Raw genomic sequence first — 57,671 nt, 5'->3', positions numbered from 1 at the left:
AAAGATCAACTATTACGCGCATCAAGATCAGTAACTGCTAATATTGCGGAAGGGTATGGCAGGTTCCACTACCAGGAAAATATTCAGTTCTGCCGACAAGCCAGAGGATCATTATATGAACTTTTGGACCACATAAGCTGTAGTATTGACGAAAAATATTTGTCCCCTAATGAAACAGAAAAAATCAGTACCCAAATAACAACTTGTATCAAATTATTAAATGGATACATTGCTTATTTGAAGAAGGCCAAGCAAAATCATATTACCAAGGAACCTTCTATTGAATATGGTTCGGAGCCTAATAACCAATAACCATTAACTAATAACAAGCTGTGATTTACGAATTTGACGGATACAAACCGGTGGTTGATGAAAGTGCCTACGTGCACCCGCAGGCCGCGGTCACGGGCAACGTGGTGATCGGCAAGGATGTGTATATCGCGCCGGGGGCCGCCATCCGCGGCGACTGGGGCAAGATTGTGATCAAAGACGGCTGCAACGTACAGGAGAACTGCACCATCCATATGTTTCCGGGCGTGACGGTGGTGCTCGAAGAGAGTGCGCATATCGGTCACGGAGCTATAATTCACGGGGGACATATTGGCCGCAACTGCCTGGTGGGGATGAATGCGGTGGTGATGGATCGCGTAGAGCTGGGCCCTGAGTGTATTGTAGGCGCCATGTCATTTCTAAAAGAAGGTATGGAGATTCCCAAACGGAAGTTGGTGGTGGGGAATCCCGCTAAAATCGTCAAAGATGTAAGTGATGAGATGATCAAATGGAAGACCCAAGGCACCAAGCTCTACCAAAAACTGCCGGGACAGCTCCATGATTCCCTCAAGGAGTGTGAACCCCTGCGCGAGGAGCCCAAAGACCGTCCCAGCCAGTCGGCTAAATATGAGACCTGGGGCAAGCGGAAGTGATTTGGTTGGGTAATGGTTATTTGTTATTAGTTAATTGGTTATTTGGTAAATGGTATTGCCCCCTATTTCTGTGAGATCAATCGCCTGATGGTCTGGAACTTTACCCCTCTAGGTCGTCCTCTGCGGTTGTCATATTATGTCAACATGTTATGCTGCATTTAATTGACATAACATTCCCGTATAATATTATTTTTTGGCTTTTAAAAGGATTTGGGCACATTATAGCTCTGAATGATAATATTATTATACAAATACCTAGTTGACATAATTATAGGTTAGTGGTTCTTAAATCATATCAATTGTGAACTCGCTCAAAGATTTTTTAAAAATTCTTAAACTAGATTTAACTAAGGCTGTTATTATACACGATGGAGGTGATGGCTATCAAAAAACAGATTTTGATCTTTTGCCAAAAGATTACCTGAGATTTGCAAAAGAAGATTTAGAGGTAGGTAATTTGCGAGGTCTAATAAATGTTCTTTCCAATTCAAAAAGAGCAATAGATTGCCAGGTGGACGAAGTTCATTCAATTTTTTATTTAAGAAATAATAATAAGAAAGCTCGAGATACTTTTCTTTCAAAATTCAGCTTTGAGCCTAATACCCCAATACCTCTAAAATTAATTCAAGCCTTAAATTTTGCACCAAGCTATTTGATATCGAAGGTCAGAAATATTCGAAATAAAATAGAACACGATTATGTGAAACCTCAGTTTGATGAAGTTAAAGAAGCTGTCGAAATAGCAGACCTTTTTATAAGATCAGTTCGAGGTAAGATCTGGATTATTGAAAGTCATATGATCTTGACTGATGAAAATAAGTTGATTGATGATGAAGAGCACCATTCATTTACTGATGATGGTATTTATACAAGATTTGATCAAGATAAGAAGGTTTTTAAAATCCAGCTAAAAAGAAATTCAACCTACAATGGAAACGAACCAATAAATATTAGCTCTAAGGTTGAAGAGTTTTTTTGGTTACTAAGAATGACAAATTCTGTAGATGATGAGTTTGAAATCGTGAAATCTTTTAAATTCTTGCTTGATGCAATTGATCACGAAATACCAAGAGATAAAATAAGATGTAAAACAATTTGACAGAACCACTAACCCCTTCAAAAAGGAAAATCTCAATCCGTCGGCTGGCGGACTCACCTACCTTAGCATCGTATTACTCCAATAAATCCTTGGTTCAAACCTTTAGCTGGCAACCGGTTTCGGTGATCACGCTCGGACTGCCTGCTGGCGTCCACATTCCGACAGCTGTCGGAACTTATCTTCCGTCAATGGACAGAGACTGTAGCTCCAGCGGAGCCACTATCCCAGATCTTTAACCGGCCAGCCAACCGATGTCCCAACCGGGGCGCACGGGCTCGATGTCCCTCTTAGGCGTTCGGGCTTATCGGTTGGGGCCAGCAGGTTTAAGGAGTCCCGACAACTGTCGGGATGCCCCTTAAATCCTTTGTATTCTTCATCTCGTGTCAACATATACCAAACGCCTTTGGCCAGCTCTTTGCCTACAACGGCTCGGGCTACCGAGCGACCGCTGCGGCGTTTAATTTTTCGATAAAATTTCTTCACGACCTTGTAATGGGTATATGCAGAGACGGCTGCTTGCCCGAAAGCTGCTCGCAGGTACTTATTCCCGTCTTTATTGCCTGATTTATGCCTCCTGTTCCCTCCACTGTTTTTACTACCCGGTACCAGCCGACAGTAGCTGACAAACTGCTTGGCACTCGGGAATCGGGTAATATCGCCAATCTCGGCCATAATGGTTCATGCCCCTACCTTGCCCAGTCCGGGGACGGCCATCAGGCACTCGACGGCAGCCTCAAAGGGGACTTGTTTCTCAATTTCTTCTACCCGATGGATATGCAATTGCAGCTGACTGAGTTGGGCGATCATCAGCTCGGCCTGCAGACCGCCGCCTTGGGCAATTGTGGATGGAGCCAGGCTTGTAGGTTATCCAGCTGTCGCCACTGGCTGCCTGTGATCTGCACGTTATACTTGATCGCCTGGCCCCACAGCGCCGACTGCAGCTTGCCCCGCCACTGGATCATCCCGACAGCTGTCGGGACCGCGGGTCAGCTCCCGCAGCTCTCGTCGGTCGGGTTGTACCTGGTAGGCCTCCGGAATAAGGTCGGCCTGTAGTAGCTCGGCCAGAGTCTTCGCATCAACCGTGTCGGTTTTGACCTTGGCATAGCTGATCGCCTTGACCATCTTCGCGTGGGCCAGCGTCAGGTCCACGCCATTGGACCGACACCAGTCCGACAGCCAATACCAGTTGCTGGTACATTCGACGACGGCTTTCACTGGATCATCAAATGTACCGAAAAAATCCTCAAGGGATCGCCGGGACGTCGGCAGCTTGGCCTTCTGGACAACTTCCCCGTTGTCATTTAAAGCTACATTCATCATATTAGTTGTATGAAGATCGATTCCTACGTGAATCATGGGGTCCTCCTTAGTTAGTTACGATTGATTATCTCTAATCTAAGTGAGGACTTCCTTTTTGGAAAGATCCCGCGCATTAAGTGGGACGTGCCTCGCCGTTTGGTGCTGGCTTCAACTTTGTCAGTTTCCGTAGTACATTTTAAAACAAATTCAGCGACATTTTGCACGCCCCTTATGCGCAATGTCGTTAGGTTGCATGAATGTCCTAATCTTTTTAGGATTACAAAAAACAAAAATTTCATTATGAAAAATTTAACTTGGAAAATTTATGCTACTCTATTTATTCCTTTTGCATTTGCAGGCATTGGAATATTCAAACTAATTTCAATGATATCTTCACCCAATAAAGTATTAGGTGATGCCTTTATTTGGTTGGGGTTCGCATTGGGAATAATTATGTGGTTCGGTGAGTCTAGGGTAATTAAAAATTTAGTTAATTCTATCAATAACAATAATTCTTAAATAATCTCTACTTATGAATACTTCTAAAAATATTTCATCAAGTCTATTCATCTCCCTCATGCTTGCAATTTTATTCATTTCTTGTACAAATGACATCGCAAATGCACCAGATATAGATAATAAAGACGTAAAATTAAATTCGATTGAAGATCTAAACTTAGTTGTTGATAATCTTAACAATGTAACTTCATATGGAGACCTAAAAAAAATTCATCAAAACACTTCGAAGGTCGAGAAAAGAAAAAACTCAGAGTTAGAAAAAGTTCTCCAACCATTGATAAATGAAGGGAAAGAATTTAAAAACAGTTTAAAAGAAAATTCTGATAAGAAAAGATTTAAAAATGGGATCTCAGACCTTAATAAAAAACAAACAATGCTTCTTGGCTTAGTTTCTTTAATTCATAATGAACTCAAGAAGAACAATAATTCGCTTAAAAATAAAACTATATCTAACGTTGATGGTGATAAAGTTGTTTCTTGTGCAAGTGCTGCATTAGGTGTTCAATCTGTGAAAACCATAATTTCAGGGACAGCAGAATTAATGACAGCCAAGACTGCTGTTAAAATCGTCAAAACAGTAGGTAAAAGGTACTTGGGTTATGTCGGTGTTGCTATAGCAGTATATGAGTTCACAAATTGTATTTCAGAATAGAAGTTATGAGCAAAATAAAATTATACATTTACCTATCTTTATTAGTAGCATATTTGTTATCAGCTATTGGGTTTGTCGAATTTTTCTGTTACATATTTGCAGTGCCCGATCAGTGCTTTAATGATCTAGAATTTAAAACTAAGCTATTTCTATTTGGCCTAAGTTTAATTCCTTGGTTTTTAAATTCTGATGATTTAGTCATATCAATTAAAAACCAGATGAAAAATAAATAGCCACAGAGTTATCTTTACACAGGCAACCTAACCCGCGCATTAAGGGGACGTGCCTCGCCATTGACTGCCAGTTTCTATTTTGTCAGTTTTCATAGTACATTTTAAAATAAATTCAGCGCTATTTTGCACGCCCCTTATGCGCAATGTCGTTAGCCGTATTAATCTTCCCTTCTGATATACTTTTTTGCTTTTTATTTTGTATCCTTATGTTAATAACATCGTAAGAACATAAAACAACAAGATTATGATTAAGAAACTGCAAAAAATAGGTAACAGTCGTGGTGTCTTGCTCGAAAAAGCCCTGCTAAAGCTTTTGAAAGTGGAAGATGACGACCAAGTCGAAATCATCCCACAAGATGAAGGACTTTTGATTAAAAAAGTTGATGCAAAGTCTGCTTATCAAGAAGTCAGCAAAAAGCATCGAAAATCGTTAGATAAACTGGGTGAATAATGAAAGAACCTTCCTTTCTAACTACGGAAGACATTTTATTCATCCATAATCAAGAGATTCAAAAAGCAGGCGGTGATCCAGGTCTTCGAGAAGAACAAGATGTTGAAGCTTGCGCGGATGCTCCCAAGGCTAGCTTTGACGGGGAATATCTGAATGACCTATTTGAAATGGCAGCCAGTTATATCATATGTTTAACGATCCGACATCCATTCGTCGATGGAAATAAACGAACAGCTTTGGCTTCTGCCCTGACCTTTTTGTATCTCAATGGATATGAAATAGAGGAATCTTATGATCTGGAACTTGCTGACTTAGTCTTAGACTTTTTATCAAAAGATATTTCCAAAGAGGAAGTTGCCGAACATCTAAAAGAGAATGCTATAGAATAATAGAAAATACGGCTAACCAGCGCATTAACGCGTTTATGCATTAGAAAGTCAACTCACTCCATACTTCTCCTTTAGTCCTATTTGAGCGGTTGCTAGGACACCTACTATTGGATAATTTCGTACTACTTTTGACTTCCATTTCTCCATCCCCGATGTACGAGATTGCTTTTTAAGAGGACATGAATCTTGTCCAGGCGCTTATCTGAGACTGTTTTCCTTTGCGTGGAAACGTCTAATGTCTTATCTGGCTTAGTATTCAAACGGTGTTCCGACAGCAGTCGGAATAACCGGACGAGAACCTCAGCAGCGGACTGCTGGATTACGCGTTAATAAGAGCCTGCCCGGGCCTGACCCATCGCTGGGATGGGATTGCTGTCAAAAGCGGTTATTTAGATATTAAAATTTGTCCGGATCATAGATCCGTCCGTTCTTCCATAGGCTCCACATGACGTTAATAATTTTACGTTGCGTGTTAAGTCGGGCTTTGCGTTCACTGCTGGCCCGGCGTCAGCTATCCTTCCAAAATCGCTTAACTTCGTTATCATTCTTTGTATTAGCAGCACTCAGCCAAGCCCGATAACTCATGGCTTTGAGCTCCCCATATCCCTTTTTATCCAAGCGTTTGCGACTCACCGGCTGTCCGGCGGAACTGCGACTCACAACGGCCAACTGGCAAAACTTATAGACCTGGCTGCGCTTGCAAAATCGGTGGGGATCTTCCAACAAGGCCGAAAACAGATGAGAGCCTACCGGACCTATACCAGGAATCTTGGCAAATTCGGCAATTTCCCAGTAGGTTTTGCCTTGCTCGCGGATGCCTCGAAAGATTTCCAACGACTGCTCGTGATGGTAGGTGATAAACGCCAGCTTCTGTTGGGCCAGCCTCCGATGCTCACCGGAGCTAATTTGACCGACCCACCTCTTGCCCCTGCGGAAACTAAACCGGCTGCTGCCGGTAGGAATCCGTACCCCTATATGCCGAAGGTAGTGGGTCAGCCGTTGAATGGCCGCAGCCTTGGCCCGGCGCTGGCGCAGATACATCTTCATGCGAGACTTGAAGACGTGGCGGGCTTCCAAAGGTTGCCACCAAACGGACTTGTATTCGCCCAGTCGAAGCAGTCGAGCCAGTTTATGGGCATCGGTTCGGTCATTTTTGTTTCCCCCCCTGTGAACCAAGGCATTCTCAGCCGGATCACAGATGACCAGTCGGTCGACCCACTGGGCCAGAGCACTTGCCACCCAGCGTGCATGGGTTCCCTGTTCAAGGATTACGTGCAGTTGGTCATGTGGGTAGTTGCGGGCCCAGTTGATCAGTTTATCTGCTCGTGTGGGCACCTCCCGCTGTTGCACTTGCTCCCCAGTTGGGTCAATGGCCTGTATGACGGTATTGCTTGCATGAATATCCATTCCTGCGTAATGTGTAGTTCTGTTCATAAGAGGACCTCCTGTTGGGTTGGTACTAAATGTGGTTTCTACCCAATCTACAGGTGTCCTCTTTCTAATGCATAATACCGGACAGGCCTGGCTCTTTCTTACTCTCTTTCTGTATTTTAGTTACCCTTTCGTTATTTAATAAATCAACATTTCTTCGCGTGCAGCTTATGCGCGAGGTTGTTATACCGCTTTTCTTGTAATAATCACCCCTTCTGATTAGTTTTAATTTGAAACCAAATTAAATTCAAGTGCTATGCCAACAAATATCACAATCCGGGATATACCCGACGAAGTCTATGCCAAAATAAAGAAACAGGCAGACCTACATCATCGGAGCATTAACAGTGAAGTGATCGTTTATTTGAAGAAATTAGTCCAAAGCAACCGACGAGATCCTGATCAAGTAATTACTCGTGCTAAAAGACTTAAACAGAAAGCAAAAGGCACCCTTTCTATGGATGAAATTCAACAAGCAATTGACCAAGGGCGTCCATGATTGTTGTCGATACCAATGTAATTGCAAGCATGTGGGTACCAAATGATATGGACGAGTGGGTTTACAAGATGCTTAAGAAAGATGATAATTGGATTGCCCCTCTTCTCTGGCGGTCCGAATTCAGGAATGTCCTATCGATATATTTACGGAAGGAAATTTTAGATTTGTCGGTTGTCTTGCAGGCTACAGAAGAAGCCGAACAATTAATGAATGCCAATGAATTCGAAGTAAACTCAACACAAGTTATGAGTCTTGTTTCGGATTCACCCTGTTCGGCATACAATTGTGAATTTGTGGCATTAGCTGATGATTTGGATGTTCAACTGGTCACATTTGATAAAAAAATTGTAAGTGAATTTCCCAACATTGCTATTAGTCCACAGGAATTTGCTAAATAATCTAACAAAAGCGGTATAACCCTTTCAAAAAGGGAAATCTCAAGCAGACCCCGTAGAACGGGGCAGGCTAGTCCTCACCTACCTTAGCATCATATTCGTCCAGTAAATCTTTGGTTCAAACCTATGGCTGGCAACCGGTTTCAGTGAGCACGCTCGGACTGCCTGCCGGCATCCACATTCCAACAGCTGTCGAAACTTATCTTCTGCCAATGGGCAGAAGCTGTATTTCCAGCGGAACTACTATCCCAGATATCCCGCTTCCAGTCTCCTTCATTAACGTGGACAAGTCTCGCCTTTTCCTTGCCTCCCTTTCATTTATTAGTTAACCTTTCGTTTAAAATAAAATCGATATGCCGGCGCCTGCCGGTTATACGCCAATCGTTAGGTTTCTCTTCAAGAGTAAACTTTAATATTATGCATAGAGCTTTAATTTATATACTCCTAATATTCCCCCCAACCCTATTATTGTTGGGTTGTGAAGAGGATACGGAAATTAAGAATGGACAAAATTACCAAAGCTTTTGGCAGAGCCTTCCTCAAGAAGTTGAAAAACGTTCAAACAAAGGTATACTGACTGTTAACGACAGTTTATTATTATCTGAGCGCTATGATATTCTCGATACATCAAGTCTCAAGATCAATGGAGATAATCTATATATCGAAGACCAAGCACAGCAAAAAATATATGCTATTGATAAACACACCCTTAATCAAAAAGCAAGCATTTCAATATCGGAAGGCCGTGGGCCTCGAGAACTTACGAGACTTGGATCATTTGATGTGGCATCTGAAACGGTAGTTATTTCCAGCATTAATATGCAAAAAATACAGATCTGGAATACAGATGGTAGTTTTCGTGATGAATTTCGCTATAAAAATTTACATCCCAGAAGAATTCGACTTAATTCAAATAATAACATGGTTATTTTATCAAACTTCTTTTTTGTAGATGGGGAGAGAAATCTGATACAGGTTATAAATTCTGACGGTAATCCTGTTTCAGGTTTTGGGAAAGTTTCCAAAGAAAATTATAGTTCGCTAAAAGCTGAAGGACATATGCTTGTCGATGACCAAGATAATGTTTACTACGCAGGTTACTCTGAACATATTTTTAAAAAATGGGACCCAGAAGGAAATTTAATCTTTTCTGTAAAGTCAATTGATAACTACCCAAGCGAAGCAAACTATGCTAAAATGGAAGGGGCAAATCAAAAAATAAGCAGATACTTAGAGCATGCATATTTTAATGCTGTTGGATCAACTATTTATAAAAATAAATGGCTCATAATTCATGGAGGTAGTAATAGTAAATCTAACCAGAGTAAGATAGATATTTATAACCGTAATAATGGAAAATATCTATTCACCGTAGAATTGCCTAATAAAACGGGGCACATAGCCGCAGATGACCAATACCTTTTTGTAATTCATAAAATTGAAAATGAAAAATATCTATTTGAGTATAATATAGACTTTTGAAGATAACCCTACCCCCTGTAAAAAGGGAAACATCAAAGCAGCCCCGTAGAACGGAAGCGAGGCAGGCTAGTCCTCACCGACCTTAACATCATATTCGTCCAGTAAATCCTTGGTTCAAACCTTTATCGGTGGGCACGGCCCTGGATTTCTGGCTTTTTAGCTCTCCGTTTATTATTTAATAAATCAACAATCTTTCGTATACAGCATATGTTCATATGTCGTTGTTATACTGCCGATAGTCTATAACTATTTATAAAAATTACTTCCCACTAAACATTAATGCAATCAATTTATCATGAATATTAAATATTTCATCGCCGTATTTGTCTTTTTATTTGGTATTACGAACTTAGGCTTTGGTCAATCCGTAAATCAAGAAGTTACTAAGGCAATCCAGCAAAATTTTGAGCAAATGGGTAGTGCCATGGCGAATGGTAATGCTAAAAAATTGGCTCAGCATTTTACTGAAGACGCCCTACTTAAATTTCCCGGGCAACCTCCTATTACCGGGCGTAAAGGGATAGAAGAAGCGCATGAAAAAATGATTGAAGAAGGAATCGGCGTAAAACCATCAACCACTGAAGTACAAACTTTTGGAGACATGGCATACGAAATAGGTACTTATAAATTAATATCTGTGGAAAGCGAAACAGTAATAGACCACGGGGATTATTCCACCATCTGGAAGAAGAAAAATGATGAGTGGAAAATTCATCGGGATATAATTAGCAGTATCAAACCCCAAAAAAGCAGTACTAAACAATAGAAACATTGGGGTCGGCAGTATAACCAACGCATTTATTAGATTACCCGACCGAGCTAATATGTACAAAAACGTCTCTGATATTTTAACATACCTGCCGGCTGGCCCACCTATAAGGCCTGGAGCTTAACGCCCCTATTGGCCCTCCCGCCGGTAGTATTACTAAAACCCAAATAGCAGTCAAAGGAGCACACCTCCCTCCTAGACTAGAGTAAATCTGGCCAAGCTTTAACGTAGGTATAGTTTCGACGGGCACGGCGCTGATTTGCTGACTTTTTAGCCTACCGTTCGTTATTTAATAAATCAATAATAATCAATCCTTGGGCACCTTATGGGCCAGGTCGTTAGGCTTTTTTTAAATGACTGATACACTTTCTACTATTGACGGAATTCTTCTAGATATGAATAGTACGTTCATGTTTGGGGAAGACAATTTTGACGACAACCAAGATTTTTATAACACCTATCGCAAACTCGGAGGGAAAAAGTTAAGCAGAAATTCTGTAAATAATATTATTCGGGATTGTTACAATGGGATGGGAAAACTTTATAAATAACCTAATTATTTTGAGAACTTTCCATCCTTAAAAGAAGGGTTAATAATGTTCTCTGAAGAAGAGACAGGGCTAACTGAAGAGAACCTACATCTACTTATCGAAGCTTTTGCAATACATGAATTAGGCAATATTCCTGAACAATATGCCGAATACCTTACCACTCTTGCTGAAAACTTCGCAATGGGATTAGTAACCAACATTTGGGCACCAAAAAAATCTGGATAGAAGAGCTAAAACGATCTGGCATCAAAGACCTCTTTGAAGTCTTGGTTTTCTCAAGTGATTATTCGTTCATTAAACCATCTTCTAAAATTTATCAGGAAGCATTATCAAATTTAAGAGTAAAAGATATTGACAAGATTGCTTTTATTGGGGATAGCCTGACTTACGATATGCAAGGTGCTTCAGAGTTGGGACTCAAAACTATCTGGATCAATGAAGAAGCTTTTAAGCAAAACCATCAACATGAGTTTGTCGATGTAATAATACCTGATTTGCTCTACTTAAAAAAAGCCTAACAAGCGTTTCAACTGGACTCGATCGCAGTTTGGAACCTACATTTTACTAACCAGTCTCACCGCTAAATACCATGCCGTTAGGCATAATTTTAAAAACCTATATAATGCTCGGATTAATAGTAGCAATTGCCCTCTCATGGTTACTTCTTTATGTAATCGAAAGTGAAAGTATCCTGGCTTTAGGATTATTGCCAATTGTTGAAAGGTCGAAACAGTTCTTAATCGGATTTATGATTACAGGAATCCTCTGTGTACTTATTCAATCCTTAGAAGCATATCTAACATCATCTACCTGGGTCTTGAACGAAAGTATTACTGGTGGAATTATTTTAAAATCCTTTTGGTGGGATCTCAGATCTGTATTAACAGAAGAGTTGATTTTTCGTGGCGCTATACTCTATATCCTCATCCAAAAAATTGGTCCGAGAAAGAGTATTTTTATTTCAGCTGTTGCATTCGGAGTTTATCATTGGTTCTCTTACGGGGTATTAGGAAACCTGATAGCCATGATTATAATATTTATTGGAACCGAGCTGATGGGATATGCCTGGGCCTGGGCATTTTCGAAAACTAAATCTATCATGCTTCCTTTCGGACTTCATTTAGGATGGAATTTTATTCACAACACCATATTTTCAAAAGGTCCTTTAGGAGAATTAGTCCTAATCTCTGAAGGTGGAAATGAATTAACAGAGTGGGCTTCTCTATTGAACTTTACCGCCGGTCTGGTAATCGTCCCGATATTAGTCTTAATTTATGTAAGATATTTTGTAAAGGAACAAAAGGCATTACTAACAGCGCCGAAGTAAGAATAAACGAATGGTCACCACCTTCAAACAGGGAAATGGCAAGCAGCTCCCGTAGGACAGCCAGTCCTGACCCACCCTAGCATCTTATTCGTCCAATAAATCCTTATTCCAAACCTGTCCCCCACTCTGCGGGGCAAGTTGAGCAATCGGTTATCGGAATCAGATTACCGGTCCTTGTCTCCCTTTTAATAACATCCTGCTACCACAATATTACTGAAAAAAATGTATTTGCATTCCTCCCTATTTTTATTCTACATTTGTAGTAACAGTTCTAACAATGTAGAATAACATATGAAGTTATCGAAATCAGAACAACAGTTGATGCAATATATCTGGGAGCTTGAGGAAGCATTCTTAAGTGAGCTGCTTGAACAATATCCCGAACCAAAACCAGCCAGTAGTACGGTCGCAACCTTGCTGAAAAGAATGAAAGGGAAAGGCTATATCGATTATGAGCAGATGGGTCGTTCACGCAGGTACTATCCGTTGGTAAAAAAGTCAGACTACTTTTCGAAGCACATAAATAGCCTCATTAAAAACTATTTCAATGACTCCGCTTCGACTTTTGCTTCTTTCTTTACGAAGGAAACTGACCTATCAGATGAGGAACTTGAAGAGCTTCAGGAGATCATTAACAACGAACTCAAAAAAAGAGACCAATGATTTCTTACCTGATATACTCAACGATATGTATGGGATTCGTACTCCTATTTTATCATTTTGTTCTAGCAAGAGAAAAAACATATCAGACTAATCGCTGGTATCTGCTTGGCGGCCTGCTCTTTTCATTGATCGTTCCATTTATGCCCTTCGGAATATCCGACTCTTTATTAACCTTCAGCGGAAATACTGAAGTGCCTCAAATACTTTCAGAGGTGATTGAGAGTCCCAATTCTGAGACTGCTTCCCAGTTTCATGCTAATTCAACAAGAAACAGTTCTGTAAGCCATACATCATACTTTGAGTGGCTTACTCCATTCCTTCTTTATTGTTACGGTATTGTGACACTGCTCTTGTCTTTTCGGATGATTCGACAATTGTATCGCATGCAACGTAAGTCAATGAAGAATCCTGCCATCTCTTTTAAAGGTCATAAAGTGGTTTTGGTAGGTGAAGAAGTCGTTCCCCATACCTTTTGGAAGACCATATTCGTAAATCAAGAGCAGTACAAAAATCACGAGATCAGCGAGGAGGTGATGGTTCATGAACTAATCCATGCTGAGCAAAATCATTCATTTGATGTCCTGATAATAGAGATCCTGAAAACCATCTTATGGTTTAACCCTGTGCTGTACTTTTATAAAACTGTAATCCAAGTAAATCATGAATATATCGCAGACGATAAAGTCTTATCCAACGGTGCAGATATCGTTGATTATCAGACGTTATTACTGAAAATGCGGGCTGGTAAATCAGCTCACTATCTTAGTACCGGATTAAATTTTAACATCACAAAAAAAAGATTCAAAATGATGACCCTTCAAAGTTCGAGAGCCCGTTCTTCCTTCAAAATAGCATTGATAGTTCCCTTCTTTCTTATTCTTGGTATCACATTTGGTTGTGAACCGGCAAATATAGAAGATGATAATCTAACTGACAGTATAAGCTTAGAATTAGTAGATTCTGAAACCATAAAACTCAATGGCAAAACTGTTTCCTCTTCTAAATTTGAGGCCGCTTTTTCTGACTTGATTATAGATCCTAAACGCACCATTATTGACCTTAAAGTGCACAAGAATACTACGATGGGACTTGTTACTGATGTACAAGAAATTCTCCGTGAAAATGGTACACTAAAAATTAATTATACCACGGTTGAACCGAATGATGCCGAGGCTAAGGAGGTTTGGAGGTCTAAACTAAAGAGTCGAAATATTCTAGACCTACAGATTAATGAGGAAGCAGAAGTTATAGTAAATCAAGATGTTACTTCCCTTTCTTCTTTAAGTAAATTGGTGAAAAAATTTATAACAAATAATGGAGAAGCTGCCGGTTTATCTGAAAATCCGGAAAAAGCCATCATCGCAATAAAGACTGTGAAAAGAACACCTCATGACACTTATATCAGTGCCATTGATAAAATCTTGGGTGTTTATGATGAATTAAGAAATCAAGCTTCAATGGAATTGTTCGACAAACCTTATAAAGCCCTTGAAGAAGGAAGTGAAAAGAGAAATAAAATAAAAAATTTGTATCCAAAGAGAATCAGTATAACAGATCCTTCAAGAAGTTAAATCTTTTATTATTCATGAGCAGATGAAAAAGTTACTATTAGTCGGAGCTGTTTTACTTTTCGTAACTAGTTCAGGTAACGGGCAAATTAGTATCAGTGGATACGTTGTTTCTTTGAAAACTGCTGAGCCCATTCCAAATGCCACCATCTTTCTAAACAATAAATATGGGTTACCACTTAAAGATTCACTTGAATTCACCAGAATAAAAATGGCTAATATCCCCTTTCAAAAAAATGTTTCGCCCTCTCCGTCAAACAAGATTAGCGAGTGCTTCCTACCTTAGAGCATCGTATTCCTCCGGCAAATCCTATGTGAGCGGTATTTTTGCTCTATGGGGCAAGTCCGCAATCGGTTTCGTTGATCATGCAACCTGGGTCCTTGGCACAGTGACTAATTTTCTGACTTTTTAGTTTTCGGTTCGTTATTTAACAAAATGAATGACCCCGAGGCAGAGCATGCGGGGTCATTCATTCGCATGTTCAACTCCCAAAGAACTTCCAAGACTTGATAGTATTTCTGATAAAGTAGAGGAAGGCAATAAGGAAGTATATGCTCACATTCAATTGCATAAGGATGAACCAAATCTTATTTCAATCTGGGTTTGGCGAAAGTATGATGAATTTGTGATCTATAGAAAGAATGGACCTGAAAGAAGTTTCGCGGACATATACTCTATAGATCTAAAAAAAGCTCCGCAACACTCAATACCCAGAGTTACAACTATTTTTCGTGATTCATTAAATTCATCATTGGAGAGCCGATATAAAATTCATCCCCTTACAAACAAAGCTATAGGGAAAAAGCTACCTGTCATATATGCAACCAGTGACACTTCATATTATCACCGATTAGAAAACAAGCACATGATTCAACAAAAATAATCAATACCTAACCATCGGATTAATCGGATTGGCACCCCACCTTTGGATCCGATGGGCACGCTGACTAGGCTTGGAGAAATATCGATTTCTCGGCCCTCGATCTAGTTCCAGTACCTTGTAAATATTTTTACTGTATTTTTTCCACCACTTCCCCATCCTCATACCGCTCTTGTGTGATGATATTACCCTCTTCGTCATACTCTGTCATAATTCCCTGCTCTACCCGGTCACCGGTATAGGAGACTTCATATGAGAGCTGACCATTTTTGTGCCATCCACGAAGGTGCCCCATCCCACCCTCACTTTCTGTTGGCGGAATATTTTGGTAAACCAAGTGCTCATTGATATATATTTCCTTAGTGTAAGTAAAATCTAGATACCTGCCATGCTTTTGTCGAACGACGTCTCCATCTTCTTCATACATGACTGAACCGGTATTTAGGCCATCTTCGAAATACATCTCCATATACAGGCTGTCATTCTCGGTGTAGTATATCTTTTGAGTTCCGGTGAACGGTTCTCCAGAAGAAGTGTAATGTGTGTCGATGGGCTTCCCTAGCTCCTCATTGCGTTTCTTATCAAAATGAAGTTCTATATCACTGTAGTGAGGAGACTGATCCTTGTATTCCCGCTCCTTGTTGCAAAATGTAAGCGTAAGCAACGCTAATATAGGAAGAAGCAGTACTGTCTTTGAACCCGACCGCAACAGTGAAAAGGGACGAACCATCATGCGTAGCCTCTTTTTGGTAAGAGAAAAATCAATACTGCTCGTTGCATTCAGAGTTTTTTTCCCGCTGCAGGCCCGAATCAGCATTTCTTGGTAATCGCTTGCCGATGAAGCCTTGCTTACTACAGACTCATCCGCTAAAAACTCATGGTTCAATTGAATAGCCTGTTTGTACAGATACATGAATGGATTAAACCAAAAGATAACTTTCAGAAACTCAATCACTAACACATCCAGAGAGTGGAACTGGCGGACATGCGTCAGTTCATGATCCAGGATTTCAGCATCAATATTTCCGGATTCAAATTGTTCTTTATCGAGGAAAACAAAGCTGAAAAATGACTGGGGAGTAATTGGCTCATCCAGCAACACCAGGGTAGCAGAACCTGCTTTTTGATGACTGCCGACTTTAACTTTATTCCGGATTTCAAATAATCCACCCATAAAGCGCATAAAAAGAAATAGCGCGATCAACCCATATAAACCGAACAATATATCTGTGGTACTTATCCCCCCTCCGGTTTCTGCAGATGTAGCTGGAGCCACTTCAGTGTTGGATGCTGTAGCAGGCTCTGAGATTATCGCTGATTCTACCGATTTGCTTATCGCCTCAGCCGGCTCGTTAACCGCTTGTTCCATCTGCTGCATCTTGATTCCGGCAATGGTCTGTTCAGGGTAAATATCAAAAGTAGCCAATGGAGCTGTGAGGCCGAAAATCAAAGCAAAAAGTAAAAAGAACCGGTTGAAATGGTGCATTTTTTCATTTTCAAGCAACAGCTTGTACACTCCGAATAGTCCCCCAAGCAGTAACGTCGATTTTACTAGATAGATAATCATTGGTTTTTCCCCTCTATTTCGTCTTCAACAATAGCTTTTAATTCTTTCAGTTCCTCCTCTGAGAGCTCAGTTTCCGAAGTAAAGAAAGAGGCAAACTGGGCCGCTGAGTTATTAAAAAACTTCTTGATTAGTCCGTTTACATGTTTCGAAAAATAGTCTGATTTCTTCACCAGCGGATAATACTGTCGCGAGCGCCCCTTTTGCTCATAGTCCACAAAACCTTTGTCTGTCATCCGCTTTAGCAATGTGGCTATCGTAGAGGGAGCCGGCTTTGGCTCAGGATATTCTTCAAGCAGGTCTCTCATGAAAGCCTCTTCCAGCTTCCACAAATGCTGCATCAACTCTTCTTCGGCTCTTGGTAATTGCATTGTTTTCAAATGTAGTTAGGCTTGTTTCTACAAATGTAGAATTTAAAATATAACTTCCAAAATATTTTGTCATCGTCTTCAAATTTAAATCGATATACCCATGACTATATAAAAACCGTTCTCATCACACTCCCGGCACTACTCGTGTTGATCTCTTGTTCACAGCAAAAAACTGGATTGCCCTTACACAGAGAAGAATTAGTTCTATACACTCTAACCCGAGACAAAACATGGCGCAACAACTCAGATCAGCCGCCAGATTAAACAGACAGGGGGCCTTGACCGCCAATTTTGAGCTAATCACTTTCTGTAGTACATTTTGTTTTTAACTTGACATCCGGTGCACGAAGCGTATACACGCGTTTAGTATACTGTTTATCAAAGTGACTAAATCTTTAATTTTAATCGTAAATTATGGAAACAAACGAATCAAGATTGTTCATCTTATGGGGAGTTTTTCTTGCAGCAGTACTTGTTGTCGCGGGATGCAGCGAAAGTGATTCTCCAAACATCATTCATCTAAAGCAGATAAAATATGATAATGCCCTTCCGCCAAACGCAGCTTTTGACACCTTTGACCCTACCAAGCATATTTTTACTGTCAAGGAACGCAATAATATTACGGGTATACCTGACACTCTAAAAGAACTGAACGTTTGGCACGATTTCATTTACAGCGATCAATACTTCTACTATGCATATAAAAAAGGAGATTGGTCTGAGGAAGAGTTCAATAATATGAGTCCTCCTATTGATACCAGCAGCCAAACAGAACAATGGGTAGACTGCATTAGCACCATTGCATTTGGCAAAGATAAGAATGGGCAATGGGTTACTATTTTAGATAAAGATAATGATGAAGACCTAAGTGATGAAGAGCCAATTACATTTTCAACCGATACACTAGAATTCAAAACAAAACGAATGGCAGTTAAACGAGCTCAGGTCGACCTAACCTTCGAGATTTACCGTGATAATCAAATTTTAACACAAACCGAACCATTTATTCTTACCTATAGTCCAACGGCGGGGGTTCCTTCTATTGGTATTAACTACGACAAATATCGACGAGGAAAATGGCAAGTGAACAAACAAACTTTTGACGTTGCTTTATTTTCCTTTGGATATGAAGCAGTGTATAATCCCGGGGAATTTACTTATTTGTTAATTGACCTAAACAAAGATGGTCAATTTGATATCATGCCGGGAAATAATGAATCCTATAGGACCGATCGTCCCTTCAATGTATTCGGGGAAACATTTCAAGTTGACTCTATTAATGCCATTGGTACAAAAATCCATATTACAAAACCTGATACCAGCGTTTTACCGGCATTGGCGCTTCGAAAAGGTGCAAGCGCCCTAAATTTCAAAGCTCAAACGATTGGCGGAGATTCTTTAGCATTTAGTAATCTCAGAGGCAAGTTTGTGCTCCTCGATTTCTGGGGTACGTGGTGTGGCCCCTGCCTAAAGGAAATCCCTAATTTGAAAGAAGCTTACAGCATATTTTCAGATAAGAATTTTGAAATTGTAGGCATTTGTGTGGATCAGAATATTAAACAGGTAAGAGATTTTGTTAAGGAAAGAAATATCAAATGGCCTCAAATTTACGAACCCTATGGCCAAGTAGATCAACCTATCAGCAATCTTTATAGGGTTACAGGGTATCCTACACAGTACCTGGTGAATCCGGATGGTAACATAGTAGCTTTTGGCAATGAATTAAAAGGAGATCAACTAATAAAAACCCTAAATACTTACATCAAATAACCCAAGAACGGTAAAGCATGCAAGGGAGATATGCTGCCCTTGCCCGTTTTGTTTTTTGATTGCCAAATAGTAAACTAACATGTGCTATCGATAACCCTTTCACCGGTTATGTACAGCCTGCGTAGGCTTGGCGGCTATAAATCATACTTTCTAAAATGCGACAAAATAATACACAAGATGGATGCTTATAATAGCAACAAAAAGTGGTGTTTGCTCTTTCAGCACTTTTCTCAATGGTAGTTTTTGCAATATTAATGATGGTAATTAATGGTGGTTTCTCTTTGAACAATATGAAATCCATTTTGCTTCCTACACTGTTCATGGGCCTTTTTATGGGTGTTGGTTTTCCGTATCTCTTGAAAAAGATAACCCCATTTTTAGTAAAAAATGTTGACACTCCGATCCTGTCTGAAGGAGAAAAAATTATTATCGAGCAAAAGGCAAATCTATTTCGAAACTGGTGGATTGCTACCGGGGGAAAGCTATTTTTAACCAATAGAAGGTTAATTTTTAGTGCTCACAAATATAATTTCCAACAGAAAGAAACGTCAATTGATTTATCTAAAATAAGTAGCATTAAAAAACGAAAAACTGCTCGTTTGGTTGATAATGGATTAAGAATTAACACTACCGAAAACACAGAGTTTGATTTTGTTGTAGACGACCGAAGCGAATGGATTGATAGGTTGGAAACTTAAATAAAAAGCGGTCTGCTAAAGTTTTTGCACACGACCGTTAGACATATCACTAAAACTGCATTAAGACAGCTAAAGTAGGATGGACTTATTTAGCTTGTCCGAAAAGAGATAGCAAAAAAATAATATAGACGTACTTTCTCATTTACATTATTCAGCTTCTACCCTTTGATACCCCTGTTAAAGTGATTTTACCTTCCCTCAACGAAACCAACCAATGTATAGAATAGATAACAAAACCAAAGGAGTTCAATAAGAAATCAAAAAGTTCATCTTAATTATTAAGAACGTTAGATGGACGCTTAAAAGCCTCAACAAGCAAAAAGTCATGACACTTCATCAAAAGGCAATCCACCTCGTATTGTTCGTAATATTTACACTTGCCGCAGATCTATATGGACAGGACATCAGTACCGCTACCGATTCTTCTTTCGCGGCATATATGGATAGTGCTGAAACTCACCTTGAGAAAACCCAATATTACGACCGTCTTCAATACAAATATGCTGAAGAGTTTTTCCAATATTTTTTAAAAAGCCCTAACACTACGATTGGCAAAGAGGCATTAAAAGATGCCTGTTTGATGTGGATCAACATTGGAGAAACAGAAAAACTAAATTCAGCTTTAGATCATATAGCTTATGATTCAGATGCCTGGTATGATATTTTACGCTTAGTCGGCAATAGTAATGCTTTAAAACAAAATAAATATGACGAGTATATTACCCTGTTGAACAAACTTGAGAAGAACCTTACCGATCCCAAAAGCAGAACTGCTGCTCTTTTTCTGCTTTCCTCCGACCATCTGTTAAAAGACAATATGCATGAGGTTAAAAAGCGATATCGTGAAATTATCAAGCTTGATGCTGCTCCTTTTTATGTAAATTTAGCTCGCACCTATCTCTATGAACTAGAGAAGTTCAGTATTGGTAAACAAGCGCCCCAATTTAAGGCTACAACAATAGATGGAAAGCAACTCTCCCTGGAAAACCAAAAGAGTAAATTGGTGATACTCTATTTTTGGGCTACTTCGTGCAAAAGCTGTGTTCAAGAGATCCGAACCCTACGAATGTTAAGGGACAAGTACTCCCAAAAAGAGCTTCAGATTATCGGGATTTCACTGGATAAAGATGAACTGCAGTTACAAGCTTTCCTTAATAAACATATGATGGATTGGCCACAAATCAGGCAACCCAAAAGTTATAACGATGAACTCGCAAACTTGTACAACGTACGAGTTCTACCTAAAACAATCGTAATTAATAGAGATGGAAAAATTGTATTAAAAAACCTTCACAGAAAGGGTCCGATAAAGGGAATAGCAAAACTTTTGAAAAGTGATATCTCCCTAACAAGACAAATTTTTGTGCCTGTTAAGTATAGCTTGTGATATCGTAAAATCGGGTATTGATCCCAAAAAATATGAGATAAATTTGGCTTCCCTATCGTTTTGTAATCAAAATGAAATCTGAGTAAACTCGAAAAACATAAACCTGCTTACCAATCAGACAACACAAGCTCTACTGCCCTTTAAACCCAGAGTTTCGCAAGACAAGCCCGGCTGCGTTCTGGTTTTGTATTTAACTGTTCATTAATTACTAATTCCGCTTAGCGGTTAAATATAATGACTAATAAATGGCAAAGAGATCTGCTTACAAACAATAGGGTGTCCCAAAATCTGCATGGCATCAGGCAAGTACGGAGAAAAGTTGTTTGTCAACATAAAATTAGAAAGGTCCATAAGATACAACTATTCCATTTAGAAATACCGGTAAGGGGGGGATTTTGTTTTTTGGATGCCAAATAGTAAACTAGCAACTGCATTCACAAATAATTGATACGTTGGTCATATAATATGTGATGCTACGCTGCTCGGGGAGGTGAAATCCCCGGTTCATTATCGTACAAACAATAAAATACAGATCATCATGCTTGATTTTATTATCGGACTTCTTGTGGACCTGAGTCTGTTAGGAGGAATAATCCTGTTTTTCATGAGTTTCTCAAAAAAATTCCGGGAGTATAGATCAAAATTACTAATAGTTAGTGTAGTATTAATTACTGTTGGGATACTATCTATTGATGTTGCTTCTTTATCCGAAGCCTTTCAGGAGGGGCAGCGATGGGCAAGTACGCATTAATCCCGCATGGACACATAACCTCTGCATTAAGTAAACCACTCCCCTTTTACCTTGTTCGAGTTGGAACTATGAGTCATGGTATCTATAAATTCTGTACCGACCCACTGGCAGCAGCTCACAAACCGATATCGCATAATTATTGATCAGATATGATACTACGTATTAAAAATCTTCATAAAACGTTCGGAGATCAGGTTGTTCTGCAAGATATAGCACTGACAATAAAGCAAGGAGAGTGCCATGGACTTATAGGCAAAAACGGTTCCGGGAAAAGCACCCTTATCAATATCATTGTAAACCTTTTGCCTCCGGATGGCGGAACTATTGAACTCTTTGGGAAAAAATGGCACGATCACCCACAAGCGATAAAAAAGAAGATCGGTGTATTGCCCGAAATCAATCCGGTTATTGATGAATTCAGCGTTCAGGACTACCTGGAATATGTGGGCCTCATCTATGGAATGAATCAAGAACTTATTCAAAGCCGAACAGAGTACCTGATTAACTACTTTTTTGAAGATGTCCCCTCGCCGTCAAAATCCATCGGCCAATATTCCAAAGGGATGAAGCTTAAAACGGGCATATGCGCCGCTCTCATTCATAAACCAAAATTCCTGATCCTTGATGAACCCTTCGACGGACTGGATGTTTTTTCCAGTAAGAACCTTGCCGCTTTTTTGAATGATTATCGTGCAAAGGGTAATACGGTGCTCGTATCTTCTCACGACCTGCTGTACATGGATAAAATTGCCTCCCATATCGATCTGATAAAAGGAGCTGAACTGCTGCATCTTGCCAAAGAAGATGTGCAAAATAATGGGAAAAGTTTTGAAGATGAGATTTCTGACCGGTTAGGATACAAACCCAAAGAGCTTGGGGAGTTTTAATCATGTTTTCACTCGCTTCTTTTCTGTTAAAGAAAAAAACGGCTTCGATACTACGCTGGCCAAAGATTGGTAAATTTCTCCTCTATTTTGGCACCGCCGTTCTATCGGCATTGATGTATGGGGGTGGTCTGGCTTATGGAATTCTATACTTCATCTCAGAAGGATATAGCCTGCATCAATGTATGACTGTTTATACACTTGCAGTAGGCGCCGTTTGCCTTATTCTGGATTTTTTCCCCACCCTAAAACGTTCGCAAATCGTATTCCCTTCGTATTACCCGGTCTCCACAGCTAAAAAGATTTGCATTGATATAACATTCGGTCTGCTGAGGCATTTTATGCTTTTTGTTTTTCTGATGCAGTTGATTCTGCTCTTTTTCAGTACCCCTGTTGATCTTACCCATATTGTGACCTCCTCTGTTCTGATACTCTCATTTTATAGCCTAAACCGTACGATAAAAAATATCCTCGAATTTAGCCTCCCCCGACCAACTCTGTCGGTAATAGCCGGCGGTGCCGTACTTGCAGCATCTTTTTATATCTACGCTCATTGGGGCAGCAGCCGTTGGGGGATAATCTGTTCGCTCCTGCTGTTTATAACCCTCGGTTTTATATACGCATATACCGAAAGTAAAAAAGAGATAAAGCTACAAGATCAAACAAAAAAATACCGCAAAAGCTTATTTCTACGTATTTTTGCCAACCGCAATGTTAAGATTTCACTGGGAGTAGCCTTTGGCTTTAAGATCATAATTCTGTCAATGAGTGGCGTTATGCAGGTAACCAAAGGAATGATGTTACTTCGCCCTGAAATTGTAACCTGGATGCTTGCGTCCCCCCTAATCTTGTTTACTTATTTGGGATACAATTTCTTTGGGGTAAACCGGAACCTACTGCTCACCCATGCCCTACGGGAACATTCCGTTCAAAATCTTTGTAAGGTGTATAGCAAGTTTTATCTCAAACTATTGGCTATAGATGCTGTTATCTTCAGTGCTTTCATTATCAGTACAGGTCTCGAGACAATACCAAACATCACTTTTTATCTGACATCGGCTATCCTCTATTATGTAACGGCATTCCCGATATCATTAAAATGGCCGTTAATAAAAGAAAAGTATATAAGCCTCGATTTTGCAAAACACGGCAGTAAAAGTACCAGCTGGCAGGCCCTGGTTTCCAGCTTTGTTATATTACTCATGGCCTATATTATAAAAGATCTATCCCTGTTTGGGCTTTTAAACCTATTAGTAATTGCAGCCGGGATAGGTATCAGTAAAGCCTTGATTCCGGATATGAATACAATTACACATCATTATTTTAAAAGGTCATGGCACTTAAAGCAGCAAAACGACTAACCAATTAACTACTGTAGCATAATCATAACACATTCATCCATCATGAGTAAAACCCAAAAAAATTCAAACAACTTCTTGGTATACAGCATTGTCGTTCTTTCAATGCTGATTTACATATTTGGCATTTTTACTGTCATGATTGTAGTTAAAGAAGCGAGCCAATCCGGTTTGCCAGAAGCACTGGCAGAACACATTATTGTCATCATTCCCGGCATTATTTGTCTTTTGCTTACTGCCCCAATTTACAGGTTATCAAAATCTCTTAGAATACTGGAGATTACGGACCATGAAAATGGGGCATCAATTCTTAGGCTCTACTCTCCCTTTTTTATAAGCGATATGCCCCAGGCAGAGATGAAAATAACAACACAAAAAATCACGAGGATTCGTCGAAACAGTTATTTCAATAGGTTGGTAGAATTGCACTTTAAACACAACGGCACCGACCGGATGATCAAAAGTTTTATCAATCCCAAATCATTGAACAACCTTCATAGGTTTAAAAAACCAAATCCATCGGATGGGACAAAAGCGAAGGGAGATAGCCTTTCTGGTCATAAATGAACTTTTTTAGCTAGAACTATAGTCATAGACCCTCCATCCAATAAGCCGATATATAGCTTGATATCTCGGCTTTCGGTTTAGTTACGGAGATAAAAACCAGGCACAATAGTTTGGAATAATGGTATAATGTATGCCGCTAATTAAATCATTAAAATCGGTATTGAACACCATCTCTCCCGTTCTACATATTTTCCTCTCCTCTTTCTGAGAAATTGCATTCCTGTTTATTAGTTAATACACAATCTCCAAGATTAATGAGTTGGAATAGTATCAGTTGCCTACCACACTATTTATAGTTACACTTTTATTTCATACGCAAAGTATGACGTTGGCGCTAATTTATTAGTATAGCCCTGTATATAATTTTAAACGCTTCATTTACATGAAAAAGCTATTCCTCTTTTTTGCCGTTTCCTTTCTAATCTCTTGTAGCAGCTCCAAATCAAATATTGACACAACACCTGGGGAAAGCAATATTTTCAGCGGAAAGATCATATACGAATACCAGTTCAAAGATCGCCAAACCGGCAAGGATATCACTCATCAGATGGGGCAACGCTTTGGAACAGAACAACATTATTTTATCAATGCTTTTAATTACAAAGCGTACGATGGCAATGGCAATTTCAAACATCTTTATAACAGTAAAACAAACACCTATTACTACATAGCCCCTGCTACAATCCGACTGATGGCCACAAATGCCGGCAATACCGTTTCAGAAGTAATCTCCGTTGAGCATTTTAATGAAACAAAAAATATTTTAGATTATCTCTGCAAAAAAGTAATCATCAAAACCAACCATGATAAAACCATCTATTGGTATAGCCCTGAAATCAGCATTAGCCCAGAACCTTTTGCAAAACACAAAATGGGAGGCTGGGGCAGGTTTCTAAAAGAAAGTAATGGTTCATTACCATTAAAATTCATTGTTGAAAGCGATAGTTATACCTGGATCTCAACAGCAACTGATATTAAGAAGATGGAACTGAAGGCAGAAAATTTTACAACCAGCAACGAAGTTGACCAAAAAATCAGGTAGATCTCCCCTATTTTTTCACCCCATCGTTAATCCATATTCCAGACCGACTTCTTATTATCTCTTTGAATATTACAAACAATCCCCGACAGATTTAATACTCCCAAAGCTTAACCTATGATGACCATTATTCTTTTAGGCGTACTCTCATTTCTTCTATTGTTAGGGATAGCCTTTTTTCTACAAAAAGTACATTTCCAAAATATCTCCCTGGCGTTCTTATCCGGATATCTAGTTTTGTTCCTTTTCACACTTTCAGCGGTCTATATAGAAGACCTCTGGAATCCGACGATGGGATATGAACGGCTATTTTTTCTATTCGTAATTACCCTGGCCAGTCTGTTGAATGCTATAGTCGTAGGCGTAATGGTATACAAACAAAAGATACAGAAAATGATATTTGTACTCTCGCTGACATTTATTTTCCTTGCCCCATTCTTTGCCTATTGTTCTTTCTCTGTCTTTCAGTGGTATCACTTTGATCGTTACAAAAGCACCTATTGTATAGAGAGTGAGAACAATAGTTATATTCTGCGATTAAACAGCGAAAGCTCAGTTGCTACTATTTCCAAACAAATAGGCCCACATTCCTATGCCTCCTATTTCCATGGCTACTACAACCGGCAGGGAGATACGGCCATCTTGGAAGGAGAACAATTTATTGCCAAAGATTCTCTTGAAAACAGCACCTATACCCTCACGGGACAACAGCTCATTGGTTTTCCTGAGAAAGGAGATACTACTCAATTGCATTCTTGCCACTAACATATCTATCCACAGCAAGGATATTCTATATACGGCTTTTGCATTATTTCTAGGGAGCTTTGCAAAACTTGGCATGTCATCCTGAATTCAGTTCAGGATCTCGGTTTTAATGCTAATAACTGTATATGAGATGCTGAAACAAGTTCAGCATGACAAGATGTGACTAGTTTCGCAAAGCCCCCTTCTATATAAAAGCTCTCTGAATCATTTATATAATTAACTCCGGTTATTATTAGTGATATAAATCCTCCTATCGATAATAAATAGCCTATATATATCATCTTTTTCTGCGTTTATTAAACGCTATTCATTGTATTAGAAGACTGATGCCAGCATATTGTTCCATAGAGTGACAGATCATTAAATACGGTACAAAACCAATTTGTACGACAAAAATTGTATTTTCAGTGTACATTCGAAATCTCACTTTACAAACTGCTGGAATGAATGAAATCCCGATACGACGCATCCCGAATTCAAAAAAGGAGCCTGCTTTAATCGGCAGTTTTAACATTCGAGACCTTCGGGATATGATGGATAATACCGACATGGTACAAGAGCTACACCGGCATGATTTCTATTATATCCTAGCCCTGGAAAGTGCTGTGGGTACCCATGAGATCGATTTTATCTCTTATGAAGTATCGGATTACAGCATATTTATTATGCGGCCCGGACAAGTCCACGAACTTACCCTCAAATCCGGAAGTACGGGGTACTTACTGCAATTCAATGCTGACTTTTACATACCGCGCAGCAATCGCTCGCATCAGCTATTAAGAAAAGCCAGTGGTACAAACCATTACCAGTTGGATGCTGATAAATCAGAGAAAAATCTTCCTGCATTGGCAGCTATATACCAAGAGTATTCTGCCAAGCAGAATCGATATCAAACAGCTATTCAATCATACCTGGAAATTATACTTATTGAACTCATCCGCCAACAGGACAATACCTCTTCGCATAACGTTGCTACCTACAAACAACAACGGTTAGAAGATTTTCTGGAACTTCTTGAAAGCCATATCTCTATCTGTAAAAGGGTCTCTGAATATGCGGATATGATGAACCTTTCTGCTTATCAACTGAATGCAAGCACAAAGGCCACTGTCGGTAAAACATGCTCAGAACTTATCAATGATCTTATTATCCTGGAATCAAAAAGACAGCTTCTTGCTACCACTAAACAGGTGAAAGAAATTGCCTACCGGCTGGGGTACGAAGATGTCTCCTACTATATTCGGTTTTTTAAAAAACACACTGGCCATTCTCCTGATGCTTTCAGGCAAAATTTTAAATAAGTCCTGTTAAACTTTCCTTTTGTCCTACCACATATATTGCCCGGTCAATTACCTTTAAGCACAACAACAGTGTATAAATTGTAATTCTTCAAAACCAGGTATAATGTGTAATCGCAATTATTTTGATGTTATCATCGTGGGTGGAAGCTATTCCGGACTTGCCGCGGCAATGGCACTCGGCAGAGCCTTACGAAATGTTTTAATTATTGACAGTGGCACCCCCTGCAATAGGCAAACACCTCACTCTCACAACTTTCTTACCCAAGACGGAAAAACACCCGCTGAAATATTGGCTATAGCCAAAAAACAACTAATGCCGTATAATACCGTGTCATCAATCAATGGCTTAGTCAACGATGTTACAAAAGTCCCAAATGGCTTTAAAACTCTAACTGACTCCGGTGATACTTTCAGGAGCACAAAAATCATTTTTGCTACCGGCCTTCGGGACCTCATGCTCCCTATTGAAGGCTTTTCCGAGTGCTGGGGAATATCCGCACTCCACTGTCCTTATTGTCACGGCTACGAAGTGCGAGGCCAAACAACGGGCATACTGGCTAACGGAGAATCCGGCTTCCAATTTGCCGGACTAGTCTCCAATTGGACCGATAAGGTAAGCTTATTTACCAATGGGGAATCCAGTTTAACAGCCCAACAAACGAGCGAGCTTACGGATAAAGGGATCAAAATTATTGAAAATCGACTTGATAGGCTGGATCATACAAACGGATACCTCGAGGCGGTCATCTTTCAGGATGGTTCCCGCTCTCCCCTCAAAACGTTATATACTCGTCCTCCTGTCGTTCAGCAATGCGATATCCCTAAATCCCTGGGCTGCGCTTTAACCGAAGAAGGATATATCCAAGTAAATGCTATGCAAGCGACCTCAATTCCGGGTGTTTATGCCGCCGGCGATAATTCCGGCCGTATGCGAACCCTGGCCAATGCCGTAGCACAGGGAACAACCGCTGGCATGAAAATAAACAATGAGCTCATATTGAATGAGTTGTAACCGAGTAGTACAAATGCTAACAACCATTTAACTAGAAAAACAGCTATGAAAAAACGTTTTTGGCACCAACGCTGGGAAACTAATCATATAGCCTTTCATAAAAGTAATGCTAATCTCTTACTCGTCACCCATTTTAATAAACTTTCACTAGCAAAAGGTCAGCGGGTATTTGTTCCCTTATGCGGAAAGACGGTGGATATTTCCTGGCTGCTTGAGAAAGGATATCACGTAGCCGGCATAGAACTAAGCCAACTAGCTGTTAAACAGTTGTTTGAAGAACTGAAGATGAAACCTGCCATCTCAACAGTTGGTGATATAGAACGATACAGTGCAAAACATATTGACATTTTTGTCGGGGATATCTTTGACCTGACCGGTAAAATACTTGGTCGGGTTGATGCTATTTATAACCGTGCAGCTTTGGTAGCACTACCCAAAAAGATGCAAAACCGATATACTGCCCATCTAATAAATATCACCAATAACGCGCCGCAGCTGTTAATCTGTTATGAATATGATCAACAACTGATGGAAGGCCCGCCCTTTTCGATCAGCAGTGACGAAATAGATCAACACTACGCAGATAGCTACGAAATAACGCTTCTTGTCCGCTCTAATGTGCCGGGCGGATTGAAGGGCAAATGTGCGGCCGAGGAGCAGGTTTGGCTTTTAAAATAGATATCTAACCCACCCCCATCTTTTAAAAATAGAGACATTAATATTGCTCACTGTAACATTTATAGAAATGTAGTATTTTAATCCTACTTGAAATTGAGATTTAAAAACAATTTATGAAATACTTTCTGATCATATTAGGCACCCTGGCAGGCATTCCCCTTATCGTCTACGGCATCGGCTCTTTTTTGCCGCAATCCCACACCGTTAGCCATCAGCAAACATTTGAAGTGCCTCAACAACAGGTTTGGCAGCTTATTACTGATGTTAAATCGTATCCGGACTGGCGCCCCTATGTAGACTCTGTTAAAGTACTTTCCGATTCAACGGAAGCACTTCGCTGGCGAGAATATTATCGTGAGGCTGAATCGTTGCCTTTTGTGGTAACCGCTTCTAATGACAGCAGTAAACTTGTAACTAAAATTACCGACTCAGACCTGCCCTTTGGGGGTACATGGACTTACGCCATTGACAGCACTGCGGAGGGCACTCAACTGACCATCACTGAAAACGGGGAAATTTATAGCCCCATATACCGGTTTATTTCAACTGTTTTTGTTGGCCATGATACTACAATCAAACAATACTTCAAGGACTTAGAACGACGGTTAAAGTACACGAACCACTGAATTAAGCTACCTAAAAACACCGGTCTACAATTTATATACCATTGCTGAATAATTATACCTTTTATCTACTTGTTCTTAAAGTCAGCCCGGTGTTGGCCAAGTCAACGGCATGATGGTATTAGCTTTTTTATTCATTGTGCAAATCATTATATATCAATACCATTTTATTGCAGAGAGGATAACTGACCTCCCAAAACACTCTCAAATGTTGATGCATGGCCTTTGTAAACCTTTTTGTAGCCCAGCTGTTGCTACCATTTTTATTTATTATTTGGCTTTGGAATAGCCAAGAAAATAGTCGCATAAACTGGATACTTCTGCTATTAGCTACATCTTCTGTCGTAGGATTTTCTCTTATCGTGGGGGCCCAAGCCTGGACAAGTATTTACCTGGGGTTACTAATATTAGTCGCATATTTTGTAGCTGTTATAAAATCACTGTTTAGGCTCCCTGCCCACTGGGGCCCCATACAACTTGGCAATACCTGGCAAAAAAAGGTTACAACCATTACTTATATCATCATTTGCCTATGCTTTATACCGTTAAACATTTTTGGGCTGATGGGCTATACAACCTCCCACCCATCTATAGAATTACAGTTTCCTTTACAAAATGGAGTATATCATGTGGCCCACGGTGGTAGCACCCCGCTCATCAACTATCATAATATCCATGAAGCACAACAATTTGCTCTAGATATCTCCGAATTAAACTCTCTTGGAACGCGTGCCAAGGGAATATATCCCAATAACCTTTCCTCCTATGCTATATATGCCGATACTGTTTACAGCCCCTGTAGTGGTAGGATACAAAAGGCTGTTTCTGACCTCCCCGACTATATCCCACCCAATCATGACCCAAAGCATCCCGCGGGCAACCATGTAATGATAAAATGTAAAGAGGCTCATGTATACTTAGCCCACTTATTACAAAAAAGTGTACTTGTTGACAGCAGCGAAATAGTTAGTAAAGGCACTCCTGTTGGACAAGTGGGAAATTCGGGCAATACTTCTGAACCTCATTTGCATATTCATGCCACGCGAGACGGGGTTGGCATTCCTATCTTATTTAATGGTCGTTTTCTCGTTCGAAATAGTCTTATTTGGTAATCAACAACTAGCACACATCCGGTAGTTTCCCTCCTGTTCTTGCCCCGTCATCCGGCATGCTAAACCCCCACATTTCTTTGCCCTTTATACATTTCATTTATTACTTACCATTATAGTAATCTATTTTTTAGATGAAGGCCGATGATCAATTTCATACCCTGACTTTATGGAGACCATACCATGATCAAAAATAAGAAAGCACGCCGACGGCTGGAAAACTGGTACCAGAAATTCCTGGACAAAATTGATGCTCCGAAAAAAGAGCAGTCCCTTTCTACTTCTTTTGGAGATACCCATATTTTAATTGCCGGCGATACCTCCAAACCACCCCTGCTTTGCCTGCATGCAATGATGACCAGCTCTGCCCATCTCGTTGCAGCTCTCGAACCACTTCTTGAAAACTATCACATCATTGCCCCCGACATTCCGGGAGAATCTGTCAAAGGTATTCCCAAACGTCTTTCTTATTCTGATGACTCACAGGCTCGATGGCTTAATGAGATTCTCAATGGACTTGCACTAGGTAAGATCAATTTATTTGGGATAAGTCTCGGTGGTTTTATTGCCCGGCAATTTGCATCTCAACATCCCCAAAAAGTTAACAACTTAATTCTGTTAGTCCCTGCCGGAATTGTTCAGGGATCCATCTTCAAAGGTCTCATGAAAATGGCTCTCCCAATGATTATGTACAAAATTGCCCCTTCCGAAAAACGACTTCGAAATTTAGTGCAATATTTGATTACAAACTGGGATGAGGACTGGGCTTACTATTTGGGTGATGCGTTTAATGATTTCAAAACCCCATCAAGAATACCACCGGTTGCTGAGAAAGAAGAACTCGAAACCCTTTCCATGCCTTGCCTGGTTATGGCGGCAGAACATGATATCTCTTTTCCCGGTCAACCACTCATTAACAGGGTTCAAACCCACATCCCACATACAGAAACGGAGCTCATTGAAAACAGCCGGCATTGTCCCCCTACAACAGATGAATTCAAAAATTGGCTTGCAAATAGAATAACAACGTTTTTAAATAACTCATCCTAACCCTATATCAACACTTAATATAGAATTATCGGTCAACGATAAAGATGCAAGAACAGCATTTTTTAATGATACCCTGCCAAGGCCATAGATTCGCTACATAAAGATAGACCAGCCGCTGTGGGGCACGATGACAGCACAGCATATGATTGAGCATCTTATTTTTTCCTTTCAGATATCAACCGACAAGCGAAATGTAGAATGCCATACCCCAAAAGAGAAACGGGCTAAACTTCAGGCTTTCCTGGCTACCAATAGGCCAATGCCCAAAAAGTTTACCAATCCCGTTACAGGCGACCAATTGTTGCCACTACAGCATGAAGATTCTAAGCAGGCCAAAGAGCATTTAAAAAATGAAGTTGAACACTACCGTACCTACTTCAGGAATAATCCGGAAGCCATTCAAACGAATCCCTATTTGGCCCGTTAAATGCCACCCAATGGCAACAGTTTCATTTCAAACATTGCACGCATCATTTCATGCAGTTTAAGGTAGTAGAACTTAAATGGATATGATGGCAAAACCCGTTGAACTCAGAACATTTTTTAAAAAGGGATCCATTACAGAGATTAAAAAAGCTCTAAATCCGCGGAGAGAATATACCTGGAAATCATTTTTAAATTCGGATATCAAGGCCGGCGTTAAAATTCCGATTTTAAGTCTCTTTACTGTTTGGGATCAAAAGCTGGGCAATAACATGGTTCGGCGAGCCTGCTTACCTAATCCCCCCAAAGAACTAGGAGAGATCCTCTCCCATTACTATATTTTGTCGGTCAAACTCGTTTCAACATTAGAATAGTTAACCGATAGCCTTGGTGTGAAAAACGAACCCTTGGGACACAGACCTATTTGCCAACATATAAACAGACAAAACAAGTAGACTCACTCTCGGACATTTTCTTCCTGCTCTACCAAGGGTAATGTAAATGAAAAGGTGCATCCGTCACCTGCTTCTGAACAGACCGTAATATTTCCGCCATGGTTTTCTACCACCCGCTTACAGGTTGACAACCCTATCCCCGTTCCTTCAATAGATTTGTCAGTATCCAGTCGCTCCATGAACTCAAATACTTTCTCCTCATCCTCTCTATCAATGCCCATTCCATTGTCTTTAACCCGGATAGTATAAAAGTCATCCCCCTTTTCTGAATATACTTCGATAACAGGATCTTCCTCAGAGCGGTATTTCATTGCATTGGAAAATAAATTCTGGAATAAGCGTACTAGTTGAGACCGCTCTCCCATTACCGTAGGCAGATCCCCAATATCAAATGTGGCATTGTGCTTCTGTATATCTGCATGCAACAGTTCCAGGGCTTCCTGACAAACTTCTTTTAGAGATACCGGATCAAGGTTTTTGGTTTTAGTATCAATCTTCGAATAGCTCAAAAGGTCCCGAATCATCATACGCATCCGATCGGTATTTGTAGCCACTAATGAAAAGAACTCTTTTATTTTTTCTTCATTTTCACTCAATCCCTCTTCTTCATATAAAGATATAAGTGATGTTATGGTATTGAGTGGAGCCTGCAGATCGTGAGAGATACTATGTGCAAAACGTTCCAGCTCTTCATTGATCTGTTTTAGCTGTTTCGTTTTCTCCTCCGCCTCTTTTTGGGCAAGAAGTAACTCTTCTTCGTAGAGTTTACGCTGGGTCATATCTGAGAGGGCAACCCGGTAAATCAATTCATCTTCGGGGCTATCCTGTACCAATTTTGCATTAAGTAATACCGGAATCTTTGAAGAATCTTTTCTCTCCAACTCTAAATTAATCTCTGATATCTCTTTCTGCATCTGTAAAAGAGGTATTAAATGGGTCTCAAAATAGATCTTTCCCCCCATACCCACTAAATCCTGAAATGTTTTTTCTAACACGATTTCTTCCCGCTCATAGCCCAACCATTCCAGTAAGGTGTTATTTGCATTAACAATACTCCCATCATCTTTCATCAATAAATAGCCACAGGGAGCATTCTGGTAGAGATCTTTAAGATTTTCTTTGTTTAGTATCATCCTTATTAGCCTTTAGCGAGATAAGTTTTTATCGCTTTTATAGTTTCATCAGGAGCAGTAAGGTGCGGACAATGTCCCGTAGCGTCAAGCTTGGTAAAGCTACAGTTGGGTATTTCCGTTTGTACATACTTTCCCACTCGGGACGGAGCAATCACATCAGGTTCCGATTGAATAACAAGACTGGGGATCGAAACATTTGATAGATCATCACAGTTGTCACTCAGAAAGGTAACTTTCCCAAAATGTTTGGCTATGTCGGGATCCATTCTACAGAAACTGTTTTTTAGCTCCTCCGCAAACTTTTCATCATTGGACTTCCCGGCAATAACGGGGGTAATATTACGGGTCCATCCTAAATAGTTGCTTTCAAGCGTCTCTACCAGCCCTTCGATATCCTCCTTTTCAAAACCACCATAGTAGTCTTCATCGTTGATATATCGGGGAGAAGGGCCAATCATGATCAACTGCTGAAACAGATCCGGGCGCTCCCCTACCGCTAACACGCCAATCATTGTACTTACCGAATGCCCCACAAATATTACCTCGTCCAGATTCAAGGCTTCACATATTTCAATGACATCATCAGCATACCCTTTGAGCGAACTGTATTTGTCAAAGTCATAGGCTTCATCATCTGAATCCCCTGACCCTACATGATCAAAAAGAATGATATCATAGTTTTCTTCGAAAGCAGGAGTAATAAACCGCCACATATTTTGATCACAACCATATCCATGCGCAAACATAATCGTCTGACTCCCATTACCAAAACGCTTTACATTATTTCTCGATGTGATATCTGTACCCATATTGCCCACTTTTTGTGTTATTAAAACAGTGTATTGTGAACCTTGATCTGCACTCCTCTTTTAACTTAGCGTAGAAAGATCTCGCATAGGAAACAAAACAAATACATACCCTTCCTGTGGCAGATACTTGTAATAGAAGAATACCGCCAGGTAGATGTTATTTCAGTAGTATTTATCAATGTAGAATTAAATTACCACTTACTCAATATTACTCTCTTTCTCTAATATAAAACGAATACCTATTTTTGTTGTTCAATTTATGCTGGGAGTACCCATATCTATAAAACTATGAAAGCCGAAAATCCAACTTTCAGAAATTGATATAATAATTTTTGAGATTATAGAGCAATGTATTTTAAACAGTAAAGAAGCAAAAAAACATAAAGCTATCTGCCCGACCTACTTATCTAATTTATAACCTGATAGCCAATTTTTTACCATCACCTGTAGTTAATCGGATTTATTTCATCGTAGGAATAGGTATTCCAATGCTATTATCACCCATAGAAAATCAACCTGGAACAGGTATTTTTCTGCCGCAGCTTCTAGAAAGACTTACTTAATAAATCTATCTGCGTTATCAATCCTAACTACCAAAAGTTAGGCATGCCGTACAGCTAACGGCATAATAGTTGGTTCAACGAGCTCTTCATAATCATCATAACGCATTTTTACTAACTCCCGGTGATTGCCCGCATTAAAGGCGATCTCTTCATCTTCTGTAAGAGCTGCAGCTACATAGGTTTCCATATTAAAAAGATTCCCGAAGGGCGGCATCGCCCCGAGCTCACAACCGGGAAACAGATCCTGAAACTCTTCCTCAGAAGCCAACGCTGCCTCTTCAGTTTCTAACACTTCCTTAACCCGATCAAAATCGACAATATGAGTAGACGGCGTCACAATCATACTCATAGTTCCATCGATATTTGCCATAACCGTCTTAGCCATCTCCTTTCCGGGGATGTGAGCACTTGCGGCTACTTCTTGCGCGGTATAAGCATTTGAATGCTTAATGACCATATACTTTTTATCGTGAGAATCCAGAAATTCGGTTAATTTAGATAACGGCATATTAATCTCCCTTCTTTTTTATGGTTTTAACGTATTACCCTATCTATTTAAAGCCTTTTCTGGAGACCAACATTCCGTAAATACCCAAACGATACAAAAAATAAGAGTATCTTTTTATACAGAAGGAATTCAAACCAAGTACTAAGAATCAATCAACTTCTAACCCAAACTGATGCTACTCAACCTCGCAACCGCCGGAAAATTCTTCGGCAGAAAACTGCGTCTGGAAACTACCAAACTTATCTTCATAGACGGCACGCAATTCAAGACTATGGGTTCCAGAACGTTTTGGGGAACAGTATTCAAGCACATAAAATGAGTTTGTTTCTGCTTCCAGCCGTTCAGCTATGTTCAGAAAACTGTCATTTAACTCAAGAGAATCTTCGGCTAATTCAAAACCACTTTTACCCATTTTTTTCAAAATTCCCTCATCAATCTCACCTCCCAAACCGATCGTAAACACCCCGTGCTCATCGGCAGCATTGCTGACCGAGTCCAAGGCAACTTCGGTATTTATATATCCCGCCTGGTCGGTACCATCGGTAAAAAGCACCATCGTGCCGGCAGTAGCAATATCAGAATCTTCTTTCACCTCACGCAGCCGGGCGTCCATTGATGACAGGCCCTGTATTACCGCCCCATTTAGGTTGGTAGATACATCATTGCTTATATCTTCATCAATAGACTCTATTCCACTGATCAACGTATCGCGGTTGGCGGTATATGATACCAGCGGATGGATATACTCCTCTCCATCAAACCAAAACAGGGCCATCTCACGAGTGCCGTGCAGGCTTTCTGTCTGCCGGGGCATTGTCTCCTTGACAAATGACGTTGCCGCTTCTTTCAGCTTTGGCAGATCAGCATTATTGAGAATACTTCCACTGAGATCCAGCATTAACACAGAGGAATACAGAAAGTCGCCGGGTTCGCGCTGAATCTGCGCCTGGGCTTCCAGCGATGATATTTTAGATCCATCTTCATAAATCTCGAAATTAGACGGTTCTAAGGTTGTAAACTGGTTATCCTCTCCCAAATCAACTTTATAAAATAGTTGTATTTTTGAAGGCAGTTCCGTCTTCGACTCGATAAGCTCAACACTGATCTCCTCATTGTCATTGGCCGTATTTACACAACCGGTCAATAATATTATTACATACAGGCTCAGGATAACAATTGCAGCAAGAGAATTTTTTGAGGCCTTCATATTAGATATAGTAATCTTTTTACTTAACATTCAATGCTTTAAAAGCACAACCCCCAATTTTGTTCCCGTAATAAAAAGATTTGTTGTTTTAGTCAGCCAGATTTTTCTTTATTCTACCCTGATGTATCTGACACCCAAAACTTTGATCAGAAGACATTATTTTATTTTTGGACAATGGGTTCGTATATACCCTACTCTGGATTTTATAAGGCGAATTAGTATTAACAGAATATCATCCTATTTATGAAAGTACGCAGCTATATTAAAGGCCAATGGATTGACCAAGGCGACGAAAAAGAACTTATCAGCGCGGTAACAGGCGAGCCGGTTGCAACAATGCTGGAAGCCGATCTCGATTATAAAGGAGCTTGCGAATATGCCCGGCAAAATGCGGGACCCGCACTCCGTAAACTCTCCATCCATGAACGGGCTTTTAAAATTAAGTTCCTGGGCCAATACCTGATGGAGCGTAAAGAAGATTACTATAAGCTTTCTACCCACACCGGGGCTACGCGCCAAGATTCCTGGATTGATATCGAGGGCGGTATTGGCAGCATGTTTACACTCTCCAGCAAGTCCCGTATTGAGCTTTCGGATCTGCCCTATCATGTTGAAGGAGATCACGAACGACTCTCACGCGAAGGCACTTTTGTGGGACAGCATATCTGTGTGCCCCGTCATGGTGTAGCCGTGCATATCAATGCCTTCAACTTTCCTATTTGGGGGATGCTGGAGAAACTTGCTCCAGCTATCATTTCGGGAATGCCTGCTATCATCAAACCCTCACCTACGGGCTCGTATCTCGCTTACAAGGTGTTTTCGGATATGATAGAATCGAAGCTTCTTCCGGAAGGATCTATCCAGTTTATAGCAGCCAACAAGCCCGGTGACCTGCTGGATCATCTTAATAGTCAAGATAGTGTTGCATTTACGGGCTCGGCCAGCACGGGACAAAAGCTCAAAGCTCATCCCAATATTGTAGCCAATAATGTACGCTTTAACCTGGAGGCCGATTCGCTGAACTGCTCGATCCTGGGGAAAGATGTGACCCCGGATATGGAAGAGTTTGATCTCTTTATCAGAGAGGTAGCCAACGAAATGACCGTAAAAACGGGACAAAAATGTACGGCTATACGTCGCACTATCGTCCCCCAAGAACGAGTAGATGATGTGGTAGAAGCTTTAAAGGCACGTCTCGACAAGACCACTATCGGCGATCCCGCTGAAAAGGAAACGCGTATGGGACCACTGGCAAGTGCACTGCAAGCCGACCGATTCGAAGAACAGGTTTCCGACCTCATGGAGATAACAGAATCGGTCTACAGTAACGGAAAAGGATTGGAAGGAGCTTTTACTGATCCAAAGGTTCTACTTTGTCGCCAGCCTTTTGAAGTGGATGAGATTCATAAAGTTGAGGCTTTTGGCCCTATGACTACGGTAATGCCTTATGAGTCAAACCAAGAGGCAATCGATCTCGCAAACAAGGCCGACGGTTCACTGGTGGGCTCTCTCTTTACGGCCGATGATAATGTTGCCCGCGAAATTACGCTGGGCTGTGCTCCGTATCACGGACGTTTTATGGTCGTCAACCGCGACTGTGCTGATGAGTCAACAGGACACGGATCTCCGATGCCACATATGGTCCACGGCGGACCGGGACATGCCGGCGGTGGCGAAGAGCTGGGCGGTGCCCGTGCCGTTATTCATAATATGCAGCGGGTTGCCCTGCAGGGATCTCCTACTACGCTAACGAATATCACCAACCAGTATATTAAAGGAGCAGAAACCCGAGAGGCTGAAACACATCCGTTCCAGCAGTTCTTCGAAGATCTGAAAGTGGGAGAAGCACGGACTACGGAAACCCATACCGTGACCGAAGAAGATATTGAGCGATTTGCCGACCTCTCCGGAGATGAATTCTATGCTCACACCGATCCCGATGCTGCGGAGCGCTCACTATTCGGTGAAATCGTAGCCCACGGTTACTTTGTACTTTCACGTGCAGCAGGCTTATTTGTCCACCCGGATGAAGGCCCAGTAATACTAAACTATGGCTTGGAAAACCTGCGCTTTACTCAACCTGTAGCTCCGGGCGATACGATCCAGGCAAAATTGATCGTCAAACGAAAGACCGTCCGGCAAAAGAAGGCTAAGGATAAATTTCCTTTCGGGATTATCTACTGGGATGTGGAAGTAAGCAATCAAGATAATGAGATTGTAGCCGACTATACGATACTTACGCTCATCAAGCGTCGCGAAGTGCTGGATATGGATATTTTTGAGGAGGAATGAGTTAGTTACTGCTCTTCTTGTAAGGATAGAATCTTTAGCTGGTCATACTAGTAAGGGGCAAGGATTCATCAGAATTCTGGACTCAGAAATCAGAATTTATAGGAGATGTTATGAGGAGACCAGCTAAGACATTCCAAGATTTAATAGTATGGCAAAAAGCACATGAGTTTGTGTTAGAAGTTTATGCCCAAACTGAAGATTTTCCAAAATCAGAAATGTATGGTTTAACCTCTCAGTTTAGAAGAGCAGCTGTTTCTATTGCTGCGAATATTGCGGAGGGATTTAAAAAACGGGAAAAAAAAGATACAGCACGTTATTTAAATATCTCCCAAGGATCACTCGAAGAGTGTAGGTACTATATCATCTTATCAAAAGATCTTGGATATATTGAAGCCTCAGAAGATTTTAATAATAAGCTGCAAGAAGTCAGTAAACTTATTAATGCTTATTCAAAGGCAATACTGAGTGAATGCTGAATCCTGAGTTCAGGTGTCAGAACTCAGAATGGATGCTGCCAATTAAAACAGTATAAAGCATAAAACAAGGGCGGGCTTAAACCCACCCCTTAATCCCCTCCCCGGAGGGGAAATATTCTTTAACCCAGCAATGCCAGAAACCAAAGCGTCTCTCCTCCGGCGGAGGAGAACAAGAGGTGGGTACTTATGAGCAATAAAAAATTGAATATTATTCCTTACCAACACCATTTGGTAGAAAAGGCACGAAAACTTCGTAATAATAGTACACCCGCAGAGAAAAGGCTCTGGAAATATATCCGGGAAAAGCGGGTCAACGGCTTCGATTTTGACCGTCAAAAACCTATTGATCGTTACATCGTCGATTTCTACTGTAAAGAGCTAATGCTGGCTATTGAAATAGACGGGAAATATCATGATTCGCAATATGAGCAAGATCGACTACGCCAACAGAGAATAGAATCCTTTGGTGTTCACTTCTTGCGATTTTCTGAAAAAGAAGTGCTTGATGACATTGATAATGTTTTGCGTGTTATTGAACAGTGGGTTTTAAAATATGATGACTAACCCACCCCTTACTCCCCTCCCAAGTGTTCTGTTCCGGGACATGGTTTACACCTGTTCGGGGACATGGTTAACACGTTTAATTAGCATTCTTGTTTAAATTAATGGTTCGAATTTGTTGGTTGCAAAAATAAACGTCGTATGTGTGAGACTCCGAACTAGCACGGAGCGCAAGCCGGTGGCCACTGAAGGCTTTTCCCACCGTGAAGCGTTGACCGCGAAAGCGAATCCTGCCGTTGGTGGTTACTTTTCGAGTGGTCGCACCGCTGGCGTAGGCAACCGGCGGCAGATGCTCTGGAAATGCTCTGTCGCTGGATTCGTAGCGTGTGGCCGGTGGGTTCATATCCAAGTGCTGATGGGGGCGGACTGTGTTATAGCGGGTACGCCAGTCGGCCATCCGGGCATGGGCCTCGCTGTGGTCGGCGAACTGCCGGTGGGCAAGCAGCTCATCACCCCGGGTTCGGTTAAACCGCTCGTTTTTGCCTTTGCCCTGCGGGTGGTTCGGGCGGCTGTAGATGACGTCAATGCCAAGCCGCATCAGCCAGACGGCCAACCCGGTATAGAACGGTCCCCAATCGCGCCAGCCGAGCCCCGCGCCCCACGGCGGGCCGTTGTCGCAGAGCATGGCCCAAGGCAGTCCATAGCGCCTGAAGACCGTTATCAGCAGTTCTTGAACCGTACTCCGTTGCTGGTTCGGGCATCCTGCCACAGCCAGACTGAAGCGGGAATGGTCATCTACCAACGTGAGCGGATAGCAATACTGCTGGTTGGCCAAGCGAAATTCGCCCTTAAAATCCAGTTGCCAGAGCTCGTTGGGGGCGCCCCGCTCGAAGCGCTGCCAGCTTCCTCGTCGGCTCGGATCCGAAGGTTCGGCGAGCATATCGTGGCGATCCAAGATGGAGGTTATCGTGCTCGCTGCCGGAATCTGCTCCGGAGCCGCCTCGATCGTTCCGGCCCTTGCTTGATTACACAGGTGACAGCGCAGTTTACGGCCGCCCCAGCCGGGATCCCGACGACGAGCCTCCACGACCAGCTCCTCGATATGGTCAGGTGTCTTGTTTTGGTTGTTATCGGGCCGACGGGAACGTTCGGACAGCCCTTCCAAGCCATCCTGTTGGTAGCGGCGAAGCCACTTGTAGCCGGTAGGACAGCTGATACCAAACCGACGGCAAAGCTTACTCATATTGGTCTGTGGTTGATCTGCCATTTGGACAAATTCGGCTTTCAGTTCCATTTTCGTTTCCTCGGTTTTCCAAGGCATTATGGCCTCCTTTTTGAAGGTAAGAATGCCTATTTTTTGATCTTTTTAAAGTGTAAAGGATGTCTCGGAACACCTGTAAAGGATGTCCCCGGTCTATACACCCAAGAGGGGAAATGTTCTTTAACCTGGCAACGCCATAAAACAAAGCGTCTCTCCTCCGGCGGAGGAGAACAAGAGGTGGGTCCCAGGAGCACAACGATATTAAAAAAATATTCTGAATTCTGAGTTCTGAATACTATACTCCAAAACAGAAATATCGAATGAAATTGCTAACTAGAAATTTTAACTCAAACCCGCGTGTAATCGCGACCTAAACCAACCACTATGCCCGAAAACGGAGAAATTACCACAACCATCGAAAACAACATTGGAACTATTGAATTTTATCATCCCAAAGGTAATTCCTTGCCCGGCCAGATGCTGCGCGACCTTGCCTCTACCATCACTGAGATGGGCGAAAAGGAGTACGTACATGTACTGGTGCTCAAAAGCCGGGGCGAAGGTGCTTTCTGTGCAGGGGCTTCGTTTGATGAGCTGATTGCCATCGACAACTATGAAGAAGGCAAACATTTCTTCATGGGTTTTGCCAAAGTTCTTAACGCTATGCGGCAGTGCCCCAAGCTTACTATTGTGCGTGTGCAGGGCAAAACCGTTGGTGGTGGTGTAGGCATCGCCTCCGCGGGAGATTACACCATAGCACACAAATCTGCGGCTATAAAGCTGAGTGAACTCGCCTTGGGTATTGGACCGTTTGTGGTGGGGCCGGCTGTAAAGCGAAAGGTCGGGACTTCTGCATTTAGCACCCTATCCATTGACGCCTCCAGCTGGAATGATGCTGAATGGGCTCGTCAAAAGGGACTCTTTTCTAAAGTTTGTGATTCTCACGAAGCGCTAGATAAACAGGTGGCAGACCTAGCGAGCCAGCTCTCTGATTACAGTCCCGATGCGATGGCTGAACTCAAAAAAGTATTCTGGGAAGGCACCGAAAACTGGGATGAGCTATTGGAAGAACGAGCTGAAATCAGCGGACGCCTGGTACTTTCTGATTTCACCAAAAATTTCATTAATGAGTTTAAAAATTCGTAGCAAACCTGTTATGAATCATAAAGAAGTACAGCAGGCCCTTCGAGAAAAGGAGAATCCTGAACGTGCTGAACGTTCCCAAAAGTTTTTCAAAACAGGGCCCGGAGAGTATGGCGAAGGGGATCGGTTTTTGGGGATCCCTACGCCCCAAATCCGTAATATTGCCAAAGATTTTAACGAGCTCTCACTACCGGAAACTGAAAAATTACTACAATCTGAGTGGCATGAGGAACGCCTCTGTGCTTTGGTTATAATGGTACATAAAGCCGAAAAAGCGGATGAAACCTCCCATAAAAAGCTGTTCAACCTCTATAAACGAAATACCCGGTACGTTAATAACTGGGATCTTGTGGACAGCTCTGCACACTATATTGTCGGTCGCTACCTTATGGATAAAGACCGGGATATACTGTATAGCTGGGCCAAATCGGATAACCTGTGGGAACGGCGCATTGCGATTATAAGTACCTTCTATTTTATCCATCAAGAGGAGTATGAAGATACACTGGCCCTTGCCGAGATACTACTGAATGATAACCACGATCTTATTCACAAGGCCGTTGGATGGATGCTTCGGGAGATAGGAAATCGTGATCGTAAATGTGAAAAACGGTTTTTAGATCAACATGTTCAACAGATGCCACGAACAATGCTTCGATATGCTATTGAAAAATTTCCTGAAGATGAACGTCAACATTATTTGTCCTTGTAACCTATTCGTCTATGGGTACCTTGAGTGGGGCCTCTTTCTTGGGGAACTCTAATTCAAATTTCGCACCATCGGTGGTATTGTAAAACTCAAAATCTCCTTTTAATTGCATTGAAAGAGTCTCAATAAGTGACAAACCCAAACTGTCACTTTTGCTGATATCAAAATCTTCGGGTAATCCTTTACCATTATCAGCTATAACAAGTTCAATATTACTTTCTCCATTTTCTTTCATGCTTATTTCAATATGACCTTTCTCTTGATTTTCGAACGCATGTTCATAGGCATTGCTCACAAGCTCATTTAGTATAAGGCCACAGGGTATTCCTTGATCAACACCTAATTTAAAGCCATCGACATCAATTCCAACGGTAATCTCTTTTTCTGTATAATTAAATGAGTAGGAGACAATATCGATGAACTCTTTGACGTACTTTTTGAAATCAATTTCTGCAAGGCGTTCACTCTGGTATAGTTTTTCATGAATCATTGAAATCGACTGTACCCGTCGTTGACTTTCGGAAAGCACTCTTCTGGAAAAATCGTCCTCTGAATATCCCTGTTGTAACTCTAATAATCCTGAAATTACGGCAAGGTTGTTTTTTACTCGATGATGGATCTCTTTAATCAATACTTCCTTTTCTCCGAGTGCTTCACGTAAATCTTTTGTGCGCTCTTCTACTAACTCTTGCAATCTATTCTTTTCGAGCATGCCCAGCCGTACCCTGATGTAGCCATATATTATCCCTACAAAACTTATAACCACCAAGGTATAAAACCAGTAGGTGTGCCAAAAGGGATAAGCAACAGAAAATTGATATGATGTCACCTCCGATTTCATTTTGGGGGATCCGCCAACAGCCTGAACCATCAAAGTATAATCTCCCGGCTCCAGATTTGTATAGGTAGCTGTATTGTTTGCCGATAAAGGTGACCAAGTATCTTCAAACCCTTTCATTCGGTAGCGGTATTCCATATTTCCCGGTTGGCGGTATTCCAGACCTGAAAAAGAGAATGTATAAGTATGCTCACCGGGCGGAAAAGTCACTGATGGATATATCAATCGTCCGGTTTGGTATTCAAGCTTAGAGTTATACTTCTCCCACTTTACTTTTTTAACGTTCCTTTTTATATCTGTTATATAGACCGTCGGAGGGTTGGTTTTCGTTCTGGCATTAAGCTTAGAGATATCCAGCTTCATCACGCCCTCCATACTACCAAACCAGGCCGTACCAGAACTATCTTCTGCCAAGGCTTTGAAGTTAAACTCAGCTCCCATTCCTTCTTCAAATAATTTATAATGCACCAGGTTCATTTTTCCGGTTTCCCAGTACCGGGGAACGTTAAGGCGATTTATCCCTCCATTTGTTCCCTGCCACAAGTGCCCTTCTTGGTCAAACCAAATGAAATGCGAATCCAGTAGTCGCATACCCGCTTCTTTACCAAAATTAGTAATTGAATATTGGCTTCCCCCATTTTGAGGTTGTAAAACGGAAACACCGGAAGCGGAACCCAACCAAATATTGCCCTTATCATCTTCTGTAATATAATTAATCCTGTTATGGGCTAACCCATCTTCAATTGTAACCTTCTCAAAGCTATTGCCATCGTATATCCCCAGGCCGGCAGTAGTTGCAATATAGAAATCACCCTGTGTGTCTTCGTAGATATGATGGACAATATTACCGACTAAGCCATCTTCTATAGTAAAATGTTCTACCTGCCCATCTTGTAACCGAATAATGCCATAATCAGTAGCAAGCCAACATACACCCTTAGAATCGATAAGGACGTCATAAGTATACCACCGTTTTAGACCCTTTTCTTTGGTAAAATTGTGGTACTCATCTCCATCGTACTCCAGCAACGTGTTATCCGGCATCACTATTAACTGGTTGCCATTAGGTAGTTCTTCAATTTCCCAGATATTACTGTCGGCATACCTTTCAGGCAATGGATGATGCCTAACTTCCTCTCCGTCATAAGAATCAACTCCATTTTCGGTACCGGTCCAGATAGTTCCGTCCCGGTCAATATCAACACTTAGCACCCCATCAGAAGAAAATCCAAAATTTTTACCATAAAAAACAAAAGCATCCCCACGATAAAGGTTGACTCCATTTTCGTCTGTTGCAACCCACATATTGTTGTTGGCATCTTCAAAAAAGGTATATATATAATTACTGCTCAGTCCATTTTCGCGGGTAAAATGTTTGTAGCTGTTACCATCAAAAACAAAAACGCCCTTCATCTCAGTACCTATCCATACATTGCCGTTGGCAGCCGCTTTAACATCAAAGACGTAGCCTAAATCAATTCCATTGATCTTTTTAATTTTTCGAAATGTTTTACCATCCCATATTGATACCCCATCGCTGGTAGCAAACCATAAATTGCCTTTCTTATCTTCGGTTATCTGATAAACCTTTGCCCCACTCACTCCATCCTCAACGGTATAATTTGTAAAAGAACCATCCTCAAATTTTGAAATACCATGTTGTGTTGCAATCCAGATAACCCCATCACTGAATTGTTTAAAATCCCATATCGAATTACTTACAAGTCCGTCTTGTTTACGAATTCGACGAAATTCTCCATCATCAAGTACAAAGATACCTCCGCCATAAGTTCCAAACCAAACTTCATTATTAAACTCTTTAATTTGCCACACTTCATAATGTGTTAGCGAATCATCAGGGAAAGGATTCACCAAGCTATCACCTTTAAAAGTTACCACTCCCCCCGGGTAGTTGGCGACCCAAAGTCGCCCCTGAGAATCTTCATATAAATTTTGTATTGCATTGTTACGGAGCCCATCTTCAGTGGTATAGGTTTTAAAAGAGTTGCCGTCGAACCGGCTTAATCCTCCACCATTTGTTGCCATCCAGATAAAACCATCACTGGTTTGAACCATGTCATGGACTTGTCCCTGTGGCAATCCCTCATTCACTGAATAAATTTTAAAGTCGTAGTGCTGGGCTACTCCTACAAACGGTATTCCTACCAGTAATAAGAATGTGTAGAAAACTTTGTTTTTAAAAACCCAATTATATCTCATTACTGCTCCTAAAACCTAATTTAAGCATCTCAGCTTATACCCCTTTTATTTCAAATAAATGATCTGTCAATAACAATTAATGTAGAAAACTATTATTAAATAATAGTTATTGTAACTAATATATCTATGAAAAATAATACTTTACGCATAGTTTTCTTTCCAACAGCGATGAAGATAAAAGAATCTATACTTAGAAAAAATTGTTAATTTATTCTTTTGGATAGACAAAATACCAATTCTATGCAACTGGTACATTTAAAGCAGCTTCTTTTATTTGAAGCTGAATACTCTCTTCGCGTTGGTCATTAAAGGCATAGTTGTTAGCATTACGTATGAGTTCATTTTATTTGGGCCCAAAAGTTCTCTTTGCTATTCCCGTAAAATGCTTCTGTACTATTGGGCTTTCAGCCCCCACTGTTAGTGATAGTTCTTAAAATTTTTACCATTAAACTTGGTAATGCCACTACATATATACCGATTCAAAGATCACCATCGCTTGTTTATACCACATCAAAAGTCTGGCTGTAGGCGAGCTCCTCATCAACAAAAAAGCTTCTATATTATACCGCTGACTATGACCAAGAAATGGAAATAAGACAACAGAGAATCCCATTAAAAGATACTCTCGTATATCTAAATTCCCAATAGGGTTTTCTCACTTATCTCTCCACCACTTATTTACATCCCTTTCTGCAAACTGTATTTAATTTAACATTAAATATAATAAACGGATCTAATTACTTTAAATATTATCCAAAATGCAGGGTGTTGCTATGTTCGGGATCAATCTCTTCGGGAACAAAGCAGATTTCAATTGCTATCCCATTGTCCTTGTGGATATTTAACCTGCCATTTAATTGATTGGCCAACACTTGAAGCAATGAAATGCGTAATGAATCTGAATCTAAATCTTCTTCTTTAATTCCGATCCCATCATCTTTTATAATAAAGTAGATCTCCTCTTTCTGCTTTTTCATTTGTAAGCTTATAGCCGCCTCATTCCCATCTTTAAAGGCGTTAAAGATCAGCTCATTGATGATTAAGGAACAAGGAATTGCCTGGCTTACAGTAAGAACAATATTATCAATATCAGTATTAATTGTAATGTCATCATCCAAATATGAATCTTTAATCGATTCCAGAAGGTCTTCGGTAAACGAATCAAATTCGATATAAGAGAGACTCTCAGATTGGTATAGGTTTTCGTGGACCAGCGCGATACTACGCACCCGCATTTGACTCTGCTGCAATGCAGAAACAGCATAATCGTTCTCAGTATCCCAGATTTGCATCTGTAAGAGCCCGGAAATAACCGCTAAGTTATTTTTTACACGATGATGGATTTCGGCTAACAGTACTTCTTTTTCTTGTAAAGATCGGGTGATCTTTTGTTGGGCTTCTTTTTCTGCACTTATATCACTGGCAACAATAACATACCCTTTAATTGTATTTTTGCTGCTTTTAATCATTCCTTTAGAAACACTAACCGGAATGGAAGAAGCACTGTCATCAGAGGCTAATAATACCGCATCGTTTCCCTTACTGCTATTGGTAGCATTTTCTTCAAAAAGATCAGGTACTGAACTTTTAAAAATATTCTGAACCGGTTCGTTTAATAATTTCTCTTCGGTAGATCCCAGCATAGCTACACCGGCAGAATTAACCCGTGTTATGTTATATTCAGCATCTGTTACAACAAGCAAATCGGCCATTGCTTCAATAATACTATCTACATAATCACGAGAAACAGTTGTTTGGCTTAAACTTTCAGCCATATGATCAAAGGTCTCGCTCAATTCTCCGAGCTCATCTTTAGAACTGTAATCAATACGCTCATGGAGGTTCCCCTGGCCAATACTTTTTGCAGCTGCAGCTATCTTTTTAATCGGGTTAGCAATAGAACGGTATAAGAAGAACGTCAAAATAATCGCAATTACAATTGCCACAATTGTTGCTACCGATAAAATATACCCAATACGATCTAGCTGACTATTTATGGAAGTAATTTCTTGTTGATGGTTATTTTGGATCTTCTTCCGTCCCTTTTCGATAAGCGGTAATAGGTTAGACCGAAAGTAGGGTTCAATAGTAACCGTAAAAAACTCTTTCTGATCTTTGTAGTTTTCGGGATCTATATTTTGCAGCTGCTCAATTAATGAACTGTAGATATTAAATTTCTTTTCCAGCTTATTAAGTACTGCAAGTCCCTCTTCTGATGGAACACTGTCTTCAAAAATATTGGATGGTTCCTCTTTAATACGTTTTCGCGTTTTTCTTATCGTCTGTCGAAACTTGTTCAAAGATTCATCAATATCTGCTACTAATGTTTCTCGGGTTTTATTCCCCCGACTAAAGCTCATCGACAAACTTTTACGATATTGATCTTCAAGCAGGTATTGGGTTCTTGTTAGGCTTTGATATAGCTGTAACCCCAGTTCCCCGGCTAGCTCAATTTCGTCAATTGCTTGTGCACTTTCGGCTGTAACCTGATCTTTGACAGCTTCATTGATATAGGAAGAAGTTATACCGATGCCACCAACAAGTATGATTACCACCGAAAAACTAATAAATAACTTTGTACTAAGTTTCATGCTTTGAAAACGGTTTTAAAATCGATCATGACGTACCAAAGCCATAGTTGAGATGTAGAACACCCACTAGTTACTTTAGTCATCAAATGTCCTTTTTATAAAACTAAAGTTTATTGCCAATTCGAAATGTAAAACGAGAATGTATCAATAGCGATACTAATAAGCCTAAGAATTCGATCCCTTCCAAGAACGGCTCTTTAGCTAACGCTTAGAAACGTACTATTGAATTCAGTTTTTTAGTAATCTTATCCACATTGGGCAAGACCGAATCCATCAATTGCACATTATGAGGAACCGGAATGTCAGGCATTGCTAAACGTTCTATGGGTGCATCTAAATAGGTAAATGCCTGTTTCGATAAGGTAGCACTTATTTCTGCCCCAAAACCTGCTGTTTGGGTATCTTCATGTACAATCAAACAGCGATTGGTTTTTTGAACTGATTTCAAAATAGCTTCTTTATCCCACGGCATAATTGAACGCAAATCTAAAATCTCAGCATCGATACCTGATTGGTCAACTGCTTTTTCACATTGTTCACACATAGCCCCCCATGTAACAACTGTAACATCGTTTCCTTCTCGCAAGGTCTTTGCTTTACCAAGAGGAACAATATATTTATCACCCGGATAGGGACGACGTGCATACTTAGCATCTAATAAGTTACGATGTTCAAAAAAGATAGTAGGGTTATTACTTCGTAATGCTGACCGCAACAGTCCAACAGCATCTTGAGCGTTACTGGGCATTACTAATTGCCAGCCCACAGCATGAGCAAAAAACACTTCGTTACAAAGGCTGTGCCAGGGGTCACCACATTTGGCAAAGCCTCCCGGCATACGTACCACAATTGGTGCTGCAAATTGATTAGCTGTTCTCCAGCGAATAGTTCCGCAATTGTTAAGTTGCTCTGTAGCAGGATCGGCATATTTACGGAACTGGATTTCAGCTACGGGCATTAGGCCACTGTAGGCAAGTCCTACTGATCGGCCAATAATCCCTTCTTCCGAAAGGCTTGTATCAAAAACGCGCGATTCGCCATGCGCCGTTTGCAGTCCCATTGTAGCGGCATGCACCCCACCTTTGGCGCCCACATCTTCACCAAAGACCATCACCTTGGGATTGGTTTCTAATTCATAATCCAGCGTTTTACGGATGGCTTCAACAATATTAATTCGCTGCTTGCCTGGATTTGGTGTCTCAGAACTTTCGGGAAATGTGTGATCAGAAGGGGCGAGCCCTCCGATAAGCTGAAGATCTGCACTGCCATCTTCCTTTTTCTCCTCAAACGCATAGCGTGTGGTCTCTTGTGGATCGGGTTCCGGACGAGATAAAGCAGCTTTAGTTGCTTCTTCGATATCAGTTTCTGCCTTCTCTTCAAGATTATTCCACTCCGCTTCTGTAATACGGTCAGGTACTAAAAACGTCTTTATACTGTTCAGTGGATCGGCTTCTTGCTCTTGCTCAATGAGCTCTTGGGATTTATAAGCCTGATTGTCTTGATAGGAGTGCCCATTCAGCCGTGGCATTGTCAAGTGAATTAGAGCTGGCCCTTTACGATCTCTCACATAATTAACTGACTGGCTGAGCAGGTCCGCGGCTTCAACCGGATCTGTTCCATCCCCATCGAAAATGCGGATATTTTTAAATGAATACAGGTTTTTAGCAATATTCCCTCCCGGAGTTTGGAACTCACCGGGAACAGAAATACCATAGCCATTATCTTCAATGTAAAAAAGAATGGGGAGGTCTTGAGTAGTAGCAATTGTTAATGCCGACCAAAAGCCGTTTGTTGCTACAGACCCTTCTCCACCGAGCACTACTGAAATAGCACGATCATATTCATCTTGTTCAAGTGTCTGATTATGATATTGAATCCCTTGAGCCCATCCGATAGCTGGTGTATACTGCGAGCCTACATCTCCTGCCATTGGTAATACCGTTGGTCCGTCAAGGCCCGGTTTATTACATACTACACCAATATCCCGGCCATCACTATATCCGCCAGACTTAGCCATTGGAGCAGCCATTGCATCGTCGAGCTCTAATCCCAATGACAACATCAACGGTCGAGAACGATAATAGGCGCTGGCGGCATCATGTTTGTGGGTTAGTTGCGAGCCGAGCAATATCTGCCCAAGCTCATGCCCCCTCGCAGAAAATTGATACAGAACCTCTTTATTGGGGACAAGTTCATTCTCTTCTTTATCATCCATTGCTCGGGAAGTGAGCATAAGCTCAGCTATATGAGCCCAATCAACGGAGTCAACAATAGGCGGTAATTCTATTTGTGCTTCTTTATTAGTTGGCATAACCGTTTTATTCAAAAACTTATCTTAAAATTCTTGTGCTTCTAATATCTTCTCGAAACTTCTTTCAAAGTGTTCCATCTCATGTTCGCGACCAATAGTAATGCGCACACAGTTAGGCAAACCGAAAGCATTGATCCGGCGCAATATAACCCCCTCCTCAATCATTGCTTGAGTAAAAGCAATAGCTTGTTCGGTGTTAGGTAGAATCATCATAACGGAATTTGAAATAGAGGGCACATATTCAACATTATGTTTTTCAAAAAATCGATATAGCCGTTTCTTTCCCTTCTTAACTACGTCGCGGCTTTTTTTAAGAAATTTAGTATCACCCAGTGCTGCCAGTGCCGCTGCTTGGGCTGTAGTTGTGGGTTCAAAAGTAAGCTTGGTCTTGCTCATTTCATTAATCAAGTGCTCCGGGCCAATACCATAACCTATGCGAAAACCAGCTAACCCATAGGCCTTAGAAAAAGTACGTAAGGTAATCACATTATTATGATCAAAATCAAGGCTGTGGGGATAATCCGATACATCTTGGGCAAACTCATAATAAGCTTCATCCATGACAACAATAACATCCTCAGGCACTTTCCGCATAAAGCGTTCAAACTCAGACCTGGTGATATATGTACCTGTGGGGTTATTGGGATTGGCGATATATACCATCTTTGTACGGCCTGATATCGCTCCTGCGATTGCATCTAAATCGTACCTATAATCATCAGTTACAGGTATTTTTTTTAACGATATACCGCGAATATTGGCCTGCACAAAAAAGCCAACGAATGTTGCGTTGGCTGTAATTGCTTCTTCATTATTCAAAAAGAATGTGCGACATAAATTGGCAATAAGGCTTTCTGAACCGGCTCCCACAATTATATTTTCAGGAGACACATTATTTTGGTCAGCAAGCACCTCACGCAGTTGAAGAGATACAGGATCCGGATAATCCTGAATCTCTTGCATCGCTTTGATAACCTGTGCCTGTACATGAGAACTACAACCTAATCTATTTTCATTTGAGGCTAATTTCGATATCTGCGGCGGATCATACTCATCCTCTACTTCAGCAATTGTTTTTCCTGCTACGTAGGGAGACAGATCTCGAATGTTGTGAGGAACCAGACTTCGGTTATCCATATTTGCCATAGCAATTATTCGCTTGGTGTACTACCAATTAAAATGATTATTTCTACTAATAAATGTCCCAAATTTCAGGTTTCTAATATGCCTAAATTAACCCATTTTTACAACGGATTTGCCCTAAAACTTTTTGTTTGATTCATTATTGTAAGATCCCAAACCACTTGTTACCTTCATAAAAAAATTGTTCTGATTATGATAAAAACTGCAGTTATAACAGGCGCCAGCCGTGGTATAGGTTTTCAAACAGCTAAACTATTAGCTAATAAAGAGGTTCAGGTAATCGCAGTTGCTCGTTCAAAAAAACCACTACAAGAACTTGAACAAACCAATGCCAAGATGATAACGGCAATACCTACCGATCTTACCGATGAGGAAGCCGTTGCTAACCTTATATCACAGGTAACACAAAACTATGAGGGCATTGATATCCTCATAAATAATGCGGGGGCGCTTGTTAATAAACCTTTTGCTGAATTAACTCTTGATGACTGGCGTTCCCAAATCGAAAGTAATTTAATTAGTGCAGTGCATATCACCAGACAGCTTCTTAACTGTTTTAATGATAATGCCCACATTGTTAATATAAGCAGTATGGGGGGATACCAGGGCAGTTCTAAATTCCCCGGACTGGCAGCTTACAGTGTATCAAAAGGGGCATTAAGTATTCTCAGTGAATGTTTGTCGGTAGAACTCAGTAACCAAAGCATCAGCGTAAACACATTGTGTTTGGGAGCCGTACAAACCGATATGCTCGAAGAAGCTTTTCCCGGTTTCGAAGCCCCGGTTTCTGCTTCCGAAATGGGACAATATATTTCAGAGTTTGCCCTTACCGGCCACTCATTCTACAATGGAAAGATATTGCCGGTTGCTATGGCAGACCCTGACTAATGATAACAGTGGGAATCTTAATCTATATTTTCTACATTACTGCCTAATTTTAACAGATCATACAAGAGCCGTGAAAAAATATTTAGCACTTTTATTTATCATTAGCATTTTTTCTCTTGGAGCTACCTCCAATACAAAAGCACAACGACTTAAACTACTTGGTGGAAATACCCTCAACGGGGCTATGAACGGAGTTGTTCTTGGAGGGGCTACTATGGCACTTAAAAATAGCGATGATTTTAAACCTGTTAGAATAGGATTGGGCGCAGGCACCCTTTATGGTATAGGGGTAGGTATTTATGATATTTCACAAATAGATGCCGGCCAGCAATTCTATATTTCAGGTACCTTTAATGACGGAGTAAACTCATCTATTATTGTTTTACTGGATACCTTTTATGGGGCTGCTGCAGGAGCCGTTATCGCATCCTCGGTTTCTCTTATTATTCAAGAACCCATCGTAGATGCCCTGCAATATGGATCGGGTATAGGTGCTTGGGCAGGTTTTGGCTTTGGTATTTTTGACTCTTTTGTACTAGCAAAAGGGCCAAACTATTCTGCCCAGTCTTCGCTCTCGCAAAGTGCTGTTAACGGGTTACTCACCTATAGCAATGCTTCTCAATCAGTTAATATTGGGATGCTTAGCCCTAAGTTAATAACTCAAAAGAAAGTAACAGGCCGAACAGTGCAGCTCGATTACCACACTGCTGTAGACTTGGTTCAGCTAAAAGTTCAATTATAACCTATTCTTCTAAATCTACATTCTGGCCTTCATAATCATCCGGTGTTTCCAGGCTCGCCCCTTCTTCCGGATCTTTCGATAAGGCGAGGAATCGAACTAACTCTTTTACCGTATTAGTGTGCCCAGACAGTGAAGGGTGTAATCCATCACTCAAATAGTTCCATGGTGCAGGACCACTACCTTCCTCTTCGCCATCTTCATTTTGATGGTGCTCCTCGTCTTCGCTATGCATTCTCTCTCCGAGAGGATCAACAATATATCCCTTTTTACCTACCAGTATTTCACGGATGCTACTTAAATCGTCCTCAAAAAGATCGAAATGGAACAGGCGGATCTGTTGTAACATCTCTGTTATTACCGGAGGCGGGGTAATCCATATTAAAGGATTATCGGTAATTTCAGAAACCGTTGCCTCAATGGTATTCAGATTTTCCCAATAATCAGCAAGAGAAACAAGCGGGCGATCAGGAGCTACATGCAAGCGTTGGGCATCAAAAGTACCAAGTGCTACTATTACCCAATCTGGTTCATGTGAAAGCACATCGCGATTCAATCGTTTAAGTGCATCGCTGGATGTATCGTAAGAAATACCACTGTTGATAAATGTAAAATCGGGGCTTTCCAGTCCTATGTCTAAGAGATGCTCAAAGATATTAAACCATCCTTGCAGGTCATCCGTAATAGAATCGCCCAAAGCTACAATGGTATCTCCCTCCTCAAAGGGTAACTCTTCTATCCATTCGGCAACATCAGGATCTTCAAGCAGTTCCACAGCTGCTTGCTTGGCATTAGCTAAAAAACGATCACGCAGTTTATTTAACTCATCTGTTTCCAATCCCATTAAACCGGCTATTGCTTCTTCGTTTTCAACTCCCGGTAATAACGGATATCGTTTTTCAAGATTCAGAAATTGTAACAAATACTTTTCAAGTACTTCTTTCTCTTCTTCAGTAGCTATATGATCAGCCATAAAAATAAATGTAAAGTTTTTCTAATTAGTTAAGAAGCGTTGAAGCTAATTTCGGTGCTCCCTCTTCTGCTCGTTCTTTAAAATGGTTCCAGTCATTGTTGTTGACTAAATCAGGCGTATTAGGATCAACCACGTATTTTGATATCCCATTGGGTGCTAAATCAACTAATCCTGCTGCGGGATAAACTACAAGCGATGTACCAATAACAATCAATATATCAGCCTCTGGAACTATAGCTGAAGCTTTTCTCATATTGGGAACAGGCTCGCCAAACCATACAACATGGGGCCGCAGTTGTGCTCCATCCTCGGCCGTATCTCCCAGTTCAATACTGTCTCCACCTATATCGTACACAAGAGACCGGTCTTTTTCACTACGTACTTTAGAGAGTTCTCCATGTAGATGAAGTACATCTGTAGATCCCGCACGTTCATGCAGACTATCAACATTCTGGGTTATTACGGTAACATCATATTGCTCTTCGAGTTGAGCAATCGCTCGATGTCCCTCGTTTGGCTCTACAGAATGTGCTTGTTTTCTACGTTCATTATAAAAATCGAGTACTAGTTCTTTGTCGTTATGCCAGGCTTGAGGAGTAGCCACATCATGAACATCATGTCCTTCCCATAAGCCATCAGAACCGCGAAAGGTTTTCAACCCGCTGTCGGCACTCATACCGGCACCGGTTAGTACCACAATCTTCTCCATATCCTAAATAGAAAGGTAGCTATTAATTATGAGCAAATTCCGGGGTCATTGCTTCCAGCCAAGAGCTAGACTCTTCATAATTCTCTATAACATCAGGATTATCATAATAGTTAAATGTAGATACCATACGTTCTACATCATCTCTCAGGATTCTAATAGCGTTATTAATCAATCCTTTGTTAAATCCTTTTTCATCTAGTCGAAGAGTAAATTCCAAGGAGATTACACGACTCAATATTCGGCCAAGTTCAACAAGCCTATCTTGTCCTAGTTGATGATCAATCTTGAAATCCAACACTTCAGTAAAGTAATCTGCAGCCCGTTCTGTTAATTTAAATTCACTAAGAAATTCGTGCAGATTCTTTAATTTTACCTTACGCATCTGTTTGATGACAGACTCAGAAATTTGCTGGTAAAGAATGTCATTAGAACCTTCAAAGATCTGAAATGGACGACTATCAACCAGTGAACGCCCGGCAATATGATCGAGTCGATATCCTTTAGCTCCCATTAGCTGTAACAATGATTGGGATGCCTGTTGCATTAAATCTGTGGTATATGTCTTAATGGCATTTGCAGTTAAATCCATATTAGACACATCTTTGGTAATGGGTACATTCTCACTGGTAAAAGCACACATAGCAGAACATACTGTAAACGAAGACTGTAATCGGTTAAGACGTTTTTTTACCTGCTCATAGTTAAAAAGACTTTGTCCACCTACATAACGTTCCCTGCAATGGGTCACCGCTTCATCCAACATACGTTTTAAGAAGCCTAGCCCCATACCGGGAAACTGAAGTCGACTACGATGCAGCACGTCTAACATCATCTTTATCCCAATAGACTTAGGCTGCAGTTTATACTCTTCAGGAACTGTGATATTAACTTTATTCCTCCCATAAGGAAGCATATACAAGCCGAGATTATTATAATACTCTTCTACCTCAATGCCACCGCGACGGCTATCGTGGATAAAAAATCCAATGTCACGTCCAAGGCCACTGCCATTCTCTCTCCTGGCTGTAATTAACCAAAAGTCTGCAGCTCCTGTGAGGCCCGCCCAGTGCTTCGTACCTGATACCTGATAGCAGGTATCACTGTCGTTTTCTACTTTTCTAAAAGACGTCTCCATACGAAGGGCATCAGAACCGAAGTCTGGTTCTGTTATCATTAAGCCGCCCATATTATTTTCATGCAGGAAACGATCAAAAATAGGCTGTTTTACTTCCTCTGATCCATAGTTGACCACTGGTTGTAAAAACAAAGCCCCATTTATTCCCATCATGAGTGATAATGGCAGGGATTCGTAAGAGCTGGCTTGCAACATGGAAAGAGCCTCATGAGTCTTTGCTCCTCGCCCTCCATATTCCTCCGGTATAAATACACTCAGAGGTTTGCAATCCATCACTTTTTCTAAAATATCTTGTGGTAATCCACGGTTCAGACTGAGCTTATCAATATCTTCCTCAACATTGAATAGCTTATGCAGCCTTTTTTTATAATGGGAGATAAAATCAGAAAAGTTCATATCCGTTAATCAAATTCAAAAAATTAAAAGCCTACCAAATCTTATTAATCCTTCTTTCGTTTAGTAATGCCTTATTTCGTAAACGGTAATATACCGAATAAAATTCCTTGGTAAAAACCTATAGAGCGCCTTTAAATTCTTTTACCAGTGATAACAAAAAAAGCCCTTCACGCGATTGGGCGTGAAGGGC

59 protein-coding genes (1 of these 59 running past the window's edge) are annotated in these 57,671 nt (G+C 40.8%); 41 read left to right on the top strand and 18 right to left on the bottom strand.

The genetic code is table 11. From position 1 onward, the window contains the following. The 3 genes from G3569_RS08985 to G3569_RS08975 all read left to right on the top strand — a co-directional run. Positions 1-312 carry the 3' portion of a four helix bundle protein gene (locus G3569_RS08985; protein ID WP_165268270.1) on the top strand. 126 nt of this gene lie to the left of the window's left edge, so the window shows 312 of its 438 coding nt (coding positions 127-438); its start codon lies beyond the left edge, outside the window; its stop codon occupies positions 310-312. A gap of 20 nt (positions 313-332) precedes the next feature. Further along, positions 333-923 carry an acyltransferase gene (locus G3569_RS18575; protein WP_165268268.1) on the top strand — a complete coding sequence of 197 codons (591 nt, stop codon included), beginning with the start codon at positions 333-335 and terminating at the stop codon, positions 921-923. 301 nt (positions 924-1,224) lie between these two features. After that, positions 1,225-2,022 carry a hypothetical protein gene (locus G3569_RS08975; protein WP_165268266.1) on the top strand — a complete coding sequence of 266 codons (798 nt, stop codon included), beginning with the start codon at positions 1,225-1,227 and terminating at the stop codon, positions 2,020-2,022. A gap of 219 nt (positions 2,023-2,241) precedes the next feature. On the opposite strand, the gene G3569_RS08970 is transcribed toward G3569_RS08975, so the two are convergent. The 3 genes from G3569_RS08970 to G3569_RS08965 form a co-directional block, all read right to left on the bottom strand. Then, positions 2,242-2,694, bottom strand: a complete 453-nt coding sequence (locus tag G3569_RS08970; RefSeq protein WP_165268264.1) for a transposase — start codon at positions 2,692-2,694, stop codon at positions 2,242-2,244. A 6-nt stretch (positions 2,695-2,700) separates the two neighbouring features. Next, on the bottom strand, positions 2,701-2,829 hold the full coding sequence (locus tag G3569_RS18755; RefSeq protein WP_276611336.1) for a hypothetical protein: 129 nt from the start codon (positions 2,827-2,829) through the stop codon (positions 2,701-2,703). Between the two features lie 96 nt (positions 2,830-2,925). Continuing rightward, positions 2,926-3,378 (bottom strand): IS110 family transposase, encoded by a 453-nt coding sequence (locus G3569_RS08965; RefSeq protein ID WP_165268262.1) that lies wholly within the window; start codon positions 3,376-3,378, stop codon positions 2,926-2,928. A gap of 243 nt (positions 3,379-3,621) precedes the next feature. Between G3569_RS08965 and G3569_RS08960 the strand changes: the two genes are divergently transcribed. The 4 genes from G3569_RS08960 (at position 3,622) to G3569_RS08945 (ending at position 5,565) form a co-directional block, all read left to right on the top strand. After that, positions 3,622-3,840, top strand: a complete 219-nt coding sequence (locus G3569_RS08960; protein ID WP_165268260.1) for a hypothetical protein — start codon at positions 3,622-3,624, stop codon at positions 3,838-3,840. A gap of 13 nt (positions 3,841-3,853) precedes the next feature. Further along, on the top strand, positions 3,854-4,492 hold the full coding sequence (locus tag G3569_RS08955; RefSeq protein WP_165268258.1) for a hypothetical protein: 639 nt from the start codon (positions 3,854-3,856) through the stop codon (positions 4,490-4,492). Positions 4,493-4,969: 477 nt separating this feature from the next. Then, positions 4,970-5,176 (top strand): MazE family transcriptional regulator, encoded by a 207-nt coding sequence (locus G3569_RS08950; protein ID WP_095607765.1) that lies wholly within the window; start codon positions 4,970-4,972, stop codon positions 5,174-5,176. Continuing rightward, positions 5,176-5,565 (top strand): type II toxin-antitoxin system death-on-curing family toxin, encoded by a 390-nt coding sequence (locus tag G3569_RS08945; RefSeq protein ID WP_165268256.1) that lies wholly within the window; start codon positions 5,176-5,178, stop codon positions 5,563-5,565. Before G3569_RS08950 ends, G3569_RS08945 begins: the two co-directional genes overlap by 1 nt. A gap of 507 nt (positions 5,566-6,072) precedes the next feature. On the opposite strand, the gene G3569_RS08940 is transcribed toward G3569_RS08945, so the two are convergent. After that, positions 6,073-6,999 (bottom strand): IS110 family transposase, encoded by a 927-nt coding sequence (locus tag G3569_RS08940; protein ID WP_165268254.1) that lies wholly within the window; start codon positions 6,997-6,999, stop codon positions 6,073-6,075. Positions 7,000-7,252: 253 nt separating this feature from the next. Here G3569_RS08940 and G3569_RS08935 point away from each other — a divergent pair, with 253 nt between their 5' ends. From G3569_RS08935 to G3569_RS08890, 10 genes are all read left to right on the top strand, one after another. Beyond that, complete coding sequence (locus tag G3569_RS08935) at positions 7,253-7,495, top strand: FitA-like ribbon-helix-helix domain-containing protein (RefSeq protein ID WP_165268252.1); 243 nt, start codon at positions 7,253-7,255, stop codon at positions 7,493-7,495. Beyond that, a complete protein-coding gene (locus G3569_RS08930; protein WP_165268250.1) occupies positions 7,492-7,893 on the top strand; it encodes a type II toxin-antitoxin system VapC family toxin in 402 nt (133 codons plus the stop codon). Before G3569_RS08935 ends, G3569_RS08930 begins: the two co-directional genes overlap by 4 nt. 414 nt (positions 7,894-8,307) lie before the next feature. Further along, positions 8,308-9,372 carry an NHL repeat-containing protein gene (locus G3569_RS08925; protein WP_165268248.1) on the top strand — a complete coding sequence of 355 codons (1,065 nt, stop codon included), beginning with the start codon at positions 8,308-8,310 and terminating at the stop codon, positions 9,370-9,372. A gap of 295 nt (positions 9,373-9,667) precedes the next feature. After that, a complete protein-coding gene (locus G3569_RS08920; protein WP_165268246.1) occupies positions 9,668-10,138 on the top strand; it encodes a YybH family protein in 471 nt (156 codons plus the stop codon). 356 nt (positions 10,139-10,494) lie between these two features. Continuing rightward, positions 10,495-10,692, top strand: coding sequence for a hypothetical protein (locus tag G3569_RS08915; protein ID WP_165268244.1), 198 nt, complete (start codon positions 10,495-10,497; stop codon positions 10,690-10,692). Positions 10,693-10,737: 45 nt separating this feature from the next. After that, a complete protein-coding gene (locus G3569_RS08910; protein ID WP_165268242.1) occupies positions 10,738-10,917 on the top strand; it encodes a hypothetical protein in 180 nt (59 codons plus the stop codon). Next, complete coding sequence (locus G3569_RS08905; protein WP_165268240.1) at positions 10,893-11,210, top strand: HAD family hydrolase; 318 nt, start codon at positions 10,893-10,895, stop codon at positions 11,208-11,210. The genes G3569_RS08910 and G3569_RS08905 overlap by 25 nt, the downstream gene beginning before the upstream one ends. 104 nt (positions 11,211-11,314) lie before the next feature. Then, positions 11,315-12,019, top strand: a complete 705-nt coding sequence (locus G3569_RS08900) for a CPBP family intramembrane glutamic endopeptidase (RefSeq protein ID WP_165268238.1) — start codon at positions 11,315-11,317, stop codon at positions 12,017-12,019. Between the two features lie 291 nt (positions 12,020-12,310). Beyond that, positions 12,311-12,682, top strand: a complete 372-nt coding sequence (locus tag G3569_RS08895; RefSeq protein ID WP_165268236.1) for a BlaI/MecI/CopY family transcriptional regulator — start codon at positions 12,311-12,313, stop codon at positions 12,680-12,682. Beyond that, positions 12,679-14,253, top strand: a complete 1,575-nt coding sequence (locus G3569_RS08890) for a M56 family metallopeptidase (RefSeq protein WP_276611335.1) — start codon at positions 12,679-12,681, stop codon at positions 14,251-14,253. The genes G3569_RS08895 and G3569_RS08890 overlap by 4 nt, the downstream gene beginning before the upstream one ends. Positions 14,254-15,261: 1,008 nt before the next feature. On the opposite strand, the gene G3569_RS08885 is transcribed toward G3569_RS08890, so the two are convergent. Then, on the bottom strand, positions 15,262-16,698 hold the full coding sequence (locus tag G3569_RS08885) for a M56 family metallopeptidase (RefSeq protein WP_165268232.1): 1,437 nt from the start codon (positions 16,696-16,698) through the stop codon (positions 15,262-15,264). Beyond that, the gene (locus tag G3569_RS08880) at positions 16,695-17,066 is read right to left on the bottom strand and encodes a BlaI/MecI/CopY family transcriptional regulator (protein WP_165268230.1); all 372 of its coding nucleotides are present in this window, start codon (positions 17,064-17,066) and stop codon (positions 16,695-16,697) included. Before G3569_RS08880 ends, G3569_RS08885 begins: the two co-directional genes overlap by 4 nt. A 414-nt stretch (positions 17,067-17,480) precedes the next feature. On the opposite strand from G3569_RS08880, the gene G3569_RS08875 reads away from it, so the two are divergent. The 17 genes from G3569_RS08875 (at position 17,481) to G3569_RS08795 (ending at position 32,855) form a co-directional block, all read left to right on the top strand. Then, positions 17,481-18,836, top strand: coding sequence for a TlpA family protein disulfide reductase (locus G3569_RS08875; RefSeq protein WP_165268228.1), 1,356 nt, complete (start codon positions 17,481-17,483; stop codon positions 18,834-18,836). A 203-nt stretch (positions 18,837-19,039) separates the two neighbouring features. Continuing rightward, complete coding sequence (locus tag G3569_RS08870; protein ID WP_205720104.1) at positions 19,040-19,534, top strand: GRAM domain-containing protein; 495 nt, start codon at positions 19,040-19,042, stop codon at positions 19,532-19,534. A 325-nt stretch (positions 19,535-19,859) separates the two neighbouring features. Next, the gene (locus G3569_RS08865; RefSeq protein WP_165268224.1) at positions 19,860-20,921 is read left to right on the top strand and encodes a TlpA family protein disulfide reductase; all 1,062 of its coding nucleotides are present in this window, start codon (positions 19,860-19,862) and stop codon (positions 20,919-20,921) included. 538 nt (positions 20,922-21,459) lie between these two features. Next, entirely contained in the window at positions 21,460-21,672 is a 213-nt protein-coding gene (locus G3569_RS08860) for a hypothetical protein (RefSeq protein ID WP_165268222.1), read from the top strand. Between the two features lie 149 nt (positions 21,673-21,821). Further along, complete coding sequence (locus tag G3569_RS08855) at positions 21,822-22,559, top strand: ABC transporter ATP-binding protein (protein WP_165268220.1); 738 nt, start codon at positions 21,822-21,824, stop codon at positions 22,557-22,559. A 2-nt stretch (positions 22,560-22,561) separates the two neighbouring features. Next, positions 22,562-23,917, top strand: coding sequence for a hypothetical protein (locus tag G3569_RS08850; protein WP_165268218.1), 1,356 nt, complete (start codon positions 22,562-22,564; stop codon positions 23,915-23,917). A 42-nt stretch (positions 23,918-23,959) separates the two neighbouring features. Continuing rightward, on the top strand, positions 23,960-24,481 hold the full coding sequence (locus G3569_RS08845; protein WP_165268216.1) for a hypothetical protein: 522 nt from the start codon (positions 23,960-23,962) through the stop codon (positions 24,479-24,481). Positions 24,482-24,863: 382 nt separating this feature from the next. Then, positions 24,864-25,523, top strand: coding sequence for a hypothetical protein (locus tag G3569_RS08840; RefSeq protein WP_165268214.1), 660 nt, complete (start codon positions 24,864-24,866; stop codon positions 25,521-25,523). Positions 25,524-25,637: 114 nt separating this feature from the next. Next, entirely contained in the window at positions 25,638-26,285 is a 648-nt protein-coding gene (locus G3569_RS08835) for a hypothetical protein (protein WP_165268212.1), read from the top strand. Between the two features lie 443 nt (positions 26,286-26,728). Further along, a complete protein-coding gene (locus tag G3569_RS08830; protein WP_165268210.1) occupies positions 26,729-27,586 on the top strand; it encodes a helix-turn-helix domain-containing protein in 858 nt (285 codons plus the stop codon). Between the two features lie 103 nt (positions 27,587-27,689). Next, positions 27,690-28,598 (top strand): NAD(P)/FAD-dependent oxidoreductase, encoded by a 909-nt coding sequence (locus G3569_RS08825; protein WP_165268208.1) that lies wholly within the window; start codon positions 27,690-27,692, stop codon positions 28,596-28,598. A gap of 45 nt (positions 28,599-28,643) precedes the next feature. Further along, on the top strand, positions 28,644-29,276 hold the full coding sequence (gene tmpT / locus G3569_RS08820) for a thiopurine S-methyltransferase (protein ID WP_165268206.1): 633 nt from the start codon (positions 28,644-28,646) through the stop codon (positions 29,274-29,276). A 113-nt stretch (positions 29,277-29,389) separates the two neighbouring features. Beyond that, a complete protein-coding gene (locus tag G3569_RS08815; RefSeq protein WP_165268204.1) occupies positions 29,390-29,902 on the top strand; it encodes an SRPBCC family protein in 513 nt (170 codons plus the stop codon). Between the two features lie 215 nt (positions 29,903-30,117). Then, entirely contained in the window at positions 30,118-31,011 is an 894-nt protein-coding gene (locus tag G3569_RS08810) for a M23 family metallopeptidase (protein ID WP_165268202.1), read from the top strand. Positions 31,012-31,191: 180 nt separating this feature from the next. Further along, complete coding sequence (locus tag G3569_RS08805; RefSeq protein WP_165268200.1) at positions 31,192-32,058, top strand: alpha/beta fold hydrolase; 867 nt, start codon at positions 31,192-31,194, stop codon at positions 32,056-32,058. A 127-nt stretch (positions 32,059-32,185) separates the two neighbouring features. Further along, complete coding sequence (locus G3569_RS08800; protein WP_165268198.1) at positions 32,186-32,485, top strand: hypothetical protein; 300 nt, start codon at positions 32,186-32,188, stop codon at positions 32,483-32,485. 82 nt (positions 32,486-32,567) lie between these two features. Then, on the top strand, positions 32,568-32,855 hold the full coding sequence (locus G3569_RS08795; protein WP_165268196.1) for a hypothetical protein: 288 nt from the start codon (positions 32,568-32,570) through the stop codon (positions 32,853-32,855). Positions 32,856-32,938: 83 nt separating this feature from the next. Here the strand turns inward: G3569_RS08795 and G3569_RS08790 are convergent, their stop codons facing one another. The 4 genes from G3569_RS08790 to G3569_RS08775 all read right to left on the bottom strand — a co-directional run bounded on the left by G3569_RS08790 (position 32,939) and on the right by G3569_RS08775 (position 37,156). Next, positions 32,939-34,069, bottom strand: coding sequence for a sensor histidine kinase (locus G3569_RS08790; protein WP_165268194.1), 1,131 nt, complete (start codon positions 34,067-34,069; stop codon positions 32,939-32,941). Between the two features lie 5 nt (positions 34,070-34,074). After that, complete coding sequence (locus G3569_RS08785) at positions 34,075-34,878, bottom strand: alpha/beta fold hydrolase (protein ID WP_165268192.1); 804 nt, start codon at positions 34,876-34,878, stop codon at positions 34,075-34,077. Between the two features lie 600 nt (positions 34,879-35,478). Further along, positions 35,479-35,949, bottom strand: coding sequence for an aminoacyl-tRNA deacylase (locus G3569_RS08780; RefSeq protein ID WP_165268190.1), 471 nt, complete (start codon positions 35,947-35,949; stop codon positions 35,479-35,481). A 175-nt stretch (positions 35,950-36,124) separates the two neighbouring features. Next, complete coding sequence (locus tag G3569_RS08775; RefSeq protein WP_165268188.1) at positions 36,125-37,156, bottom strand: VWA domain-containing protein; 1,032 nt, start codon at positions 37,154-37,156, stop codon at positions 36,125-36,127. A 243-nt stretch (positions 37,157-37,399) separates the two neighbouring features. Here G3569_RS08775 and paaZ point away from each other — a divergent pair, with 243 nt between their 5' ends. From paaZ to G3569_RS08760, 3 genes are all read left to right on the top strand, one after another. Next, positions 37,400-39,448 (top strand): phenylacetic acid degradation bifunctional protein PaaZ, encoded by a 2,049-nt coding sequence (gene paaZ, locus G3569_RS08770; RefSeq protein WP_165268186.1) that lies wholly within the window; start codon positions 37,400-37,402, stop codon positions 39,446-39,448. Between the two features lie 110 nt (positions 39,449-39,558). Then, a complete protein-coding gene (locus G3569_RS08765) occupies positions 39,559-39,924 on the top strand; it encodes a four helix bundle protein (RefSeq protein WP_165268184.1) in 366 nt (121 codons plus the stop codon). 186 nt (positions 39,925-40,110) lie between these two features. After that, positions 40,111-40,488, top strand: a complete 378-nt coding sequence (locus G3569_RS08760) for an endonuclease domain-containing protein (protein WP_165268182.1) — start codon at positions 40,111-40,113, stop codon at positions 40,486-40,488. Between the two features lie 76 nt (positions 40,489-40,564). Here G3569_RS08760 and G3569_RS08755 read toward each other — a convergent pair whose 3' ends face one another. Then, positions 40,565-41,746 (bottom strand): IS481 family transposase, encoded by a 1,182-nt coding sequence (locus G3569_RS08755; protein WP_165268180.1) that lies wholly within the window; start codon positions 41,744-41,746, stop codon positions 40,565-40,567. A gap of 324 nt (positions 41,747-42,070) precedes the next feature. Here G3569_RS08755 and G3569_RS08750 point away from each other — a divergent pair, with 324 nt between their 5' ends. Together G3569_RS08750 and G3569_RS08745 are read left to right on the top strand one after the other, a co-directional pair. Then, entirely contained in the window at positions 42,071-42,832 is a 762-nt protein-coding gene (locus G3569_RS08750) for an enoyl-CoA hydratase/isomerase family protein (RefSeq protein WP_165268178.1), read from the top strand. 10 nt (positions 42,833-42,842) lie between these two features. Continuing rightward, positions 42,843-43,541 (top strand): DNA alkylation repair protein, encoded by a 699-nt coding sequence (locus G3569_RS08745; protein WP_165268176.1) that lies wholly within the window; start codon positions 42,843-42,845, stop codon positions 43,539-43,541. 1 nt (position 43,542) lies between these two features. Here the strand turns inward: G3569_RS08745 and G3569_RS08740 are convergent, their stop codons facing one another. From G3569_RS08740 to hisC, 4 genes are all read right to left on the bottom strand, one after another. Beyond that, the gene (locus G3569_RS08740) at positions 43,543-46,596 is read right to left on the bottom strand and encodes a two-component regulator propeller domain-containing protein (protein WP_165268174.1); all 3,054 of its coding nucleotides are present in this window, start codon (positions 46,594-46,596) and stop codon (positions 43,543-43,545) included. Between the two features lie 749 nt (positions 46,597-47,345). Continuing rightward, positions 47,346-49,187: a histidine kinase dimerization/phosphoacceptor domain -containing protein gene (locus G3569_RS08735; protein WP_165268172.1), complete on the bottom strand. Its 1,842-nt coding sequence runs from the start codon at positions 49,185-49,187 to the stop codon at positions 47,346-47,348. A gap of 208 nt (positions 49,188-49,395) precedes the next feature. Beyond that, on the bottom strand, positions 49,396-51,498 hold the full coding sequence (locus G3569_RS08730; protein ID WP_165268170.1) for an alpha-ketoacid dehydrogenase subunit alpha/beta: 2,103 nt from the start codon (positions 51,496-51,498) through the stop codon (positions 49,396-49,398). A gap of 24 nt (positions 51,499-51,522) precedes the next feature. Further along, on the bottom strand, positions 51,523-52,635 hold the full coding sequence (gene hisC / locus G3569_RS08725) for a histidinol-phosphate transaminase (RefSeq protein ID WP_240894661.1): 1,113 nt from the start codon (positions 52,633-52,635) through the stop codon (positions 51,523-51,525). 198 nt (positions 52,636-52,833) lie between these two features. Here hisC and G3569_RS08720 point away from each other — a divergent pair, with 198 nt between their 5' ends. Both G3569_RS08720 and G3569_RS08715 read left to right on the top strand, forming a co-directional pair. Then, on the top strand, positions 52,834-53,529 hold the full coding sequence (locus G3569_RS08720) for an SDR family NAD(P)-dependent oxidoreductase (RefSeq protein ID WP_205720102.1): 696 nt from the start codon (positions 52,834-52,836) through the stop codon (positions 53,527-53,529). Between the two features lie 70 nt (positions 53,530-53,599). Further along, positions 53,600-54,271 carry a hypothetical protein gene (locus G3569_RS08715; protein ID WP_165268166.1) on the top strand — a complete coding sequence of 224 codons (672 nt, stop codon included), beginning with the start codon at positions 53,600-53,602 and terminating at the stop codon, positions 54,269-54,271. A 1-nt stretch (position 54,272) separates the two neighbouring features. On the opposite strand, the gene G3569_RS08710 is transcribed toward G3569_RS08715, so the two are convergent. Genes G3569_RS08710 through G3569_RS08700 form a run of 3 tightly spaced genes read right to left on the bottom strand, consistent with a single transcriptional unit; the run spans position 54,273 to position 57,481 of the window. Beyond that, positions 54,273-55,241 carry an SGNH/GDSL hydrolase family protein gene (locus G3569_RS08710; protein ID WP_165268164.1) on the bottom strand — a complete coding sequence of 323 codons (969 nt, stop codon included), beginning with the start codon at positions 55,239-55,241 and terminating at the stop codon, positions 54,273-54,275. Between the two features lie 25 nt (positions 55,242-55,266). Continuing rightward, a complete protein-coding gene (locus G3569_RS08705) occupies positions 55,267-55,950 on the bottom strand; it encodes an SIR2 family NAD-dependent protein deacylase (protein ID WP_165268162.1) in 684 nt (227 codons plus the stop codon). A gap of 22 nt (positions 55,951-55,972) precedes the next feature. Beyond that, positions 55,973-57,481, bottom strand: a complete 1,509-nt coding sequence (locus tag G3569_RS08700) for an acyl-CoA dehydrogenase family protein (RefSeq protein WP_165268160.1) — start codon at positions 57,479-57,481, stop codon at positions 55,973-55,975. Between the last annotated feature and the right edge of the window lie 190 nt (positions 57,482-57,671).

The organism is Fodinibius halophilus (assembly GCF_011059105.1).
GTDB classification, from domain to species: domain Bacteria; phylum Bacteroidota; class Rhodothermia; order Balneolales; family Balneolaceae; genus Fodinibius; species Fodinibius halophilus.
Note: the sequence above shows the minus strand (reverse complement) of the source record. Positions and strands in the feature narration are given on the sequence as shown.

Coding starts and splice junctions, on each gene's coding strand:
- G3569_RS08970 (WP_165268264.1), bottom strand. CDS start 2,694: ATGGCCGAGATTGGCGATATTACCCGATTCCCGAGTGCCAAGCAGTTT.
- G3569_RS18755 (WP_276611336.1), bottom strand. CDS start 2,829: ATGATCGCCCAACTCAGTCAGCTGCAATTGCATATCCATCGGGTAGAA.
- G3569_RS08965 (WP_165268262.1), bottom strand. CDS start 3,378: ATGATTCACGTAGGAATCGATCTTCATACAACTAATATGATGAATGTA.
- G3569_RS08960 (WP_165268260.1), top strand. CDS start 3,622: ATGAAAAATTTAACTTGGAAAATTTATGCTACTCTATTTATTCCTTTT.
- G3569_RS08955 (WP_165268258.1), top strand. CDS start 3,854: ATGAATACTTCTAAAAATATTTCATCAAGTCTATTCATCTCCCTCATG.
- G3569_RS08950 (WP_095607765.1), top strand. CDS start 4,970: ATGATTAAGAAACTGCAAAAAATAGGTAACAGTCGTGGTGTCTTGCTC.
- G3569_RS08945 (WP_165268256.1), top strand. CDS start 5,176: ATGAAAGAACCTTCCTTTCTAACTACGGAAGACATTTTATTCATCCAT.
- G3569_RS08940 (WP_165268254.1), bottom strand. CDS start 6,999: ATGAACAGAACTACACATTACGCAGGAATGGATATTCATGCAAGCAAT.
- G3569_RS08935 (WP_165268252.1), top strand. CDS start 7,253: ATGCCAACAAATATCACAATCCGGGATATACCCGACGAAGTCTATGCC.
- G3569_RS08930 (WP_165268250.1), top strand. CDS start 7,492: ATGATTGTTGTCGATACCAATGTAATTGCAAGCATGTGGGTACCAAAT.
- G3569_RS08925 (WP_165268248.1), top strand. CDS start 8,308: ATGCATAGAGCTTTAATTTATATACTCCTAATATTCCCCCCAACCCTA.
- G3569_RS08920 (WP_165268246.1), top strand. CDS start 9,668: ATGAATATTAAATATTTCATCGCCGTATTTGTCTTTTTATTTGGTATT.
- G3569_RS08915 (WP_165268244.1), top strand. CDS start 10,495: ATGACTGATACACTTTCTACTATTGACGGAATTCTTCTAGATATGAAT.
- G3569_RS08910 (WP_165268242.1), top strand. CDS start 10,738: ATGTTCTCTGAAGAAGAGACAGGGCTAACTGAAGAGAACCTACATCTA.
- G3569_RS08900 (WP_165268238.1), top strand. CDS start 11,315: ATGCTCGGATTAATAGTAGCAATTGCCCTCTCATGGTTACTTCTTTAT.
- G3569_RS08895 (WP_165268236.1), top strand. CDS start 12,311: ATGAAGTTATCGAAATCAGAACAACAGTTGATGCAATATATCTGGGAG.
- G3569_RS08890 (WP_276611335.1), top strand. CDS start 12,679: ATGATTTCTTACCTGATATACTCAACGATATGTATGGGATTCGTACTC.
- G3569_RS08885 (WP_165268232.1), bottom strand. CDS start 16,698: ATGATTATCTATCTAGTAAAATCGACGTTACTGCTTGGGGGACTATTC.
- G3569_RS08880 (WP_165268230.1), bottom strand. CDS start 17,066: ATGCAATTACCAAGAGCCGAAGAAGAGTTGATGCAGCATTTGTGGAAG.
- G3569_RS08875 (WP_165268228.1), top strand. CDS start 17,481: ATGGAAACAAACGAATCAAGATTGTTCATCTTATGGGGAGTTTTTCTT.
- G3569_RS08865 (WP_165268224.1), top strand. CDS start 19,860: ATGACACTTCATCAAAAGGCAATCCACCTCGTATTGTTCGTAATATTT.
- G3569_RS08860 (WP_165268222.1), top strand. CDS start 21,460: ATGCTTGATTTTATTATCGGACTTCTTGTGGACCTGAGTCTGTTAGGA.
- G3569_RS08855 (WP_165268220.1), top strand. CDS start 21,822: ATGATACTACGTATTAAAAATCTTCATAAAACGTTCGGAGATCAGGTT.
- G3569_RS08850 (WP_165268218.1), top strand. CDS start 22,562: ATGTTTTCACTCGCTTCTTTTCTGTTAAAGAAAAAAACGGCTTCGATA.
- G3569_RS08845 (WP_165268216.1), top strand. CDS start 23,960: ATGAGTAAAACCCAAAAAAATTCAAACAACTTCTTGGTATACAGCATT.
- G3569_RS08840 (WP_165268214.1), top strand. CDS start 24,864: ATGAAAAAGCTATTCCTCTTTTTTGCCGTTTCCTTTCTAATCTCTTGT.
- G3569_RS08835 (WP_165268212.1), top strand. CDS start 25,638: ATGATGACCATTATTCTTTTAGGCGTACTCTCATTTCTTCTATTGTTA.
- G3569_RS08830 (WP_165268210.1), top strand. CDS start 26,729: ATGAATGAAATCCCGATACGACGCATCCCGAATTCAAAAAAGGAGCCT.
- G3569_RS08825 (WP_165268208.1), top strand. CDS start 27,690: ATGTGTAATCGCAATTATTTTGATGTTATCATCGTGGGTGGAAGCTAT.
- tmpT (WP_165268206.1), top strand. CDS start 28,644: ATGAAAAAACGTTTTTGGCACCAACGCTGGGAAACTAATCATATAGCC.
- G3569_RS08815 (WP_165268204.1), top strand. CDS start 29,390: ATGAAATACTTTCTGATCATATTAGGCACCCTGGCAGGCATTCCCCTT.
- G3569_RS08810 (WP_165268202.1), top strand. CDS start 30,118: ATGGCCTTTGTAAACCTTTTTGTAGCCCAGCTGTTGCTACCATTTTTA.
- G3569_RS08805 (WP_165268200.1), top strand. CDS start 31,192: ATGATCAAAAATAAGAAAGCACGCCGACGGCTGGAAAACTGGTACCAG.
- G3569_RS08800 (WP_165268198.1), top strand. CDS start 32,186: ATGACAGCACAGCATATGATTGAGCATCTTATTTTTTCCTTTCAGATA.
- G3569_RS08795 (WP_165268196.1), top strand. CDS start 32,568: ATGATGGCAAAACCCGTTGAACTCAGAACATTTTTTAAAAAGGGATCC.
- G3569_RS08790 (WP_165268194.1), bottom strand. CDS start 34,069: ATGATACTAAACAAAGAAAATCTTAAAGATCTCTACCAGAATGCTCCC.
- G3569_RS08785 (WP_165268192.1), bottom strand. CDS start 34,878: ATGGGTACAGATATCACATCGAGAAATAATGTAAAGCGTTTTGGTAAT.
- G3569_RS08780 (WP_165268190.1), bottom strand. CDS start 35,949: ATGCCGTTATCTAAATTAACCGAATTTCTGGATTCTCACGATAAAAAG.
- G3569_RS08775 (WP_165268188.1), bottom strand. CDS start 37,156: ATGAAGGCCTCAAAAAATTCTCTTGCTGCAATTGTTATCCTGAGCCTG.
- paaZ (WP_165268186.1), top strand. CDS start 37,400: ATGAAAGTACGCAGCTATATTAAAGGCCAATGGATTGACCAAGGCGAC.
- G3569_RS08765 (WP_165268184.1), top strand. CDS start 39,559: ATGAGGAGACCAGCTAAGACATTCCAAGATTTAATAGTATGGCAAAAA.
- G3569_RS08760 (WP_165268182.1), top strand. CDS start 40,111: ATGAGCAATAAAAAATTGAATATTATTCCTTACCAACACCATTTGGTA.
- G3569_RS08755 (WP_165268180.1), bottom strand. CDS start 41,746: ATGCCTTGGAAAACCGAGGAAACGAAAATGGAACTGAAAGCCGAATTT.
- G3569_RS08750 (WP_165268178.1), top strand. CDS start 42,071: ATGCCCGAAAACGGAGAAATTACCACAACCATCGAAAACAACATTGGA.
- G3569_RS08745 (WP_165268176.1), top strand. CDS start 42,843: ATGAATCATAAAGAAGTACAGCAGGCCCTTCGAGAAAAGGAGAATCCT.
- G3569_RS08740 (WP_165268174.1), bottom strand. CDS start 46,596: ATGAGATATAATTGGGTTTTTAAAAACAAAGTTTTCTACACATTCTTA.
- G3569_RS08735 (WP_165268172.1), bottom strand. CDS start 49,187: ATGAAACTTAGTACAAAGTTATTTATTAGTTTTTCGGTGGTAATCATA.
- G3569_RS08730 (WP_165268170.1), bottom strand. CDS start 51,498: ATGCCAACTAATAAAGAAGCACAAATAGAATTACCGCCTATTGTTGAC.
- hisC (WP_240894661.1), bottom strand. CDS start 52,635: ATGGATAACCGAAGTCTGGTTCCTCACAACATTCGAGATCTGTCTCCC.
- G3569_RS08720 (WP_205720102.1), top strand. CDS start 52,834: ATGATAAAAACTGCAGTTATAACAGGCGCCAGCCGTGGTATAGGTTTT.
- G3569_RS08710 (WP_165268164.1), bottom strand. CDS start 55,241: ATGGCTGATCATATAGCTACTGAAGAAGAGAAAGAAGTACTTGAAAAG.
- G3569_RS08705 (WP_165268162.1), bottom strand. CDS start 55,950: ATGGAGAAGATTGTGGTACTAACCGGTGCCGGTATGAGTGCCGACAGC.
- G3569_RS08700 (WP_165268160.1), bottom strand. CDS start 57,481: ATGAACTTTTCTGATTTTATCTCCCATTATAAAAAAAGGCTGCATAAG.